This is a genomic window from Streptomyces sp. NPDC018610 (assembly GCF_044391765.1).
Taxonomy (GTDB): domain Bacteria; phylum Actinomycetota; class Actinomycetes; order Streptomycetales; family Streptomycetaceae; genus Streptomyces.
Genome location: NZ_JBISAL010000001.1, coordinates 983,498 through 1,040,670, shown reverse-complemented (window position 1 = coordinate 1,040,670; position 57,173 = coordinate 983,498). Strand labels below are relative to the sequence as shown.

43 protein-coding genes (1 of these 43 cut by a window edge) are annotated in these 57,173 nt (G+C 72.1%); 23 read left to right on the top strand and 20 right to left on the bottom strand.

Annotation, left to right across the window (positions count from 1 at the left end):
* Window positions 1–123: 123 nt before the first annotated feature.
* Together ACH5A8_RS04530 and ACH5A8_RS04525 are read right to left on the bottom strand one after the other, a co-directional pair.
* Complete coding sequence (locus ACH5A8_RS04530) at window positions 124–1,362, bottom strand: helix-turn-helix domain-containing protein (protein WP_398997836.1); 1,239 nt, start codon at window positions 1,360–1,362, stop codon at window positions 124–126.
* A 378-nt stretch (window positions 1,363–1,740) separates the two neighbouring features.
* On the bottom strand, window positions 1,741–2,013 hold the full coding sequence (locus ACH5A8_RS04525; protein WP_398997834.1) for a hypothetical protein: 273 nt from the start codon (window positions 2,011–2,013) through the stop codon (window positions 1,741–1,743).
* 675 nt (window positions 2,014–2,688) lie between these two features.
* Here ACH5A8_RS04525 and ACH5A8_RS04520 point away from each other — a divergent pair.
* Both ACH5A8_RS04520 and ACH5A8_RS04515 read left to right on the top strand, forming a co-directional pair.
* The gene (locus tag ACH5A8_RS04520) at window positions 2,689–3,216 is read left to right on the top strand and encodes a universal stress protein (protein ID WP_398997832.1); all 528 of its coding nucleotides are present in this window, start codon (window positions 2,689–2,691) and stop codon (window positions 3,214–3,216) included.
* 201 nt (window positions 3,217–3,417) lie between these two features.
* Window positions 3,418–3,984: a GPR1/FUN34/YaaH family transporter gene (locus ACH5A8_RS04515; RefSeq protein ID WP_398997830.1), complete on the top strand. Its 567-nt coding sequence runs from the start codon at window positions 3,418–3,420 to the stop codon at window positions 3,982–3,984.
* Window positions 3,985–4,142: 158 nt separating this feature from the next.
* On the opposite strand, the gene glmS is transcribed toward ACH5A8_RS04515, so the two are convergent.
* Entirely contained in the window at window positions 4,143–5,960 is a 1,818-nt protein-coding gene (gene glmS, locus ACH5A8_RS04510; protein WP_398997828.1) for a glutamine--fructose-6-phosphate transaminase (isomerizing), read from the bottom strand.
* 44 nt (window positions 5,961–6,004) lie between these two features.
* Window positions 6,005–6,262 carry a hypothetical protein gene (locus tag ACH5A8_RS04505; RefSeq protein ID WP_190178386.1) on the bottom strand — a complete coding sequence of 86 codons (258 nt, stop codon included), beginning with the start codon at window positions 6,260–6,262 and terminating at the stop codon, window positions 6,005–6,007.
* 165 nt (window positions 6,263–6,427) lie between these two features.
* Between ACH5A8_RS04505 and ACH5A8_RS04500 the strand changes: the two genes are divergently transcribed.
* Together ACH5A8_RS04500 and ACH5A8_RS04495 are read left to right on the top strand one after the other, a co-directional pair.
* Complete coding sequence (locus ACH5A8_RS04500) at window positions 6,428–8,002, top strand: purple acid phosphatase family protein (RefSeq protein ID WP_398998272.1); 1,575 nt, start codon at window positions 6,428–6,430, stop codon at window positions 8,000–8,002.
* 397 nt (window positions 8,003–8,399) lie between these two features.
* Window positions 8,400–9,968, top strand: coding sequence for a beta-N-acetylhexosaminidase (locus ACH5A8_RS04495; protein ID WP_398998270.1), 1,569 nt, complete (start codon window positions 8,400–8,402; stop codon window positions 9,966–9,968).
* 142 nt (window positions 9,969–10,110) lie between these two features.
* Here the strand turns inward: ACH5A8_RS04495 and ACH5A8_RS04490 are convergent, their stop codons facing one another.
* The 7 genes from ACH5A8_RS04490 to ACH5A8_RS04460 form a co-directional block, all read right to left on the bottom strand.
* A complete protein-coding gene (locus ACH5A8_RS04490; protein ID WP_398997826.1) occupies window positions 10,111–11,163 on the bottom strand; it encodes an ABC transporter substrate-binding protein in 1,053 nt (350 codons plus the stop codon).
* 110 nt (window positions 11,164–11,273) lie between these two features.
* Window positions 11,274–11,708 carry a hypothetical protein gene (locus ACH5A8_RS04485; protein ID WP_398997824.1) on the bottom strand — a complete coding sequence of 145 codons (435 nt, stop codon included), beginning with the start codon at window positions 11,706–11,708 and terminating at the stop codon, window positions 11,274–11,276.
* A 105-nt stretch (window positions 11,709–11,813) separates the two neighbouring features.
* Complete coding sequence (locus ACH5A8_RS04480; protein ID WP_398997822.1) at window positions 11,814–12,533, bottom strand: peptidase inhibitor family I36 protein; 720 nt, start codon at window positions 12,531–12,533, stop codon at window positions 11,814–11,816.
* A gap of 371 nt (window positions 12,534–12,904) precedes the next feature.
* Window positions 12,905–14,065 carry an acyl-CoA dehydrogenase family protein gene (locus ACH5A8_RS04475; RefSeq protein WP_398997820.1) on the bottom strand — a complete coding sequence of 387 codons (1,161 nt, stop codon included), beginning with the start codon at window positions 14,063–14,065 and terminating at the stop codon, window positions 12,905–12,907.
* Window positions 14,065–15,024: a hydroxymethylglutaryl-CoA lyase gene (locus ACH5A8_RS04470; protein WP_398997816.1), complete on the bottom strand. Its 960-nt coding sequence runs from the start codon at window positions 15,022–15,024 to the stop codon at window positions 14,065–14,067. The genes ACH5A8_RS04475 and ACH5A8_RS04470 overlap by 1 nt, the downstream gene beginning before the upstream one ends.
* The gene (locus ACH5A8_RS04465; RefSeq protein WP_398998267.1) at window positions 15,021–17,003 is read right to left on the bottom strand and encodes a biotin carboxylase N-terminal domain-containing protein; all 1,983 of its coding nucleotides are present in this window, start codon (window positions 17,001–17,003) and stop codon (window positions 15,021–15,023) included. Before ACH5A8_RS04465 ends, ACH5A8_RS04470 begins: the two co-directional genes overlap by 4 nt.
* Window positions 17,004–17,019: 16 nt before the next feature.
* Window positions 17,020–18,636, bottom strand: coding sequence for a carboxyl transferase domain-containing protein (locus tag ACH5A8_RS04460; RefSeq protein ID WP_398997814.1), 1,617 nt, complete (start codon window positions 18,634–18,636; stop codon window positions 17,020–17,022).
* Window positions 18,637–18,743: 107 nt separating this feature from the next.
* Here ACH5A8_RS04460 and ACH5A8_RS04455 point away from each other — a divergent pair, with 107 nt between their 5' ends.
* The 3 genes from ACH5A8_RS04455 to tesB all read left to right on the top strand — a co-directional run bounded on the left by ACH5A8_RS04455 (window position 18,744) and on the right by tesB (window position 21,792).
* A complete protein-coding gene (locus tag ACH5A8_RS04455; RefSeq protein ID WP_398997812.1) occupies window positions 18,744–19,352 on the top strand; it encodes a TetR/AcrR family transcriptional regulator in 609 nt (202 codons plus the stop codon).
* Window positions 19,353–19,756: 404 nt separating this feature from the next.
* Entirely contained in the window at window positions 19,757–20,914 is a 1,158-nt protein-coding gene (locus ACH5A8_RS04450; protein WP_398997810.1) for an acyl-CoA dehydrogenase family protein, read from the top strand.
* A gap of 5 nt (window positions 20,915–20,919) precedes the next feature.
* Window positions 20,920–21,792, top strand: a complete 873-nt coding sequence (gene tesB, locus ACH5A8_RS04445; RefSeq protein WP_398997808.1) for an acyl-CoA thioesterase II — start codon at window positions 20,920–20,922, stop codon at window positions 21,790–21,792.
* Between the two features lie 201 nt (window positions 21,793–21,993).
* On the opposite strand, the gene ACH5A8_RS04440 is transcribed toward tesB, so the two are convergent.
* Together ACH5A8_RS04440 and ACH5A8_RS04435 are read right to left on the bottom strand one after the other, a co-directional pair.
* Window positions 21,994–22,782 (bottom strand): phosphatase, encoded by a 789-nt coding sequence (locus ACH5A8_RS04440; RefSeq protein WP_398997806.1) that lies wholly within the window; start codon window positions 22,780–22,782, stop codon window positions 21,994–21,996.
* 223 nt (window positions 22,783–23,005) lie between these two features.
* The gene (locus ACH5A8_RS04435) at window positions 23,006–24,577 is read right to left on the bottom strand and encodes a PucR family transcriptional regulator ligand-binding domain-containing protein (protein WP_398998265.1); all 1,572 of its coding nucleotides are present in this window, start codon (window positions 24,575–24,577) and stop codon (window positions 23,006–23,008) included.
* Between the two features lie 430 nt (window positions 24,578–25,007).
* Here ACH5A8_RS04435 and speB point away from each other — a divergent pair, with 430 nt between their 5' ends.
* From speB to ACH5A8_RS04405, 6 genes are all read left to right on the top strand, one after another.
* On the top strand, window positions 25,008–25,988 hold the full coding sequence (speB, locus tag ACH5A8_RS04430) for an agmatinase (protein WP_396318794.1): 981 nt from the start codon (window positions 25,008–25,010) through the stop codon (window positions 25,986–25,988).
* Complete coding sequence (locus ACH5A8_RS04425) at window positions 25,985–27,676, top strand: thiamine pyrophosphate-binding protein (RefSeq protein ID WP_398997803.1); 1,692 nt, start codon at window positions 25,985–25,987, stop codon at window positions 27,674–27,676. Before speB ends, ACH5A8_RS04425 begins: the two co-directional genes overlap by 4 nt.
* A gap of 117 nt (window positions 27,677–27,793) precedes the next feature.
* A complete protein-coding gene (locus ACH5A8_RS04420) occupies window positions 27,794–29,071 on the top strand; it encodes an ATP/GTP-binding protein (RefSeq protein WP_398997801.1) in 1,278 nt (425 codons plus the stop codon).
* Window positions 29,071–29,751 (top strand): RloB family protein, encoded by a 681-nt coding sequence (locus ACH5A8_RS04415; RefSeq protein ID WP_398997799.1) that lies wholly within the window; start codon window positions 29,071–29,073, stop codon window positions 29,749–29,751. Before ACH5A8_RS04420 ends, ACH5A8_RS04415 begins: the two co-directional genes overlap by 1 nt.
* A gap of 96 nt (window positions 29,752–29,847) precedes the next feature.
* Window positions 29,848–32,469 carry an N-6 DNA methylase gene (locus ACH5A8_RS04410; protein WP_398997797.1) on the top strand — a complete coding sequence of 874 codons (2,622 nt, stop codon included), beginning with the start codon at window positions 29,848–29,850 and terminating at the stop codon, window positions 32,467–32,469.
* The gene (locus tag ACH5A8_RS04405) at window positions 32,459–33,688 is read left to right on the top strand and encodes a restriction endonuclease subunit S (RefSeq protein WP_398997795.1); all 1,230 of its coding nucleotides are present in this window, start codon (window positions 32,459–32,461) and stop codon (window positions 33,686–33,688) included. The genes ACH5A8_RS04410 and ACH5A8_RS04405 overlap by 11 nt, the downstream gene beginning before the upstream one ends.
* A 60-nt stretch (window positions 33,689–33,748) precedes the next feature.
* On the opposite strand, the gene ACH5A8_RS04400 is transcribed toward ACH5A8_RS04405, so the two are convergent.
* Both ACH5A8_RS04400 and ACH5A8_RS04395 read right to left on the bottom strand, forming a co-directional pair.
* On the bottom strand, window positions 33,749–33,970 hold the full coding sequence (locus tag ACH5A8_RS04400; protein ID WP_398997793.1) for a DUF397 domain-containing protein: 222 nt from the start codon (window positions 33,968–33,970) through the stop codon (window positions 33,749–33,751).
* Window positions 33,963–34,757, bottom strand: a complete 795-nt coding sequence (locus tag ACH5A8_RS04395; RefSeq protein WP_398997791.1) for a Scr1 family TA system antitoxin-like transcriptional regulator — start codon at window positions 34,755–34,757, stop codon at window positions 33,963–33,965. The genes ACH5A8_RS04400 and ACH5A8_RS04395 overlap by 8 nt, the downstream gene beginning before the upstream one ends.
* Window positions 34,758–34,951: 194 nt before the next feature.
* On the opposite strand from ACH5A8_RS04395, the gene ACH5A8_RS04390 reads away from it, so the two are divergent.
* The 4 genes from ACH5A8_RS04390 to ACH5A8_RS04375 all read left to right on the top strand — a co-directional run bounded on the left by ACH5A8_RS04390 (window position 34,952) and on the right by ACH5A8_RS04375 (window position 40,171).
* Window positions 34,952–35,305: a hypothetical protein gene (locus ACH5A8_RS04390; protein ID WP_398997789.1), complete on the top strand. Its 354-nt coding sequence runs from the start codon at window positions 34,952–34,954 to the stop codon at window positions 35,303–35,305.
* A complete protein-coding gene (locus ACH5A8_RS04385; RefSeq protein ID WP_398997787.1) occupies window positions 35,302–35,655 on the top strand; it encodes a hypothetical protein in 354 nt (117 codons plus the stop codon). The genes ACH5A8_RS04390 and ACH5A8_RS04385 overlap by 4 nt, the downstream gene beginning before the upstream one ends.
* A 159-nt stretch (window positions 35,656–35,814) precedes the next feature.
* On the top strand, window positions 35,815–39,387 hold the full coding sequence (locus ACH5A8_RS04380; RefSeq protein WP_398997785.1) for a type I restriction endonuclease subunit R: 3,573 nt from the start codon (window positions 35,815–35,817) through the stop codon (window positions 39,385–39,387).
* A gap of 79 nt (window positions 39,388–39,466) precedes the next feature.
* Window positions 39,467–40,171, top strand: coding sequence for a M48 family metallopeptidase (locus ACH5A8_RS04375; RefSeq protein WP_398997783.1), 705 nt, complete (start codon window positions 39,467–39,469; stop codon window positions 40,169–40,171).
* Window positions 40,172–40,328: 157 nt separating this feature from the next.
* Here the strand turns inward: ACH5A8_RS04375 and ACH5A8_RS04370 are convergent, their stop codons facing one another.
* Together ACH5A8_RS04370 and ACH5A8_RS04365 are read right to left on the bottom strand one after the other, a co-directional pair.
* Window positions 40,329–42,746: an ArnT family glycosyltransferase gene (locus ACH5A8_RS04370; protein ID WP_398997781.1), complete on the bottom strand. Its 2,418-nt coding sequence runs from the start codon at window positions 42,744–42,746 to the stop codon at window positions 40,329–40,331.
* 213 nt (window positions 42,747–42,959) lie between these two features.
* Window positions 42,960–43,328, bottom strand: a complete 369-nt coding sequence (locus tag ACH5A8_RS04365; RefSeq protein WP_398997779.1) for a hypothetical protein — start codon at window positions 43,326–43,328, stop codon at window positions 42,960–42,962.
* A gap of 209 nt (window positions 43,329–43,537) precedes the next feature.
* On the opposite strand from ACH5A8_RS04365, the gene ACH5A8_RS04360 reads away from it, so the two are divergent.
* The 4 genes from ACH5A8_RS04360 (at window position 43,538) to ACH5A8_RS04345 (ending at window position 50,119) form a co-directional block, all read left to right on the top strand.
* Window positions 43,538–44,410 (top strand): serine hydrolase, encoded by an 873-nt coding sequence (locus tag ACH5A8_RS04360; protein WP_398997777.1) that lies wholly within the window; start codon window positions 43,538–43,540, stop codon window positions 44,408–44,410.
* A gap of 53 nt (window positions 44,411–44,463) precedes the next feature.
* Window positions 44,464–45,510 carry an esterase-like activity of phytase family protein gene (locus ACH5A8_RS04355; RefSeq protein WP_398997775.1) on the top strand — a complete coding sequence of 349 codons (1,047 nt, stop codon included), beginning with the start codon at window positions 44,464–44,466 and terminating at the stop codon, window positions 45,508–45,510.
* Window positions 45,511–45,801: 291 nt separating this feature from the next.
* Window positions 45,802–49,542 (top strand): ABC transporter ATP-binding protein, encoded by a 3,741-nt coding sequence (locus ACH5A8_RS04350; RefSeq protein ID WP_398997773.1) that lies wholly within the window; start codon window positions 45,802–45,804, stop codon window positions 49,540–49,542.
* A 187-nt stretch (window positions 49,543–49,729) separates the two neighbouring features.
* On the top strand, window positions 49,730–50,119 hold the full coding sequence (locus ACH5A8_RS04345; protein ID WP_398997771.1) for a hypothetical protein: 390 nt from the start codon (window positions 49,730–49,732) through the stop codon (window positions 50,117–50,119).
* Between the two features lie 258 nt (window positions 50,120–50,377).
* On the opposite strand, the gene ACH5A8_RS04340 is transcribed toward ACH5A8_RS04345, so the two are convergent.
* The 3 genes from ACH5A8_RS04340 to ACH5A8_RS04330 all read right to left on the bottom strand — a co-directional run bounded on the left by ACH5A8_RS04340 (window position 50,378) and on the right by ACH5A8_RS04330 (window position 54,642).
* A complete protein-coding gene (locus ACH5A8_RS04340) occupies window positions 50,378–52,255 on the bottom strand; it encodes a glycoside hydrolase family 3 protein (RefSeq protein ID WP_398997769.1) in 1,878 nt (625 codons plus the stop codon).
* Window positions 52,256–52,655: 400 nt separating this feature from the next.
* Window positions 52,656–53,456 carry a sugar phosphate isomerase/epimerase family protein gene (locus ACH5A8_RS04335; protein WP_398997767.1) on the bottom strand — a complete coding sequence of 267 codons (801 nt, stop codon included), beginning with the start codon at window positions 53,454–53,456 and terminating at the stop codon, window positions 52,656–52,658.
* Window positions 53,457–53,595: 139 nt separating this feature from the next.
* Window positions 53,596–54,642, bottom strand: coding sequence for a LacI family DNA-binding transcriptional regulator (locus ACH5A8_RS04330; protein ID WP_398997765.1), 1,047 nt, complete (start codon window positions 54,640–54,642; stop codon window positions 53,596–53,598).
* A gap of 270 nt (window positions 54,643–54,912) precedes the next feature.
* Here ACH5A8_RS04330 and ACH5A8_RS04325 point away from each other — a divergent pair, with 270 nt between their 5' ends.
* Window positions 54,913–56,064 carry a Gfo/Idh/MocA family protein gene (locus ACH5A8_RS04325; RefSeq protein ID WP_398997763.1) on the top strand — a complete coding sequence of 384 codons (1,152 nt, stop codon included), beginning with the start codon at window positions 54,913–54,915 and terminating at the stop codon, window positions 56,062–56,064.
* Window positions 56,061–57,173, top strand: partial view of a dihydrodipicolinate synthase family protein gene (locus ACH5A8_RS04320; RefSeq protein ID WP_398997761.1) — the 5' portion only. 39 nt of this gene lie beyond the right edge of the window; 1,113 of the gene's 1,152 nt are visible here — the first part of the coding sequence; it begins with the start codon at window positions 56,061–56,063; its stop codon lies beyond the right edge, outside the window. The genes ACH5A8_RS04325 and ACH5A8_RS04320 overlap by 4 nt, the downstream gene beginning before the upstream one ends.

The following is a 57,173-nucleotide window of genomic DNA, read 5'->3' as shown; positions in this document are numbered from 1 at the left end:
GCACACACACACACTTTTTTTTTTGTGTGGACACACCTCGGGGGGGGCGCCCGGGGGGGGGGGGGGGGGGGCGGCGCGGGGGGGGGGGGGGGGGGCCCCCCCCCCCCCCCCCCCGCCGGTCGCTCAGCCGCCGGACCGCTGCCCGGGCAGGCTCGCCGACAGCGCCGCCGGGGCGCGCCGGGCCTGGTGCGGCATCGGGCCGTCGGGGTGCAGCGGGTGCACGGGACCCGCGGGCTGCGGGACGCCCACCGGGCCGCCCGCCGGTCCGGTCATGAGACCCGGGCCACTCGGCCCGGGCAGGCCCGGACCCACCGGCTCGTCGGTGTCGACCGGCCGCTCGCCCTGCGGCCTGCGCGCCCGGTACGCCGCCCGGTAGGCGGCCGGGGACGACCCCAGCTGCCGCCGGAAGTGACCGCGCAGCGCCACGGGGGAGCGGAAGCCGCAACGGCCCGCGACCTCGTCCACCGAGTAGTCCGACGTCTCCAGCAGCCGCTGCGCCTGGAGCACCCGCTGGGTGATCAGCCACTGCAGCGGCGCGCTCCCGGTGAGCGAGCGGAAGCGGCGGTCGAACGTGCGCCGGCTCATGTACGCGCGGGCCGCCAGCGTCTCCACGTCGAACTGCTCGTGGAGGTGCTCCAGCGCCCAGGCGACGACCTCGGCGAGCGGGTCGGCGCCGATCTCCTCGGGTAAAGACCTGTCGAGGTAGCGCTCCTGGCCGCCGCTGCGGCGCGGTGGGACCACCAGGCGGCGGGCCAGCGCACCGGCCGCCTCGTTGCCGTGGTCCGAGCGCACGATGTGCAGGCACAGGTCGATCCCGGCCGCCGTGCCTGCCGACGTCAGCACGTCGCCGTCGTCGACGAACAGCTCCCGCGGATCGACGTGCACCGACGGGTAGCGCTTGGCCAGCGTCGGCGCGTACATCCAGTGGGTGGTCGCCGGGCGGCCGTCCAGCAGGCCCGCCGCGGCCAGGACGAACGCCCCGGTGCACAGGCCCACGATGCGGGCGCCCTCCTCATGGGCCCGGCGCAGCGCGTCGAGCGCCTCCGCGGGTGGTGGAGAGGTGATCGAGCGCCAGGCCGGCACGACGACCGTGCCCGCCCGCGAGATCGCCTCCAGTCCGTGTGGCGCGGTGAGTTCCAGGCCCCCTGTGGTCCGCAGTGGGCCGTCCTCGCCGGCCGCCACCAGCAGGCGGTAGCGCGGTACTCCGGCGTCCTGGCGGTCGATCCCGAACACCGAAAGCGGTATGGAACTCTCGAAGATGGGACCGCCGCTGAACAGCAGCACCGCGACGATCTCCTTGCGGCGTCGCCCGGACAGTTTCCGGGCCGCCGCGTCCGGCGCGGCAGTGGAGTCGTGGCTCATCCTGCTAAGCCCCCCTCGGTGGTCGCGGCTCCTCGGTTGTGTCGCTCCTGCACGTTTCCCCTTGGTCCTGCACGAGTCCCCCGCCATAAGACAGTCAAGATCGAATCTACTGGTTCCCGCCGTGCACCGGTGGCCAGTTCACCACCCGGCACATTGTCGACATGGCAACTTGGCGTGAAGCATTCGATCACGAAGCGTCGCACTAGCGCGGCGCGCAGGGAAGTGCGCCTCGTCGCGGTGGCCAATCCACGTAGGGTGCGCAGGGTCCCCGAGACCCTTTCCGTGCAGGTCGAACGGGGGTTGGGGGGTGCTTCGGCCAGGGGAGGGGCGAGTTCGAGAAGTTGGCTGAAAAGCTACGGGCCGGGGTGCGGAAACCGGTCAGTCGACCGGTGTCGTTCCACCGGGGTGCCGACCGCCCCGGTGGGTGCCCGTGCCGGTCCGCTGGTGACGGCCGCGGTGCGCGACGCGCTCCTCGGCGCGCAGCCGGGCCGCCCCGCGCTCCGACTGGCGCAGCAGCACCCGGCAGGCCCCGGCGACGGCCGCCAGCCCCAGCGCGGTGCCGGTGGCGCGAGCCGGCGAGGAGCCGTACCAGAGCAGGACCACGGGCACGAGGACGCAGCTGAAGGCGGCCCAGCGCACCACGTCGCCCACACCGTCCTCCACGGACCTGCCCGGGGTGTGCCCCGGCCCGCGTCCCGGCGCCTGCCCCGGATCTTGGCAGGCGTCGTGTCCCGCTCCTGCCCCGGATCCCGGCGCGGACGCCTCCGGCGCGCGAGTGCTCGCCGGGCCCCGCCCGGCGGCGGCGCGGCGCCCGGCGGCGGTACGGGGTCCGGACACGGCATGCTCCCTGGGTGCTCCCTGCGGCGGCTCGCCGGGTTCAACGCCGGTTCGACCGGTCGGTCACTGTACGCAGCCGACAGGCACCTGTACGGCCGCCCCGCGCGGGGCTCTGCGGGAGCCTTTCACAGGCGTCCGCCCGGCCGCGCCCGGGCGCCGCGGGGGCCGTGCGCCGGCCCGCCGGGGCCCGTACGGGTCCCCCACGTGCGTCTCCCGCGCCCCGGGGGCCCCTCCGATACCGGCGGCGCGGAGCGGAGGCCGGTGAATCCCGCGCAAACCGCCTGTACGGGGCAGCAACCATTGCGTTACGGGCGCGCGTCGTGCATGCTCCGGTGAACCGCGCCGAACCGCCACGGAGAGTGCGCGGGATCTGGGCTAGAAAGGCTTGGCGCCGTACCCTTGGGGGTATGGGGACGGGAAGACGATTCCCGGACACAGCTTCGCCGCAGACTGTCGTCCCCGACTAAGGATCACATCGCCGAGACAGCCATGGCCGGTCACGAATTCTTCGAACCCGCGGACCGCAAGCGGCCGGTCGCCGACCCCACGGCGGCCGATCCCCTGGCGGCGCAGGAGCCACGCCACCCCTGCGATCCGGCGTTCAAGCACGGCGTCGTCGTCGGATTCGACGGATCCGATTCCAGTGAGCGCGCCCTCGCCTACGCGATCGGGATGGCGCACCGCACCCGCTCCGGTCTGATCATCGTGCATGTGGCCAACCGGCTGCCCACCACGGTGTGGGCCGGCTGCGAGCCACCGGTCTTCGTCGACGTGCCCGACCACCGCACGGAAGTCCTCGGCCTCGAACTCGCCTGCGCCGACTACCTCGCCGAGGTCCCCTGGATCCTGGTGGAGCGCGGCGGCGACATCTGCCACGAACTCGAGGAGGTCGGCAAGGAGTACGCGGCGGACGCGATCGTCGTCGGCTCCACCCACGGCATCGTGGGGCGCATCTTCGGCTCGGTGGCAGGCCGGCTCGCCAAGCGCGCCCAGCGTCCGGTCGTCGTCATCCCCTAGGGCGTGTTTCGGAAGCGGGGACTTCCGAAACACGCCCTGGGGCCCGAGGCCCACTCCCTCCCGCCCCTCCGGTCACCCCAACTCCCTTGTGCGACCGTGCATTTCACGACACGAAGCTACTCGTGCGTAGAGGTGTTCGTGCCTTTGTGAAGGGCATATACCGGTCACCGCACAACTGCACAGGCATGAAGGGAGCCCGCCGTGGCCAACGACGTCTCTGCGGGAAGCACCACCACCACGATCCTCGGCCGACTCGCCCTCGGAATCACCCTGTTGGCCTTCGGGCTCGGGTACACCGGGGTCATCGACGGTGTCACCGCGGGCGACGCGGTGACACTCGCTCACTACGTGGGCGGCATCGCGCTCTTCCTCGCCGGCCTGCTGGCCCTGCACGACGGCGAGACCGTGACCGGAACGGGTTTCGCCGCGCTCGGCGCCCTGTGGTTCACCTGGGCCGTCTCGGCCGGCGACCGGATATCCGACAACGGCGCGGGACTCTTCCTGCTCCTGTTCGCCCTCGTGGCGCTGACGCTGACCCTCGCGGGCGGCGACCTGCTCGCGCAGGGCACGCACGGGTTGTTCTTCGTGGCCCTGGTCCTGCTCGCCCTCGCGCGCTTCGGCGACCACGGCGCCCTGGCGAAGGCGGGCGGCTGGTTCGCGGTGGCGGCCGGGGCGGTGGCCTGGTACGCGGCGACCGCGGCCCTCGCGCACTGGCCGACGGCCCTTCCGCGACGCGCTGCCCGCCGGGGTGTGACGGCCACCGGCTGAGGCAGCCGCCGGGCCGGGGACCGGGCGGCCCCGGCCTTCCGTGAAAGGAACGACCCCCTGTGCTGGGTGGCACACAGGGGGTCGTTCACACGTCGGCGTTCACGTCACCGGCGGGTTTCGGGGCCTGTCCGGCGGACCGGCCCCGTCGCCACCGTGCCCTATTCCACCGTGACGGACTTGGCGAGGTTGCGGGGCTTGTCGATGTCCCGGCCCAGCGCCAGTGCCGTGTGGTAGGAGAGCAGCTGCAGCGGGATGCCCATGAGGATCGGGTCCAGCTCGTCCTCGTTCTTCGGCACGACGATCGTCTGGTCGGCCTTCTCCTGCTCCTGGTGGGCGACGGCGAGGATCTTGCCGCTGCGGGCCTTGATCTCCTCCAGGGCCGCGCGGTTCTTCTCCAGCAGGTCGTCGTCCGGCACGATCGCCACCGTCGGCAGCGCGGGCTCGATCAGGGCCAGCGGGCCGTGCTTGAGCTCGGAGGCGGGGTAGGCCTCGGCGTGGATGTAGGAGACCTCCTTGAGCTTCAGGGAGGCCTCGCGGGCCACCGGGTAGCCGCGCACCCGGCCGATGAAAAGCATCGAGCGGGCGTCCGCGTAGCCCTCGGCCAGCCGCTTGATCTCCTCCTCCTGCTTCATGATCTCGGTGATCTGCTCGGGCAGGCGGCGCAGGCCCTCGATGATCCGCTTGCCGTCGCGCACCGACAGGTCGCGGATGCGGCCGAGGTGCAGGGCGAGCAGCGCGAAGGCGACGCAGGTGTTGGTGAAGCACTTGGTGGACACCACGCACACCTCGGGGCCGGCGTGCACGTAGACGCCGCCGTCCGCCTCGCGGGCGATCGCGGAGCCGACCACGTTGACCACGCCGAGGACCCGCGCCCCCTTGCGCTTGAGCTCCTGCACGGCCGCCAGCACGTCGTAGGTCTCACCGGACTGGGAGACCGCGATGTAGAGGGTGTCGGGGTCCACGACCGCGTTGCGGTACCGGAATTCGGAGGCCGGCTCGGCGTCGGCGGGGATCCGGGCCAGCTCCTCGATCATCTGGGCGCCGATCATGCCCGCGTGGTACGAGGTGCCGCAGCCGAGGATCTTCACTCGGCGCACCGCGCGCGCGGCGCGGGCGTCGAGGTTGATGCCGCCCAGGTGCACCGTGGCGAACCGGTCGTCGATCCGGCCGCGCAGAACCCGGTCCACGGCCTCGGCCTGCTCGTGGATCTCCTTGTGCATGTACGTGTCGTGGCCGCCCATGTCGTACGACTCGGCCTCCCACTCCACGGTGGTCGGCTCGGCGGTCGTGCGGGTGCCCTCGGTGGTGTACGTGCGGAAGTCGTCGGCCTTGAGGGTGGCCATCTCGCCGTCGTCGAGCGTGACTATCTGCCGGGTGTGGGCGACCAGCGCGGCGACGTCGGAGGCGACGAACATCTCCTTCTCGCCGATGCCGAGGACGACCGGCGAGCCGTTGCGGGCCACGACGATGCGGTCGGGGAAGTCGGCATGCATGACGGCGATGCCGTAGGTGCCCTCGACCATGCGGACCGCCGCGCGGACCTTCTCCTCCAGCGTCGCGGCCTCGGAGCGGGCGACCAGGTGGACGAGGACCTCGGTGTCGGTCTCGGAGAGGAACTCGACGCCGTCCGCCTCCAGTTTGCGGCGCAGGTCGGCGGCGTTGTCGATGATGCCGTTGTGCACGACGGCGACCTGGTTGTCGGCCGACATGTGCGGGTGGGCGTTCACGTCGGAGGGGGCGCCGTGCGTGGCCCAGCGGGTGTGGGCGATGCCGGTCGTGCCCTTGAAGCGCGCCGGGACCTTGGCCTCCAGGTCGCGGACCCGGCCCTTGGCCTTGACCATCTTCAGGGCGGGGGCCTTCGGCGAGGAGACGACGATGCCCGCCGAGTCGTAGCCGCGGTACTCCAGGCGCTGCAGGCCTTCCAGGAGCAGCGGCGCGACGTCACGCTTGCCGATGTATCCGACGATTCCGCACATATGCAGGTTTTCCTCTGGTAGGCGGTACGGGGGAGGGCGGGGACTCAGCCGTAGACGATGCGGCGCAGCTGCCTGAGCGAGAGCTCCGGCGGCGCCACCGCGCGGTACTTCAGGTCCGCCCCGATCCGTTCGAAGATCTCCGCGTTCACCAGGCCCTGGGCCTGCAGTTCGCGGTGGCGGCGACGGACGAACTCCTCGGTCGTCTCGTCGAAGTAGGCGAGCACGTCCTGGACCACCCGCAGCGCCTCGCCCCGGCTCAGGGGCGTGGACCGCGTCAGATGATCAACAAGTTCGTCGTGCACCCGGTAGATCCTGGGGTACCGGCGACGCTTTCGCAAGAATCTTGCCCGATTTCGGGCAAGGGCCTGTTGGGGCTCTTGTGAACTCCTGTTCGCACGCTGTCCACCCGGCGGCCCGCGTCCCGTCGCGCCGGTGCACCATTTTCAGACGCCATGGACATTCCACGCATGGGCGTTCCCGAGCAGCTGGCCGCACGCATGAGCATGGCCGAGCAGCACGAATACCTGCGCTCCAAGTTCTCGCGGCGCACGATGATGAGAGGCGGCGCGGTCACCCTGGGCGCGGTCGCCGGTGGCGCGTTCGTGACGGGCACCTCCGCCCAGGCCGCCGTCCCCACCCAGCGCACCGTCCCCGCCGCCTCCACGGAGACCGTCGACGGCGCGCTCGTCGCCCCGTTCGGCCGCCACCTCGCCTACGGCAACGACCCGCGCACCGAGATCACCGTCTCCTGGCAGGTCCCGGTCGCCGTCAAGAAGCCGTTCATCCGCGTCGGCGCCCGCCCCTGGGACCTGTCCCGCAAGATCCCCGCCGAGGTCCGCACCCTCTACACCCCGGCCGGCGTCGGCGCGAGCGGCGACCGCACCCAGTACTACGTGCACGCCAAGCTCACCAACCTGCGCCCCGGCACGACCTATTACTACGGCGTCGGCCACCAGGGCTTCGACCCGGCCGAGCGCCACCTGCTGGGCACCCTGGGCACCTTCACCACCGCGCCGGCGCACAAGGAGCCGTTCACCTTCACCGCCTTCGGCGACCAGGGCGTCAGCTACCACGGCCTGGCCAACGACGCCCTGATCCTCGGCCAGGACCCCGCCTTCCACCTGCACGCCGGCGACATCGCCTACGGCGACCCGGCCGGCCAGGGCAAGGTGAGCGACACCGGCTTCGACTCGCGGGTCTGGGACCAGTTCCTGTACCAGACCGAGTCCGTCGCCAAGCAGGTCCCGTGGATGGTCTCCTACGGCAACCACGACATGGAGGCCTGGTACTCGCCCAACGGCTACGGCGGCGAGGAGGCCCGCTGGACCCTCCCGGACAACGGACCCGACCGCAAGAACCTGCCCGGCGTCTACTCCTTCGTCTACGGCAACACCGCGGTCATCTCGCTCGACGCCAACGACATATCCTTCGAGATCCCCGCCAACCTGGGTATCTCGGGCGGCACGCAGACCAAGTGGCTGGAAGCCCAGCTGAAGAGGTTCCGCGCCTCCAAGGACGTCGACTTCGTGGTCGTCTTCTTCCACCACTGCGCCTACTGCACCTCCACCGCGCACGCCTCGGAGGGGGGCGTGCGCCAGGAGTGGGTGCCGCTGTTCGAGAAGTACACCGTGGACCTGGTCATCAACGGCCACAACCACGTCTACGAGCGCACCGACGTCCTCAAGGGCGACCGGGTCGCCAAGAAGCTGCCCATCGGCGGCACCGCCTACCCCGAGACCGACGGCGTCGTCTACGTCACCGCGGGCGCGGCCGGCCGGAGCCTGTACGCCTTCAGCGCCGACCAGTCCTACGAGGGCCACGAGAAGGACATCGAGTCCGTGTCCTCCTTCGTCTGCCTCAAGGACGGCGCCCAGCAGAAGGAGACCGTCGCCTGGTCGCGCGTGCGCTACCTCGACTACTCCTTCCTGCGCGTGGACGTCACCCCCGCCGCGCGCGGCCGGTACGCCACGCTGACGGTCCGCGGCATCGCCGAGACCGGCGAGCAGGTCGACCACTTCACGGTGGCCCGCCGGGCGAAGTAGCGCCCGCCGCCGCACGGCCCGCCGCACTCCGGGGCGGTCCTCGCCCGCCGCCGAGGACCGCCCTTCTCCGTGCCGTCCCCGGCCGGACCGTCCTTCTCCGTGCCGCCCTTCTCCGGACCGTCCTTCGCGGGGCGCCCTTTCCCGCCGTGCCGTCCTTCCGGATGATTTCGCCGGGGGAGGGACTGTTCGCCCGCTCCTGCGGGAGAGTGGTCAATAGCCTCGGGCCGTGCACCAGGCCCCCGGTCCCCGTCCGAACGTAGAGGGAGCGCATGTGAGAAGGCACCACAGCACGACTCCCCGCACGAACCCCGAACCCGTCGACCAGCCCGAGCCCCCCGGCCCGCGCCCTGCGCGCGCTCCGCGTCCGGCCCGCGCGGCCCGCGCCCTCGGCGCGCTGCTGCTCGTCTCCGCGGCCGGCGCCTGCGCCGTGGGCGCCGCCCCCGCCGACCGGGCGACCGCCGAGGTCGCCGCCGCAACCGCCGCCACCCCGCTCGACCAGGTGATCCCCGCCCCCGTCTCCGTACGGGCCGGCGCGGCCCCGTACCGCCTCACGCCCGGCGCCCGCATCCGCGTCGACGACTCGCCGAAGGTGCGCGCGGTCGGCCAGTACCTCGCCGACGTCCTCCGTCCCTCGACCGGCTACCGGCTCCCGTTGACCACGCACGCCGGCGCCGGCATCCGACTGCGTCTGGCCGAGGGGCCGTTCGGCGCCGAGGGCTACCGCCTGGACAGCGGTCCCGCCGGAGTGACGATCACCGCCCTGAAGCCGGCCGGCCTCTTCCACGGCGTGCAGACCCTGCGTCAGCTGCTGCCTGCCGCCGTCGAGAAGAAGTCCGTCCAGCCCGGCCCCTGGACCGTCGCCGGGGGCACGGTCACCGACCGCCCGCGCTACGCCTACCGGGGCGCCATGCTCGACGTCTCCCGGCACTTCTTCACCGTCGCCCAGGTCGAGCGCTACATCGACGAACTCGCCCTGTACAAGGTGAACGAACTGCACCTGCACCTCAGCGACGACCAGGGCTGGCGCATCGCGATCGACTCCTGGCCGCGCCTTTCGTCCTACGGCGGCTCCACCCAGGTCGGCGGCGGCGCCGGCGGTCACTACACCAAGGCCGACTACCAGGAGATCGTCCGCTACGCCGCCTCCCGCTACCTGGAGGTCGTCCCCGAGATCGACATGCCGGGCCACACCAACGCGGCCCTGGCCTCCTACGCCGACCTGAACTGCGACGGCGTCGCGCCCCCGCTCTACACCGGCACCAGTGTGGGCTTCAGCTCCCTGTGCGCGGGCAAGGAGGTCACCTACGACTTCGTCGACGACGTGGTCCGCGAGCTGGCCGCCCTCACCCCCGGCCGCTATCTGCACATCGGCGGTGACGAGGCGCACTCCACCAGCCACGAGGACTACACGACGTTCATGAACCGGGTGCAGCCGATCGTCGCCAAGTACGGCAAGACGGTCATCGGCTGGCACCAGCTGACCGGCGCCACCCCGGTCAAGGGCGCCCTCGCCCAGTACTGGGGTCTGGACTCCACCAGCGCCGCCGAGAAGGAGCAGGTCGCGGCGGCCGCGCGGAACGGCACCGGGCTGATCCTGTCCCCGGCCGACCGGGTCTACCTGGACATGAAGTACACCAAGGACACCCCGCTGGGCCTGTCCTGGGCCGGATACGTCGAGGTGCGACGGTCCTACGACTGGGACCCGGCGACCTATCTGCCGGGCGCGCCCGCGTCCGCCGTCCGGGGCGTGGAGGCCCCGCTGTGGAGCGAGACCCTCTCCACCTCCGCCCAGCTCGACACCATGGCCTTCCCGAGGCTGCCCGGCGCCGCCGAACTCGGCTGGTCACCCGCGGCCACGCACGACTGGGACGCCTACAAGGTGCGGCTGGCCGCGCAGGCTCCCCGCTGGGACGCCCTGGGGATCGGCTACTACCGCTCACCTCAGGTGCCCTGGCCGAGCAGCTGACCGGAGTACGACGGAGGGCGCCCCGGAGGACCGTACTCCGGGGCGCTCGCCCGTTCCCGGAGGTGCGGGCGCCGTCCTCACGGACCGCCCGGACTTCCGGATCCGTCCCTGACGGCAGGTCGGGGCGCGTTCTGTGCCGGGGTCAGGAGACTTTCCTGGCCGTCTCGATGGTTTTGGCGAGGTCCTCCAGCAGCGGGGCGCACTTGTCGTAGGACAGGATCGGCTCGGGGTTGCGGGAGATGACCTGCTCCGCCTTGACCGCGGGGAGCTTCTTCCAGGTGCCCTGGGTGATGCCGGCGGGCTGGATGGCCGAGGTGCGGTTGTCCATCATGATGATGTCCGCCGCGTACTTGTCGACGTTCTCCCAGCTCAGCGACTCGTACCAGCCGCCGCCCTTGGCCTTGGCCTGCTCCGGCGGCTCGACGAGGTTCACGCCGAGGGCCTTGAAGTACTCCAGGTCGATGGAGAGGTTGGAACCGGAGACGTAGAAGAGGTCCTGGCTGGCGGAACCGGCCATCACCTTGATGCCCGGCTTGGCCTTGGCGGCGGCGCGCAGCCGGGCGGCGGCGTCCTCGAAGCGCTTCTTGGCCTGTTTGACCTCGTCGGTGCTCACGTCCGCGCCGAGGGACTTGGCCAGCGCGAGCATGCGCTCCAGGGGCTGGGTCAGCTGACGGTCGTAGACGGAGATGCCGACGGAGGGGGCGCCCACGGCGAGGATCTTCTTCTTCGACTCCTCCGGGACGTACCAGAGGGTGCCCGCGTCGTCGAACATCGTGGAGATCAGCAGGTCCGGGGCGAGGGCCGCGTACTTCTCGATGTTGAACTGGCCCCACTCGTTGCCGAGGACCGTGACCTTGCTGACGTCCATGTCGCCGGCCTGGACGTCGGCCTTGCCGTCCTTGGTCGTGGTGGGGCCGAAGACGCCCTTGGCCTGGACGCCGTAGTCGTACAGCGCGGCGGCGACGCCGACGAAGGCGACGATGTCCGAGGGGACCTTGTCGGCCTTGGCCGTCTGCCCGCGGTCGTCCTTGAAGGACCAGGGACCGGACTTCGCCGCCGTGCCCTTGCCGCCGTCCGCCCCGCCGTCCTTCTTGTCCCCGTCGCCGCAGGCGGCGAGTGCCGAGCCGAGGCCGATGGCGCCGCCCGCGGCGAGGATGCCGCGACGGGACAGGTGGGGGATGCGGGGCTTGGGCATGGGCGTGCTGCTTTCGGACAGGGCGGGAGCGCCCGCCGGACAGGTTCGAACGTAGGTTAGCCTAACCTTCGTCGATCCTGGCTCACAGGGCAGCGGACCCAGGCAGGCCCCTAGAACTTCTGGTTCGTGAGGAGGGCGTTGCCGAAGACGTCGTAGACCGACTCGTAGCCCTGCTTCGAGTCCTTCCAGGACGCGAAGGCCTGGGCGATCGCGGCGGCGGCCGCCTGCGGGTCGGCCACCGGCGTCTTCCCGCCGTTGATGTCGGTGGCGATGTAGGCGTTGCCGGTCTCGTCGTTCCACTCGCCGAGGATCCGGTCGACGCGTGGGGCGGCGGCCTTCTGCTCGGCGGTTCCGTGCGTCTTCACCCAGGACCGGAACTCCGCGGCGTTCTTCTTCGACTGCGCCTTGTCCGTGTCGTCGGGCAGTTTGTCCACGACCCCGACCGCGTCGGGCTTCGCGGCCTCCTTGGTGGAACAGCCGACGACCGTGCCGGCGAGAACGGCGCCGAGGGCGAGGACGACGGCCATGTGGGGGGTGCGCTTCACGGGGGTCTCCAACGGGTGACTCGGGTGAGACGGGAAAACCACCGTACCGGCACCCCGCGAACGGGGTGCCGGTACGGCTGGTTTCAGCTGTCAGGGCTTGAGCGGTCAGAACTTGATGGCGTCGGCCTTGTCGTTCCAGCTGCCGCCGTAGGTGTAGCTGATGTTCTTGAAGTTCGAGTAGAGGCTGTAGCCCGCGCCCAGGAAGAGGTGGGGGTCGGGCATGCCCGTGCGGAAGTCGTACAGCTCGACACCGCGCTGCGGCCGGTTCACGTAGGCGGAGCTGGCCTTGTCGCGGAAGGACGGCGAGTACTGGTCGAGATGGCGCGTCTTGGCCTCGGAGTAGGTCGGCCACTGCAGGCGCCGGCCGGAGAAGTTGGCGTCCTGCCACAGGCAGACGTAGGAGTTCGGGCAGGCCGAGTAACCGCTGGCGGCCGCCACCGCCGTCTTCCCCTGCCGGGCGTTGGTCAGGGCCTGCTCGGCGCCGGCCCGGGCCGCCGCGGTGGGCGCGTGGGTGGCGAGGTACTCGTTGGACTCGGTGTCGTTGTCGAAGCACTGCATGGTGCCGTCCTCGGACACCTCGACGCAGACGTTCGCGCCGCTCCAGTCCGAGGCGGGGTCGACCTTCTCCCCCTTGTAGAACATGTCCACGGTCCCGGTGGAGCCCGGCGCCGTCTCGACGGCCGTCTCCTCCTCGGGGCTGAGGACCCCCGTCACGACACCGGTGACGGGAGTCGGGTCGTCGGCCGCCATCGACGGCGCGGCGGACAGGCCGGCCAGCGCCAGAGAGCCGGTGGCGGCGACGGTCAGCATGGTGCGTATACGCACGAGATACCCCCATTGTCGTATGTAGCGCGGGGGAAGAGGACACGCCGGACCGTCCCTGCGGCACGCGGAGAGCCGCGTGGCCAGGATGCGGACGCGAAGGCCGCGCCGGCCGAATCAGTGGCGCGCGAAAGGCGCGCACCGGTTCGCCGGTGTGCCGGTCACGGTGTGGTCCATCCCCCGTACTTCCCCGTCCGATCCCGTCCGGTGCCGAGGGTCAGTCGGCCGGCCAGAACAAGTGATCGGTTTCGGACGGGAACTTAACACGGGCCTCAACTGGACTGCAATCAGGTTTCCTTGAGCGAGTGTCAAGTGCGGCGCGCACGCGTGGGGCGGCGGACCGGAGGGTCCGCCGCCCCACGGGGAGGGAGCGCTCAGCTCACCAGGCCCAGTTCCCGGGCGATCAGCATCCGCTGCACCTCGCTGGTGCCCTCGCCGATCTCCAGGATCTTGGAGTCGCGCCACATGCGGGCCACCGGGTACTCGTTCATGAAGCCGTAACCGCCGTGGATCTGCGTGGCGTCGCGGGCGTTGTCCACGGCGATCGTCGACGAGTACAGCTTCGCCAGCGCGGCCTCCTTCTTGAACGGCTCGCCCGCCACCAGCCGGTAGGCCGCGTCCCGCCAGGCCAGCCGGGAGGTGTGCGCCCTCATCTCCATGTCGGCGATCTTGAACTGGATCGCCTGGTTGGCGCCGATCGGCTTGCCGAAGGCATGCCGCTCCTTGGCGTACTTCACCGACTCGTCCACGCAGCCCTGCGCGAGGCCGGTGGCCAGCGCCGCGATCGCGATGCGCCCCTCGTCCAGGATCCGCAGGAACTGCGCGTAGCCGCGGCCCTGTTCGCCCAGCAGGTTGGCGGCGGGCACCCGCACGTCCTGGAAGGAAAGCTCACGGGTGTCCGAGGCGTTCCAGCCGACCTTGGAGTAGGCGGGCGCCACCGTGAAGCCGGGCGTCCCGGAGGGGACGATGATCGAGGAGATCAGCGGCCGGCCGTCGCTCTTGCGGCCGGTGACCGCCGTGACCGTCACCAGTCCGGTGATGTCCGTGCCCGAGTTGGTGATGAAGCACTTCGTGCCGTTGATCACCCATTCGTCGGTGTCCGGATCGAGGCGGGCCGTGGTGCGGGTGGCGCCCGCGTCGGAGCCGCCGTCCGGCTCGGTCAGGCCGAAGGCGCCCAGGATCTCGCCCGAGCACAGCTTCGGCAGCCACTGGCGCTTCTGCTCCTCGGTGCCGAACAGATGGACCGGCATGGCGCCCAGCGAGACGCCCGCCTCCAGGGTGATGGCCACGGACGAGTCCACCCGGGCCAGTTCCTCCAGCGCGATGCCGAGCGCGAGGTAGTCGCCGCCCATGCCGCCGTACTCCTCCGGGAACGGCAGCCCGAACAGGCCCATCCGGCCCATCTCCCGCACGATCTCGTACGGGAACTCGTGCCGCTCGTAGAAGTCGCCGATCTTCGGCGCCACGACGTCGTGCGCGAACTCCTCCACCGTGCGGCGGAGTTCCTCCAGCTCGGGGGTGAGGCGGTGGTTCATCACTGCTCCTTGTGGGAGAGGGCACGCAGGGTGCGGGAGGGACTGGGCCGGCCCAGCCGTCCGGCCATCCACTCGCTCGTGGCGGTGAGGCGGCCGAGGTCGACTCCGGTGTCGATGCCGAGGCCCCGCAGCATCCACACGAGGTCTTCGGTGGCGAGGTTGCCGGTGGCGGACTTGGCGTACGGGCAGCCGCCGAGGCCGCCTGCGGAGGCGTCGACGGTGGTGACGCCGTGCTGGAGCGCGGCCAGGGTGTTGGCGAGGGCCTGGCCGTAGGTGTCGTGGAAGTGCACGCCGAGCGCGGCGGTGGGCACCCGCTGCTCGTTCAGCGCGGAGAGCAGTTCCAGGACGTGGCCCGGGGTGGCCACGCCGATCGTGTCGCCGAGGCTCAGCTCGTCGCAGCCCATGTCCAGCAGCGCCCGGCACACCCGCACCACCTGGTGGACCGGGACGGCGCCCTCCCAGGGGTCGCCGAAGCACATCGACAGATAACCGCGCACATGGGCGCCGGAATCCTTCGCGCCCGCCACCACCGGCTCGAACATGGCCAGCGCCTCGTCCACCGTCCGGTTCAGGTTGGCCTTGGCGAAGGACTCGGTGGCGCTGGCGAACACGGCGATCCGGGACGCGCCCAGCGACAGCGCCCGCTGGAGGCCGCGTTCGTTGGGCGCCAGCACCGGCAGGTCCACCGGAAGGTCGGCGACCAGCGGGAACAGCTGCTCGGCGTCGGCCAGCTGGGGCACCCACTTCGGGTGGACGAAGCTGGTCGCCTCGATCGTCGTCAGGCCGGCGTCGGCGAGGCGGCGGATGAACTCCGCCTTCACCTCGGTCGGCACGGTCGACTGCTCGTTCTGCAGGCCGTCGCGCGGTCCCACCTCGTGGATCCTGACCCGCGCGGGCAGGCCCGGGGCGGGCACCGCCATGGGCAGCGCGTCGGCCGTGGGCGACGTGTCCGCGCTCATCCTCCCACCGTCCCTTCCTCGTCGTCGTGCGGCGCGATGACCGCGAGGACCTGGTCCATGGCGACCGTCGTGCCCGGTGAGACGTCCAGTTCGGTGACGGTGCCGGCGTGCGGGGCGGAGATGACGTGCTCCATCTTCATCGCCTCGACCACCAGCAGGCTCTGGCCCGCGGTGACCTCGTCGCCGACGGCCACCTTCACCACCGTCACCGTGCCCGGCATCGGGGCGGTGAGCGAGTCGGCGCCCGCGTGGGCCGCCCGGGTGAGGGAGGCGGCGACCGGGTCGTGGTCGCGCACCTGCCAGGCGTCGCCGTCACGGCCCAGCCAGTCGGCGGCACGGTGGAAGGTGTGCCGCACCCCGTCCAGGGTGACCGAGACCGTGTCCTCGGTGACGGTGTGCGCGCCGCGCGGGACGTACCGGACCGGGTCGCCCACCCGCAGGTGGAAGGCGGCCGGCTGCGGCTCGCCGCCCAGGCGCCAGCCGCTCGGCACGGAGAACGGGTCCGTCCAGCCGGCCCCGTCGGCCTCGGGCCGCAGCGCGTCCAGGCGTACGGCGGCGGCGGCCTCGTAGACCTCCTCGGGGACGTCCGTGGAGACCAGCTCGTCCACCACCCGCTCCACCAGACCGGTGTCCAGCTCGCCCGCCGCCACCGCCGGATGGGCCAGCAGCCGGCGCAGGAAGGCGGCGTTGGTCTGCACGCCCAGGGTGACCGTCTGGGCCAGGGCAGCGCGCAGCTTCCTGAGCGCGGTGGCGCGGTCGGGGCCGTACGCGATCACCTTGGACAGCATCGGGTCGTACAGGCTGCCGACCTCGGTGCCCTCGCTCAGTCCCGAGTCGGTGCGCACGCCGTCGCCCTGCGGCTCGCGCAGCCTGAGCACCGTGCCGCCGGAGGGCAGGAAGCCGCGCGCGGGGATCTCCGCGCACAGCCGGGCCTCCACCGCGTGCCCGGTGAGCGTGATGTCGTCCTGGACGAAGGGCAGGTGCTCGCCGGCCGCGACCCGCAGCTGCCACTCCACCAGGTCCAGGCCCGTGACCAGCTCGGTGACCGGGTGCTCCACCTGGAGGCGGGTGTTCATCTCCATGAAGTAGAACGAGGACACCGAGGATCCGGGGGGCGTCCCCCCGGCCGGCTCGGTGCCGCCGGGGACGATGAACTCCACCGTGCCCGCGCCCCGGTAACCGCAGGAGCGGGCCGCCTGGACCGCCGCCTCGCCCATCGCGGCGCGCGTCGCCTCGTCGAGCAGGACGCTGGGCGCCTCCTCGATGATCTTCTGGTGGCGGCGCTGCAGGGAGCACTCGCGCTCACCGAGGTGGATCACGTTGCCGTGGCCGTCGGCCAGGACCTGGATCTCGATGTGGCGCGGGGTGTCCACCCAGCGCTCCACCAGGAGCGTGTCGTCGCCGAAGGAGGCGCGGGCCTCCCGGCGCGCGGCGGCGATCTCCTCGGCCAGCAGCTCCGCGTCGCGCACCAGGCGCATGCCCTTGCCGCCGCCGCCCGCCGACGGCTTCAGCAGCACCGGCATGCCGATCCCGCGCGCCGCCTCGGCGAGCTGCTCGTCGCTCAGCCCGGAGCCGCTGGAGCCGGGCACGACCGGCACCCCGGCCGCCCGCACGGTCTCCTTCGCCCGGATCTTGTCGCCCATCAGGGAGATCGCGTCGGCGGCCGGGCCGATGAAGACCAGCCCGGCCGCCTCGCAGGCACGCGCGAAGTCGGCGTTCTCCGCGAGGAAGCCGTACCCCGGGTGGACGGCCTGGGCGCCGGTCAGGGCGGCGGCCTCCAGCAGCCGCTCCACCGACAGATAGCTCTCGGCCGCGGGCGGCGGACCGATCCGCACCGCCGTGTCGGCCTCCCGCACGTGCCGGGCGTCGGCGTCGGCGTCGGAGAAGACCGCCACCGAGCGCACGCCCAGGGCGCGCAGGGTGCGGATCACCCGGACGGCGATCTCGCCCCGGTTGGCCACCAGTACTGTCTCGAACATCGTCACGAGGACCCCCTCACATCCGGAAGACGCCGAACTGGGGGTCGCCCAGCGGAGCGTTGGCGCACGCGGTCAGGGCCAGGCCCAGCACCTGGCGGGTCTCCAGCGGGTCGATCACACCGTCGTCCCACAGCCGGGCGGTGGCGTAGTAGGCGCTGCCCTGGCGCTCGTACTGGGCGCGGACCGGCGCCTTGAAGGACTCCTCGTCCTCCGCGGGCCACTGCTCGCCGCGCGCTTCGAGCTGGTCCCGCTTGACGGTGGCGAGCACCGAGGCGGCCTGCTCGCCGCCCATCACGGAGATCTTGGCGTTCGGCCACATCCACAGGAAGCGGGGCGAGTAGGCCCGGCCGCACATGGAGTAGTTGCCCGCGCCGTAGGAGCCGCCGACGACGACCGTCAGCTTGGGCACCCGGGTGCAGGCGACGGCGGTGACCATCTTCGCGCCGTGCTTGGCGATGCCGCCCGCCTCGTAGTCCCGGCCCACCATGAACCCGGAGATGTTCTGGAGGAACAGCAGCGGGATGCCGCGCTGGTCGCACAGCTCGATGAAGTGCGCGCCCTTCTGGGCCGATTCGGAGAACAGGATGCCGTTGTTGCCGATGATCCCGACCGGATGGCCGTGGATGCGGGCGAAGCCGGTGACCAGGGTCTGCCCGAACTCGGCCTTGAACTCGGCGAACCGCGAGCCGTCCACCACGCGCGCGATGATCTCGCGCACGTCGTAGGGGGTGCGGGAGTCGACCGGCACCGCGCCGTACAGCCCGAACGGGTCGACCTTCGGCTCGGCCGGGGCGGTGACCTCCCAGGGCAGCGGCCCGCGCGCGGGCAGCGTGGCGACGATGTTCCGCACGATGCGCAGGGCGTGCGCGTCGTCCTCGGCGAGGTGGTCGGTGACGCCGGAGGTCTTCGAGTGCACCTCGCCGCCGCCCAGCTCCTCCGCCGTGACGACCTCGCCCGTGGCCGCCTTCACCAGCGGCGGGCCGCCCAGGAAGATCGTGCCCTGGTTGCGGACGATCACGGCCTCGTCGCTCATCGCCGGGACGTACGCCCCGCCGGCCGTGCAGGAGCCGAGCACCGCGGCGATCTGCGGGATGCCCGCGCCGGACATGCGCGCCTGGTTGTAGAAGATCCGCCCGAAGTGCTCCCGGTCGGGGAAGACCTCGTCCTGCATCGGCAGGAACGCGCCGCCGGAGTCCACCAGGTACAGGCACGGCAGCCGGTTCTCCAGCGCCACCTCCTGGGCCCGCAGGTGCTTCTTGACGGTCATCGGATAGTACGTGCCGCCCTTGACGGTGGCGTCGTTGGCGACGATCACGCACTCCCGGCCGCTGACCCGGCCGATGCCCGCGATCACCCCGGCGGCCGGGGCCTGCCCGTCGTACATCCCGTCGGCGGCCAGCGGGGCCAGCTCCAGGAACGGCGAGCCAGGATCGAGCAGTGCGTCCACCCGGTCGCGCGGCAGCAGCTTGCCGCGCGCGGTGTGCCGCGCCCGCGCCCGCTCGCCGCCGCCGAGGCGGGCGGCGGCGAGCTTGCCGCGCAGCTCCTCGGCGAGCTCCCGGTGTGCCTGTTCGTTGGCCCGCCAGGCCTCCGACGCGGGGTCTGCCGCGCTCGTCAGCTCCGGTGCCTCGTGCATTCCTGTGGTCCCCTCACCCGGTGGTCGACGTGGTCCACTTGTTAATGAGCGTTAACCCATCCCCTTCAGGTTAACGAGCGCTAACGTCGCTGTCTAGAATTGTTCTCATGGCCACGCGAACCGACGCCCCCACCCGCCGCGAGCAGATCCTCAAGGAAGCCGCACGACTGTTCGCCGAACGCGGGTTCCACGGCGTCGGCGTCGACGAGATAGGCGCCGCGGTGGGCATCAGCGGACCCGGCCTGTACCGGCACTTCCCGGGCAAGGACGCGATGCTCGCGGAGCTGCTGGTCGGCATCAGCGGCCGGCTGCTGACCGGAGCGAAGCGGCGCCTGGCGGAGGCCGACGCGGTGGCCGGGCCCGAGGCGGTCCTCGACTCGTTCATCGAGGGGCACATCGACTTCGCGCTCGACGACCGGCCCCTCATCACCTTGCACGACCGCGAGCTGGACCGCCTGCGGGACAGCGACCGCAAGCTCGTGCGGCAGCTGCAGCGGCAGTACGTGGAGCTGTGGGTGGGGGTGGTGCGCGAGGTGCACCCCGCGCTGAGCGAGCCCGCGGCGCGGTCCGCCGTGCACTCGGTGTTCGGGCTGCTGAACTCGACCCCGCACCTGGGGCGGCGGGGGGTCCTGCCCGGACGGGGAGCCACGGCGGAGCTGCTGCACCGGATGGCCCGGGGCGCCTTCGCCTCGGCGGAGTCGCCTGTAGCGGGCTGAGGGGCGCGTGGGGGCGACGGGGGCGTGCGCCTGGGCGGGTGCGGGTGCGTCGTGGCTGAGCGCGCAGTTCCCCGCGCCCCTGGTGAGGGCTGGGCTTCGCCCTCGCCCTCGCCGCTCCGCGCCCCGCCGTGCGCCGCGGGCGTTCGCGGGGGCGTCGGGGGTGTCGGTCCACTCGGGTGCCGCAGAGGATGACGCAGTCGGGCAGGGTCCACTGGTCGCGCGGCTCCCAGGAGGCGCAGCCCGCGGCGCGACTGGCGCGGGCCGCTGTGCGCCGGCAGCCCCGAAGGCCCGCTCCCGCCCGCGTGACGAGGGTTACTGCCCCACCTCTTTACCGCTCGCCCTACCCGCCGGTACGTTTGTATGAGCAAGCGCTTAGACAGGCCGAGGTACGTGGAGGTGGCGGCGTGCGCCGTACGGTGTTCAACGAGGATCACGAGGCGTTCCGGGAGACCCTTCGCGCCTTCATCGAGGCCGAGGTCGTACCGGTGTACGACGAGTGGTTCGCCGCCGGCCAGGCCCCGCGCGACTTCTACTACAAGCTGGGCGAGCTGGGCATCTTCGGGATCAACGTCCCCGAGGAGTTCGGCGGCGCCGGGATGGACAGCCACAAGTTCGAGGCCGTCCTCTACGAGGAGACCGCCCGCGCGGGCGTCCAGTTCGGCGGCTCGGGCGTGCACGTGCTGCTCGCCCTGCCGTACATCAAGATGCTGGCCACCGACGAGCAGAAGAAGCGGTACCTGCCGAAGTTCGTCACCGGCGAGGAGATGTGGGCCATCGCGATGACCGAGCCGGGCACCGGCTCCGACCTCGCGGGCATGAAGACCACGGCCAAGCTCTCCGAGGACGGCACCCACTACGTCCTCAACGGCGCCAAGACCTTCATCACCGGCGGCGTGCACGCCGACAAGGTCATCGTCTGCGCCCGGACCTCCGCCCCGACCGCCGAGGACCGCCGCTTCGGCATCTCGCTGTTCGCCGTGGACACCAAGTCCGAGGGCTACTCCGTCGGCCGCAAGCTGGACAAGCTGGGCCTGCGCACCTCCGACACCGCCGAACTGGCCTTCGTGGACGTCAAGGTCCCGGTCGAGGACCTGCTCGGCGAGGAGAACAAGGGCTTCTCCTACCTCGGCCACAACCTGGCCTCCGAGCGCTGGGGCATCGCCTTCGGCGCCTACGCGCAGGCCAAGGCCGCCGTCCGGTTCGCCAAGAATTACGTCCAGGACCGCACCGTCTTCGGCAAGCCGGTCGCCCACTTCCAGAACACCAAGTTCGAGCTGGCCGCCTGCCAGGCCGAGGTGGACGCCGCCGAGGCCGTCGCCGACCGCGCCACCGAGGCCCTGGACGCCGGCGAGCTGACCCCGGCCGAGGCCGCCTCCGCCAAGCTGTTCTGCACCGAGGTCGCCCACCGCGTCATCGACCGCTGCCTCCAGCTGCACGGCGGCTACGGCTACATGAACGAGTACCCGATCGCCCGCCTGTACGCCGACAACCGCGTCAACCGCATCTACGGCGGCACCAGCGAGATCATGAAGACGATCATCGCCAAGAACATGGGCCTGTAGGACCCGTGAGCACGGCACTGGAGTCCCTGCTCGATCTGCTCGACCTGGAGCGGATCGAGCGGGACATCTTCCGCGGCCGGTCCCGCTCCGCCGTCGTGCCCCGCGTCTTCGGCGGCCAGGTCGCCGCGCAGGCGATGGTCGCCGCCGGGCGCACGGTTCCTGAGGACCGGCACGCGCACTCGCTGCACGCGTACTTCCTGCGGCCCGGCGACCCCGGCGCGCCCATCGTCTACACCGTGGACCGCATCCGCGACGGCCGCTCCTTCACCACCCGCCGGGTCGTCGCCGTCCAGCACGGGCAGCCGATCTTCCACCTCTCCGCGTCCTTCCAGACGTACGAGGAGGGCCTGGACCATCAGGCGCCGATGCCGCCCGCGCCGGACCCGGAGACCCTGCCCACCTCCGTCGAACGGCTGCGCTCCTACGACCACCTGCCCCCCGAGGTCGTCGAGCGCTTCCTGGAGACCCGCGAGGCCGTCGACCTGCGCTACGTCGACGAGCCGCCGTACGGCAGGTTCGGCGAGCCGCGCGAGCCGCACTCGCAGGTGTGGTTCCGCACCAACGGCAAGCTCGACGACGACCCGCTCCTGCACGTCGTCCTGGCCACCTACGTCTCCGACATGACCCTGCTCGACTCGGTGCTCCTCGCCCACGGGCGCGGCGGCTGGGCCGTCGGGGACGTCGTCGGGGCCTCGCTGGACCACGCCATGTGGTTCCACCGGCCCTTCCGCGCCGACGAATGGCTCCTGTACGACCAGGAGTCGCCCTCCGCGCACGGCGGCCGGGGCCTCGGGCAGGCCCGCATCCACACACAGGACGGCCGGCTGGCCGTCTCGGTGATCCAGGAGGGCGTGGTCCGCGTCCCCCGGCAAGGCTGAGGGGCACGGCGCACCGCGCCCGGGACACGGCGCGGACGGACGGAGACCGGCGGCGGCGAGAACACCTTCACGGTGATCCTCGCCGCCGCCGGTCTCCGTCCGGGTCCGGACCTGGACCCGGACCCGTCCCTGATCAAGGGTTTCGGGTGGCGTGCGTGAGGCTCGACCCGTGGCCGTGACGGCCCGGGGAGCCCGCGCGGCTCAGGCCAGTCCGGCCCGGTCCAGCAGGTACGCCGTCATCGGGTCGTAGTACCGGGGGCTGACCACGTGGTCGTCGAGCGGGACCGCCACCTGGAGGGTCCCCTCGGCCTCGGCGAGGAAGAGCGCCGGGTCGTTGCAGTCGGCGTACCCGACGGAGTCCACGCCGAGCTGCCCCGCGCAGCCCGCCCAGCCGTGGTCGGCGACGACCAGGTCGGGCAGCGGCCGGCCCGCCGCGTCCAGACCGGTCAGGATGGCCCGCATCGGCTCCCCGGAGTGGGTGTGCCACAGCGTGGCCCCGTGCTCCAGCACCGCCACGTCCGCGAACTGCATGACGTACCCCTCGTCCGTCTGCAGCCCGTCCGGGATGACCACGATCTCGCAGCCGGCGGCGCGCAGCGCGGCGGCCGTGGCGCGGTGCACGTCGAGCAGGCCGCCGGGGTGGCCGGTCGCGAACAGCACACGCTGCCCGCCGTCGGCCGCCTTGCGCAGCCGGCCCGCCATCCGCTCCAGGCCGTCCACGGTCAGATCGGGATCGATGGTGTCCTGGCCGTGGCGGTACTCCGGGTCGTCGTTGACGCCGACCCGCTCGGCCATCACCGCGAGCACGTCCTGCTCGTCGCTCCACCGGTCGCCGAGTTCCAGGCCCAGCCAGAAGTTGCGGTCGCCGTTCGCCAGTTTGCGGTAGTGGGAGAGGTTGTTCTCGCGAGGCGTGGCGACGTCCCCGGCGATACGGGTCCTGACGAGGTGGTCGACGAGTTCGGCGCGGCTGGGTGTCCCGGGTATCGGCATGCCACCCATTGTGATGCAGTGATCCGTATCCGTCGCCGGCGTTCTGCCCGCTGGGACGCGGGTCACGCCCGCGACCTGTGCCGGACCGGCTCCGCCCAGGCCCGTACCGGCCTCCGCGTCGACCCGCACCGGCCCGCGCACCGGCCCTGTACCAGCCCTGCGGAGGTCTCCGCACCGGCCCCGCACCAGTCCTGCGGAGGTCTCCGTACCGGCCCCGTGCCGGTCAGCTCCGCCGCAGCGCGAACCACAGCTCCATGCGTACGTCCGGGTCGTCCAGGTCGGCGCCGAGGAGGGCGGCGCAGCGGGCGACGCGCTGGCGGACGGTGTTGCGGTGCACGCCCAGGGCGACCGCGGTGCGGTCCCAGCCGCCGTGCAGGGACAGCCAGGCGCGCAGGGTCTCGGTGAGCGCCGGGGCCCCGGCGAGGGGGGCCAGCAGCGCGCGGGCGTGCGCGTCGGCCTCGTCGCGCGGGAGCAGGTCGGTCAGGGCCGCGCGGGCCCCGGGCGCGCCGTGCCGCACGAGGGCGGTGCGGGTGGCCAGGGCGCGGGCCAGGGCGCGGGCCGCCTGGGCGTCGGCGGCCGGCCAGTCCGCCGGTTCCGCGGCCTCGCTCACGCCGAGGGTCCAGCCGGCCTGCGGGGCCGGTTCGCGCTCCGCCGGCACCAGCACCCGTACGACCCCGTCGGCGAGGTCCACCAGCTCGGAGCCGAGGGCCGCGCCGAGCGCGGAGGCGGTCACGGCGTCGGCGGCCCGCGCGCTCGGCCGGGCGTGCACGACGACCCGCCTCCCGCCGCCGAGCAGCGGCGCCGCCTCCTCGGGCGGGGCGCCCAGCAGCAGCCGTACCAGCGCGGAGGAGCGGGCCGCGTCGGCGCCGCCGTGGTGCTCACCGGTCAGCAGGGAGAGCAGGACGGCGGCCACCGAGACGATCGTGTGGTCGCCGGGCTCACGGTGCGCGGAGGCGACGGCGAGCACGAAGCCGCGCCCGGCGCCGAGGGCGTAGGCGGCGAGACGGCACCCGGCCACGGTGTCGGTGGCGGAGGAGGGGACGGGACGGGCGGCGGCGGGCCGCGCGGCGGCGGCGGACGGGCCGGCCTCCCCGTCGGGCGCGGACACCGCCGGGTCCTTGGGCCGCACCACGCCGGCGAGGGCCGCCAGGGCCTGCCCGACCCGGGGACCCGGGTCACGGCCGACCGCGGCGATCGGTGTGCCGTCGGGCCCGTACAGCACCGCCCGGCCCGCCGTCCGCCGGGCCAGCCGGCGCAGCACCGCCGGCACCGCGTCGGGGCGCGAGGCCGCGGCGGCCAGGCTCTGCTGGGCCTCGGTGACCCGGCGCAGTTCGGCCAGCCGGGCCTGCGCCATCAGCTGCCACACCGCGCGGGCGACGGCGGCGAAGGTGGTCTGCGGCGGCACTTCCAGCAGCGGCAGGCCGTGCGCGTCGCAGGCCGCCACCAGGCCCGGCGGCACCGTGTCGTGCACCGGCGCCACGCCGAAGCCCAGCGCCGCGCCGCCCGCGGCGGCGATCCGGGACACGTACGCGTCGAAGCCGGCCCGCGCGCCGCCCGGGTCCGGGACGTGCACGCCCGCCGTCAGCAACAGCTCGCCGCCGAGCAGGTACGGGTAGGGGTCGGCCATCTCCGAGGTGTGCGCCCAGTGGATCACCACCTCGGGGCCGCACGGCCCGGCGATCTGCCGCAGCGCCAGGTCCTCGCGGGCCAGGAGCGCCGACAGCGGGACCGGTGGCGTGGGCGGGACGGCGGGGGCGGGGGAGACGGCGGGGGTGACAGGGGCCGCCGGGGAGATCAGGCTAGGCGGCTGGGTGGCCGGGGGCTCCGGGGCTGCCGGGGTTTCCAGAGCAATGGGGCCTTCCGAGGCAGCTGGGGTCTGCGAGGCAGCTGGGCCTTTCGAGGCAGCCGGGACTTCCGAGGCGACTGGGGGGTCGGTGGCAGCCGGGAGCTCCGAGACCGCCGGGGCGACGGGGGCGACCGGGGCACCGGGGGCCGCGGGGTCTGCCGGGGCGGTCGGTGGCCGCTTCTTCGGCACGGTGTGCGTTTCCTCCGTTCCGTCCCATGGATATGGATGAAACGTACACTTCGCAGCCGCCCTACGGCGACCTAGGGTCGAGCGCGGAACCCGGCCCGGAACACGCCCCCGGGCCCGTCCCGGCGCACCAGTAGAGTCGACCGGAAAGCAGTACATGCGCGACGAAGCGCAGGAAAGAAGGCATTTCATCATGAGCGGCAACGAGACCCCCCGCGGCCCCGTCGACTCCTCCCGCATCCCGCGCTACGCCGGCCCCGCGACCTTCGCCCGGCTGCCCCGCCTCGACGAGGTCGGCACCGCCGACGTCGCCGTCGTGGGCGTCCCGTTCGACTCCGGCGTCTCCTACCGGCCCGGCGCCCGCTTCGGCGGCAACGCCATCCGCGAGGCGTCCCGGCTGCTGCGCCCCTACAACCCCGCGCAGGACGCGTCGCCGTTCGCCCTCGCCCAGGTCGCCGACGGCGGCGACATCGCCGTGAACCCGTTCAACATCAACGAGGCCGTGGAGACCGTCGAGGCCGCCGCCGACGACCTCCTGGACACCGGCGCCCGCCTGATGACCCTCGGCGGCGACCACACCATCGCCCTGCCCCTGCTGCGCTCGGTCGCCAAGAAGCACGGCCCCGTCGCCCTGCTCCACTTCGACGCCCACCTCGACACCTGGGACACCTACTTCGGCGCCGAGTACACCCACGGCACACCCTTCCGCCGGGCCGTCGAGGAGGGGATCCTCGACACCTCCGCCCTCTCCCACGTCGGCACCCGCGGCCCCCTCTACGGCAAGCAGGACCTCACCGACGACGAGAAGATGGGCTTCGGCATCGTCACCTCCGCCGACGTCTACCGGCGCGGCGCCGACGAGGTCGCCGACCAGCTGCGCCAGCGCATCGGGGACCGCCCGCTGTACATCTCCATCGACATCGACTGCCTCGACCCCGCCCACGCCCCCGGCACCGGCACCCCCGAGGCGGGCGGCATGACCTCCCGCGAGCTGCTGGAGATCCTGCGCGGCCTGGCCTCCTGCAACCTGGTGTCGGCGGACGTCGTCGAGGTCGCCCCCGCGTACGACCACGCCGAGATCACCTCGGTGGCCGCCTCCCACACCGCCTACGAACTGACCACCATCATGAGCCGTCAGATCGCCGCGGCCCGGAAGGACGCCGAAGCGAAGTGACCCACGACCACGACCTGGTGCTCCGCCCCACGCCCGCCCAGACGGAGGCAGCGCTCAGTCCTCCCCCCGGCCGCACCGGCGGAGACCTGGTCGTGGAGACCCTGGCCGGGCTCGGCGCCACCACCGTCTTCGGCCTGCCCGGCCAGCACGCCCTCGGCATGTTCGACGCCCTGCGCCGCTCCGGCCTCGCCTACGTCGGCCTGCGCGTCGAGAACAACGCGGGTTTCGCCGCCGACGCCTACGGCCGCGTCACCGGCGAGGCCGCGCCGCTGCTGCTGTCCACCGGCCCCGGCGCTCTCACCTCCCTGGCCGCGCTCCAGGAGGCGGCCGCGGCCTCCGCGCCCGTCCTCGCGATCAGCGGCCAGGTCCCGACCGCCGGGCTCGGCGGCGGCCGCCACGGCTATCTGCACGAACTGCCCGACCAGGCCGCCTCCTTCCGCGGCGTGGTGAAGTCGGTCCACACGGTGCGCGCCCAGTCGCAGATCCCGTCCGCGATCGCGGAGGCCTGGAAGTCGGCGCTCACCGCCCCGCACGGCCCCGTCTGGGTGGAGATCCCCCAGGACGTGCTGCTGGCCGAGGCCCGCCTGCCGGTGGTGACGGCCCTGGACGCCACCCCCGACGAACTGCCGCCCCGCCCGGAGCTGACCGCGCTCGCCGCCGACCTGCTGTCGAAGGCGGACCGCCCGGCGATCGTCGCGGGCGGGGGAGTGGTCCGCTCGGACGCCTCCGGCAAGCTCCGGGCCCTCGCCGAACGCCTCCAGGCCCCGGTCGTCACCACCTTCGGCGGCAAGGGCGCCTTCCCCTGGACCCACCCGCTCTCGCTCCAGTCCTGGCTGGAGGACCGGCACACCACCGACTTCCTGGAGGACGCCGACGTCCTCCTGGTCGTCGGCTCGGGCCTCGGCGAACTCTCCTCCAACTACCACACGTTCGAGCCGCGCGGCCGGGTCGTCCAGATCGAGGCGGACCTCGGCAAGCTGGAGTCCAACCACCCGGCCCTCGGCATCCACGCCGACGCCCGGCTCGCCCTCCAGGCACTGCTGGAGACCGTGGACGCGCGCACCGACGAGGGCGCCCCGGACCGCGTACGGCGGTTGCTGGAGCGGGTCCGCGAGCGGATCGCCGCCCAGGAACTCGCCCTGGAGCAGGACGTGCTGGCGTCCGTGCGCCGTGCCCTGCCCGCCGGCTCGCCGTCCTTCTGGGACATGACGATTCTTTCCTATTGGGCGTGGTCGGCCTTCGACCCGCGCGGCGCGAACACCATGCACTCCGCCCAGGGCGCCGGCGGGCTCGGCTACGCCTTCCCGGCCGCGCTGGGAGCGGCGGTGGCGGACCCGACCCGCCCGGTGCTGGCCGTCTCCGGCGACGGCGGCGCGCTGTACTCCATCGCCGAACTGGCCACGGCCCACCAGCACGACCTGGACGTCACCTGGCTGATCGTCGACGACGGCGGTTACGGCATCCTGCGCGCGTACATGACCGACGCGTTCGGACAGGCGACGGCGACGGAGCTGACCCGCCCGGACTTCGTCGCCCTCGCCGAGTCCTTCGGCGTCCCGGGCGTCCGCACCAGCCCCGAGACCCTGGAGGCCGACCTCGCGAAGGCCCTGGCCCGGCCCGGCCCGTCGGTGGTCGTCCTCCCGGCGGTCCTGCGGATGTTCGCGCCCACGCACCTGGGCGCGGACTGATCACCCGATCGACTGTTCGAAGTGAGCGCCACAGGATATGTTCCGTGAGGTCGCAGGCTCCCCGGGCGGGCCGATGTCAGACGTGGCCATTACTCTGAGCGCGGAGAGGAGGGCAGCGTGCTGCTGAGGTTCCGCGTCGCGAACGTACGGTCCCTGCGAGACGAGCAGGAGCTGTCCTTCGTCGCGCCCGGCGAGGAGCGGAGCGGATCGGCGAACCCGGTGGATCTCGCAGGCGGCGGCTCCGTCTCCCTCTTCTCGCTGATCGGCATTTTCGGGGCCAACGCCTCCGGTAAGTCGAACGTGCTGACGGCGATGACGGACATGCGTAACGCGGTGCTCAACTCCTATGCGCAGTGGGCCTCTTACGAAGGCATCCCGCGCCAGGTCTTTTCCCTGGACCCCAAGGCCGAGAGCGAACCCTCCTTCTTCGAGGTCGACGTCGTCATCGACGAGGTCCGCTGGACGTACGGCTTCGAGCTCGGTGCTACACGCGTCGAGTCCGAGTGGCTGCACAGCTACCCGCGCGGCCGCCGTCAGGAATGGCTGGACCGCGACGCTTCCCGTTCGGAGGTGTTCAAGTGGCCCGGTGGGCGGGTCAGGGACCGGGCCCAGCTCGTCCGACGCACGCGCCCGAACGCACTCCTGCTCTCCACGGCCGGCACGGACAACCATCCGCAGCTCTCCCCGCTGTTCCACTGGTTCCGTCGTAACTTCTGGATGATCAGCCCGGAGGTCGAGCGGGACGAGCGCGCGCGGTACACCACGAAGGAACTGTCCGGTCCGAGGGCCACCAGGATCCAGGAGCTGCTGAGGGTCGCCGACCTCGGCATCACCGGAGCTACGGTCGTCCAGGACGGCCCGGGCCGGGACACGGTGAAGCTGACACACCACTCGGCTGCCGGGGACGTGTCCTTCGACTGGCAGGAGGAGTCCTACGGCACCCGCTCCTGGTTCGCCCTCCTGGGCCCACTGCTCCTCGCCCTCGACGAAGGCGCGGTCCTCCTCGTCGACGAACTCGACGCCAGCCTGCATTCCCGTTTCGCAGCCGAGGTCGTCCGGCTCTTCCACGACCCGGACGCGAACCCGAAGGGCGCCCAGCTGGTCTTCACGTCGCACGACGCGACGGTGCTCACCACCCCGAGCGGCGAGCGGCTCCTGGACCCGGCGCAGGTGTGGCTGACGGAGAAGGACAAGGACGGCGCGACCGAGCTGTATCCGCTCACCGACGCGGAGCCGGGCGAGGACGAGGACCTGACACAGTCCTATCTCGCAGGGGCATTCGGCGGTGTTCCGGCCCTCCTGGAGGGGCAGATCGCGCGGCGGCTGCTGGTGGCGCGTGAAGCGGGCACCTACGACGAGACAGGCGAGCGAGCGGACCGAACGGGGCGCGACTGATGGGGCGGGCGCAGAAGGGCAAGGACTCGTGGGAGCGTCCGGCCCGGCGGGGCGGACAGCGCAAGCGCCAGGTCTTCATCTTCACCGAGGGCAAGGTGACCGAGCCCTCGTATCTCGACATCCTCAAGGACCAGGGCGTTCCACTCGCCGGCAAGGTCCCGGTGGAGATGCACATCGCCAACCGCAGGGCGGACAGCGGGCGCAAGCCGCTCGACCTGGTCAAGCAGGCGATCAGGCTGAAGCGTGAAGAGGACCGCAAGGCGAAGCGCGCCAAGCTGGAGGAGGAGTACCTGTCTCAGGTCTGGTGCCTCTTCGACCACGACAACTACAAGTACATTCGCGACGCACTGGACGAGGCGGAGGCGGCGGGTATCGGCGTCGCCTTCTCGCACCCGTGCTTCGAGGTGTGGCGCCTCGCGCACTACAAGCCGGTCAACGGCTCGTTCGCCGGGGTGTGCGACGGGGCGGCCGAGCGGCTCCCGTTCCAGCGGGGCTCCCAGGACGCCAAGACTCCCAAGGTCGTCTTGCCGCACCAGATCCTGGGCCGCTATAAGACGGCGCGCAAGAACGCCGAGCGGATGAACAGCCAGCACCCGGCACATGTGGGCAAGTGGGACAGGGACCCTTACACGGACGTGCACGAGTTCGTGGAGAAGGCGCTGCACATCGACAGCTACTGACCCTTCTCGGCCATGATCACGCGCTGATTTCGGTATGGCCCGGGCGGGGTCATAGGGTCTCTCCGTCATCTCAGGTCGGGTCATAGGGAGTCGTACGTGGCCAAGCTCACGCTCGCCCAGCTGGAACGGCATCTGTGGGCCGCCGCGGACATTCTGCGCGGCACGATGGACGCCTCCGAGTACAAGGACTACATCTTCGGGCTGCTCTTCCTGAAGCGTGCCAACGACGAGTTCGAGGCGGCCAGGGAACGGATTAGGCGGTACGCCGTCGAGGAGCTGAAGCTCGCCGACGAGGACGTTCCCGGCTATCTGGAGCTGCCGGGCCCCTACGGCAAGCGCGATGTGCTGTACGTGCCGGAGGTGGCTCGTTGGCACAAGATCTCCGCCGTCCCCCACAACATCAACGAGAAGGCGCTGCGTCCCGCGCTGCAAGCGCTCGAGAGCCAGAACGCGAAACTCAAGGGCCTCTTCGACCACCTCGATTTCAACCGCATCGGCGGATCGGGCGCCGCGTCCGGCGCGGCCAAGCTCGCTGACCAGCGCCTGAAGCTTCTCATCGCGCACTTCGGGCGGATCCGGCTGCGCACGGAGGACTTCGAGTTCCCCGACCTGATCGGTGCCGCGTACGAGTACCTGATCAAGGAGTTCGCGGACACGGCCGGACGCAAGGGCGGCGAGTTCTACACCCCGCGCGCAGTGGTCCGCATGATGGTCGAGCTCCTCGCCCCCACCGAGGACATGAGGATCTACGACCCGTGCGTCGGCTCGGGCGGCATGCTCATCCACGCGGCGGAGTACGTGGAGGAGCACGGCGGCGACACGTCGTCCATGTTCTTCGCCGGTCAGGACGCCAACTCCGGCTCTTGGATCATGTCGACGATGAACATGGTCCTGCACGGGGTGCGCCGCTTCGACCTGGCCACCGGGGACACGCTCTCGCAGCCGGCGCACGTTCCGCGCTCGGACGAGGACCGCTTCGACGGCGTACTGAGCAACCCCCCGTTCTCATTGGACTACACCCTTGCGGACCTGGCGCACCCGGCCGAGCGTGCCAAGTACGGGGCGACGAGCGAGCGCGGCAAGGCCGACCTGATGTTCCTCCAGCACATGCTGTGGGAGGCCAAGCGGGAGGGCTCCCGCGGCGGCATGGTGATCACGGTCATGCCGCACGGCGTGCTGTTCCGCGGCGGCGGTGAAAAGGCCATCCGTACGGAGCTGCTGGAGAAGGACACCGTCGAGGCGGTCATCGGCCTCGCCCCGAACCTTTTCTACGGGACCGGCATCCCGGCCTGCATCCTGGTGCTGCGCCCGCCGGGCCGGAAGGACCGGGCGCGGGAGGGAAAGGTGCTGTTCATCAACGCCGACCGCGAGTTCCACGCGGAGCGGGCCCAGAACATCCTGCTCCCCGAGCACGCCGAGAAGATCGTCTCGACGTTCCACGCGTACGAGGAGGTGCCCGGCTTCTCACGGATCGTGACCCGCGAGGAACTCGCCGCCAACGACGACAACCTCAACATCCGCCGGTACGTCGACAACACGCCCCCGCCCGAGCCGCAGGACGTGCGGGCGCACCTGGTGGGCGGCGTCCCGCGCGCCGAGATCGAGGCGAAGAAGCCGCTGCTCGACTCGTACGGGATCGGCGTGACCGATCTGTTCGTGGAGTGGAAGCCGGCGGACCCGGCGTACGTCGACTTCCGGGACGAGGCGGCGGGCGGCCGTCCCGATCTGGGCGAGCTGGCCCGGCCCCGGGAGGAGGCGCTGCGGGCGGAGTTCGGCAAGTGGTGGGAGGAGGAGGCCGCCCGCCGACTGGAGGCGGTGGCGGCCACACCCGAAACCCTCGCTTCGTCCACATCCTCCGAGCGCAAGGCCGCGCTGATGGCGGTGCGGGGACAGCTGATGAAGTCGTTCGGGGAACGGCTGGGACGGGTCGGGCTGTTGGACCGGTACGCGTTGGCGGGGGCGGTCGCGGGCTGGTGGTGGGACGCCAAGTACGACCTGCTCGCGCTGTCGGAGAACGGGTTCGGGGGTGTCGTCGACGGGTGGGTCGAGAACGTCGACACGATGCTCTCGCCCGAACAGGACGCGCGGACGAAGAAGCTGCGGACGAGGTCGGCGGCGGAGCGGCGTCAGGCGTACGACCATAAGGTGGTCGCCGCGATCGCTCCGCAGTTCCTGGAGGAGCTGGCGGAGGCGGATGCGCGCAAGGCGGAGGTGGACGCACGGTTCAAGGAGCTGAGCACGCGGCTTTCCAAGGGCGGTGAGGAGCCGGAGGCCGACGGCGACCCGGCCGACGGCGAGGCCGACTCGGAGGAAGTCGCTCTGAGCGTGGAGGAGCTGGCCGAGCTCACGGCTGAGCTGGCGCGGGTGAAGAAGGCGCGCACGAAGGCGGGTGCGGACATCAAACGCCTTGAGGCGGCCTTCCACCGCTATCCGTACCCGAGCGACCCGCCCACGCTGGGGGAGGAGCCGCCGAGGCTGTTCCGAGCCAGGGAGGAGTTGGACGCGGAGGGGGAGCGCCGGGTGGTGCTGGACCTATTGCGGGATGACCTGGCGGCGAAGCTGGACGGTCATGTGGTGCGGTGGCAGCGGGAGCTGGCGGCGTCTTATGAGACGTGGGAGCGGAAGTACGCCGTTTCGTTGAGGGAGATTCGGGCGGGGCGGGAGCGGGCGGCGGGCGCGCTCGACGGGTTCCTGAAGGAGCTGGGCTATGCGGAGTGAGGCACCTGTCTCCTGGGTTCCTGTCGAGAATCTCGGCGATGTCCGCATGGGCAAGCAGCTCTCACCAGCGAGCCGGACGGGTGCAGGGCAATGGCCCTACCTTCGGGTTGCGAATGTGTATGAGGGGCGTATCGATTACTCGGACGTGAACTCCATGGCGTTCTCGGCTGCGGAACGCGAGACGTATGGGCTCATGCCGGGCGACATCCTGCTCAACGAAGGGCAGGAGAACCTAATGATGGTCGGGCGGAGCGCGCTGTATGACGGCCCTCCCGGAGAGTATTGCTTCCAAAACACGCTGATTCGCTTCCGGCCTGGTCCGGATGTTCTTCCTGAGTTCGCGCAAGCCGTGTTTGTCTGGTGGCGTGCAAATGCGGTGTTCGCAGGGATCGCGGAGAAGACAAGCATTTCGCATCTGGGTGGGAGCAGGTTCGGGGCGCTTTTGTTTCCGTTGATTCCGTTGGCTGCGCAGCGGCGGATCGTTGACGTACTCAACAGTGTCACGGAGCTGGAGCGTGGCATCGAGGCGTCGATTGCCAAGTTCCACAGCTTGCGCCAGGGGCTCCTACTCGATTCCATGAAGTCTGTAGCAAGTGCTCAGCCAACGGCAGGCTGGGATCGCGTGCCGCTGAAAGACGTTGTTCCATCGCCCGAGTACGGGATCTCTGAAGCCCTTGACAGGGATGCTAGTGGCGTACCAGTGCTGCGTATGAACAATATTCAGAGTGCCAGAATCGATGCGAGTGAGCTTCGCTATTGCCCGGTTCCGGTTCCTTCGAAGTTGTTTCTCCGGCGCGGAGACGTCCTGTTCAATAGGACCAACAGTATGGAACACATCGGCAAGGCTGCCATGTGGCGTGAAGAGTTGCGGGGTGCGACCTTCGCGTCGTACCTGGTGCGCCTAGTCCCGGATCTGCAACGCGTGACACCGGAGTACCTTGTCGAATGGCTGATGCACCCTCTCATTCGCCAGCGGGTGCGGTCGATTTCGACGGTTGCGGTGCAACAGGTGAATGTCAATCCATCCCGGCTGAGGGAGTTGGAGATTGATCTCCCGGTTGATCTGGCTGAACAGCGGCGCATCGTAGCCACACTAGAGGTCTGTGACGAGCAGATTGGGCGTGAGGAAGAAGAACTGAACAAACTTCGTCAGCTCAAGCAAGGGCTTGTGGACGATCTGCTGTCGGGGCGAGTCACAGCCTCTGGCGTGGCGGCTTGAGGGAACCGGTGTCCGGCCCGCCCGAGAGGTGCGGGCCGGATGGGTCGTGGCGGTAAGTGGTCAGGCGGACAGGCGGCTGTCCTGGACTGCTGTAACGAACGATGACCAACTGGCCGGCGGGAACACCAGCGCGGGCCCTTGGGTGTTCTTGGAGTCGCGGACCGGGACACCGGTCGGGTAGCCGTCCAAGACCTCGAGGCAGCTGCCGCCTTCGTTGCCGCTGTACGTCGACTTGCGCCAACCGTGCAGAGATGAGGCGTTGGGGATGATGGGTTCATTCACGGTGTTCGTAGTCCTTTGCTGTCGCCCTCATCAGGGTCAGTGACTCCTTGAGCGGCATTGCGTCGCCTAGCGCGAGATCGTAGGTGCCTTCAAGGCGGTCGACCATGGCGGGGGAGTCGTGGATCTTGCCCACCTGGATGCCTTCGGAGTACGCCACCGGCGGCTGGTCCTCGAACTTGAGCAAGGTGAGCATGCTCTGCATGAGGGGATGGACCCCCAGCCCGAAGGGCAACACGTGGACGCGTACGCGTCCTGATTCCGCCAGCTTCACGATGTGGCGGAGTTGTTCCGCCATGACCTCCGGTCCACCCACCGCCCGCCGCAGCACAGCCTCGTCAAGCAGCGCCCAGACTACGGGCGTCACCGGGTCTTCCAGGATCTTCGCCCGCTCAAGGCGTGTGACAACGAGCCTGTCACATTCCGCTTCACCCACGGGAGGGAACGACGTGCTCAGAACCGCACGTGCGTACCTCTCCGTCTGGAGGATGCCGGGGATGAACGACAGGGCGAACTCCCGGATCATCGTCGCCTGCTGTTCGAGCTGAAGGGCCGCCTCGAAGTACCCCGCGACGGCGGTGTCGTCGTCCGGAAGGAAGCTGCTCAGCACGTCGCCCGTGTTCAGCGCCCTGTCGAGGCGTCTCGCGTCCTCCTTGGACGGGGTGCGCCGGCCCGCCTCGATGTGCGCGATGTGCGAACGCGTCATGACGGCGGCCGTCGCCAGCTCCTGCTGCGTCAGCCCGGCCGCCTCGCGCTGCGCCTTCAACCACTCTCCATAGATGTTGCTCATCGTCAGCTCCCGTGTGACAGATGCGTTGTCACATCCGACCCTCTGGCGAGCCTAGCCCGAGCCGTCTCACTCTGTGAGTGGATCGCTACACAGCGACGTCCATGCACGTCGACCTGCCCTCGGGTACGGAAGACCCCCGCGACCGCTACCGACGGCCCGGGGGCATGGCCCTCAACCGCACTGGAGTTGAAGACGTGTTGCACCGTATCGCCCTCCTTGCCGAGCCGCTGCTGCGGCTTCCGTGGCCCGCCTCCGGGCGGCATCGGCACCGGAACCGGCACCGTGCCGACGACCAAGCAGCCAGGCCCGTCCCGGCCGCCCCCGGCCGCCGCCCCTCGCCGCACGAGACCCTCCTCCGCGGTGAGGACTCCCGGCTCGTCCGCCCCTACCTCCTCGCCCACAAACAGCGCGCGCAGGCCAGGCAGCAGCGCGCCCGTCGCCGGACCCTCTGGCTCGCCGTGCACGGCATCGACGTGGGGCCACGACGTATTCACGGTGTCGATGTCGGCTCGCGCCGGAACCTGGTCCGGGAGGCGGGCGTCGCATGATCTACAAGAGTCACGACGTCACCACCCCCGTGACCGGCCGGCCCCGCCTCCTTCCCTGGTCCAACCTCGACGGCAACCCCTGCTACCTCGTGACCGACGACAGCGGCACCGGCCGACTCTCACGCTTCGCCGACGACATTGAAGCCCTTCAACTCGGCATGGCCGACGACCTTCTCGGCCACGCCGTCGATCTCCTGGGCGACGACAAGACCACCGCGCCCCAACTTCGTTATCTCGCGTCCTGCTTGGCCGAGTCCCTCCACGACGTGCACCGCATCGCCCGCAGCAGGGGCGCCCGCCTGCCCGTCCCCAGTGACCACAGGCCGCCCGAGGAGGCCCCCGGCACCTGACCCGCCCCCGTCGCCGAGTGCGCGGACGTACCGTCACAAAGGACCCGTACGTCCGCGCACTCGGCCATGTCCTCTGTCTGGATCCCTCCCCTCGCCCCACCCCCTGGGCACAGAATGGATCTCCGGGGAACGGCGGGACGTACGGAGAGGCGCGGGGCTGTGGTGGTGCACGTCGAGCGGGACGAGGTGGAGCGGCCGTTCGTCGCGCAGTTGGAGGCCATGGGGTGGACGCACATCCCGGGCGTGGAACTGGACACGCTCGACGCGACGGTGCCGCTGCTCGTCGACCAGCTCGGGCCCGCACTGCGGCGGATCAACCGCCGGGGCAGCGACGGTCAGCCCTGGATGGGCGAGGACGACATCCAGCGGGCGGTCGACGAGCTCGCCTCCCTCTCCCTCGGCAAGGGTGTCGTGCAGGCGAACCTCGCCGCCACCGACATGCTGCTCCACGGCTGGACGCTTCCGTCGCCCTCCGCCGCGCACGGCGGTCCGTCCGCCACAGTCCAGTACGTCGAGTGGCATCCGGACCTCGTCACACGCAACACCTTCACCGTCGTCGACCAGCTCCGCGTGCGCAGCCGCTCCGGTGAGCTGTCGATACTTGACCTCGTCCTCTTCGTGAACGGCATCCCGCTCGTCGCCGTCGAGTGCAAGAGCCCCGATCTCGCCGAGCCCGTCCGCAGTGCCGTGCTCGACCTGCGGCACTACGCCGGGAACCCCGTTCCGGACCTCGACGCCACCGGTACTCCGGTCCCCGCCGGTGTGCCGGAGTTGTTCCGGACCGTGCAGCTCCTCGTCGCCGCGACCGGCGAGACCGCCCACCTGGGCACCGTCACCTCCGAGCCCGAGCACTTCCACCCGTGGCGCAGCGTCGAGCCGGAGGAAGAGAGCACGCTGCGGCGGGAGCTGCGCACCGCCGGCCTGCTCGCGGACGGTGCCGACCCAGCCGCGCCCGCGCCGCTCGGCGAGCAGCAGAAGCTCGTCGGTGTGGTCCTGCGGCCGGCCGCCCTGCTCAACGTCGTGCGGCACTACGTGATCCCGATGGCCGTCGAGTCGGGGGCGGACGGCGGGGCCGTCCGGACCGTGAAGGCTGTCGCCCGGCACCAGCAGTACCGGGCCGCCGAGAAGGCCGTCCGCAGACTGCTGACCGGGCGGGCCCGCGCAGGGCGAGACACCGAGGACGAGCGCGGCGGTGTCATCTGGCACACGCAGGGCTCCGGCAAGTCGCTGACCATGACATTCCTGGTGCGACGTGTGCACCTGCACCCCCGGCTCAGTGAGTTCATGGTGGTCGTGGTCACCGACCGCACCCAGTTGCAGACCCAGCTCTCACGGACGCTGAAGCTCAGCGAGTCCGACGTCGAGACGGCGGAGACCCGGACGCAGATGGAGGGGCTGCTGCGCGACGGCGGGCGGCGCGTCGTCTTCGGCATGATCCAGAAGTACGGGACCGGCTTCACCTTCGCCGGCGATGCGGAAGGCAGCGGGGACGACCGGGATCTGACGGAAGAGGGAGTAGGTCCTAACGAGAACGAAAGCCCCGGCCCCGTACCGGACTTCCCCGAGTGCAACACCTCACCGGACATCCTCGTCCTCGTCGACGAGGCGCACCGCTCCCACACCAGCGTCCTGCACGCCGCCCTGCGCAAGGCGATCCCGAACGCTGCCAAGATCGGGTTCACGGGTACGCCGATCATCACCGGGCGCGAGGAGGACACGCGGCGGATCTTCGGGCGGGGCGACTCGCCGCGGGGCTTCCTCGACGAGTACCGGATGGAGGACGCCGAGCACGACGGCGTCGTCGTCCGCATCCGCTACGAGGGGCGGACGGGGGAGGGCGAGATCCGTGACGGGGAGGTCCTCGACAGGGGGTTCGACGACCTCGTCCGGGACCGCACCCTGGAGGAGCGGGCCGCACTTCTCAAGAAGTGGCCCAGCGAGCGGGATGTCGCCGAGTCCGTCCCCATGATCGAGGCGAAAGCCGCGGACATGCTGGAACACTGGGTGACCACCGTGCTGCCCGGCGGCTTCAAGGCCCAGGTCGCGGCCGTCAGCCGGAAGGCGGCCGTGCAGTACCACCACGCCCTGCGCAAGGCCCGTGACGAACTGCTCGAGCAGTTGGCGGAGTACGACCCGGAGTCGGTGACGGGGATACCTCCGGAGAAGCTGTCCGCCAGACAGCGCTATCTCCACCAGGCTTACCGGTTCCGGGCCCTGCTGCGGCGGATCGACTTCGTCCCCGTCATCTCCCCGGGTGCCGGCCACAAGCGCGGGGAATGGAGGGAATGGACCGACGCCGGCCGCCAGGAGGCGTACACCGAGCGCTTCCAGAAGGCGTTCCCCGAGCTGGCGCCCGATCCGGAGTGGGTCGCGGTGACCCCCTTCAACCCGCCACAGGCCCCGACCCCTCCCGCCCGTTCCGTCGGCGGTGCGAACACCCCGTGGTCCGAGGCCGCGAACAGCGAGCCGCCGCCTCCCGCCACCTCGGTGCCCGACCCCGTGCACACCGACAGCCCCATCGCGTTCCTGATCGTGAAGTCCATGCTGCTCACGGGGTTCGACGCCCCTCGCGAACAGGTGCTCTACCTGGACCGGCCGATCAGGGACGCCGAGCTGCTCCAGGCCGTCGCGCGGGTCAACCGCACCTCGCCCGGCAAGGAGGTCGGTTACGTCGTCGACTACTACGGCGTCTTCGAGCACCTCTCCAGCGCACTCGCCGGGTACCGCAACGCCGACGTCACCGACACCATGCGCGAACTGTCCTACGAGGTGGACAAGCTCGGCCCCGCTGCCCAGGAGGTCCGCGACTTTCTGCGGCGCAACGGCATCGACGACGCACAGCTCGACCAGCTCGCCAAGCTGGGGCCCGCGGCCCTCGCCCTGCAACCCGAAGACCTGCGGTTCGATTTCGACGAGGTACTGCACGCGTTCCTCGCCACCCTCGAACGCGTCCTTCCGCACGAGGACGCCCTGGACTACGTGGCGGACGCCCGGCGCTGGAGCCTGCTCCAGAAGCGGGTGCGGCGGCTGTGCCGGGACGCTGAGGGCGGCACGTTCACCCTGCGCCGGTACGGACGCAAGGTCCGGGCGATGATCGCCGACCACCTCGAAGGGCCGGAGATCGACCAGGTCATCCCGCCGGTCTCGCTCACCGCTCTCACCTTCGACGACGCCGTGCGGCGGCTGCCGCCGCAGGAAGCGGCGGCGGAGATGGGCCACGCGCTCCGATTCCACCTGGAGGAGCGGACGAAGCGGGAGGACCCCGCGAAGTACGAGCGGCTCTCCAAGCGCCTGGAAGAGATCCTGCGCACGATGCCGGGTCGCTTCGAGGAGCAGATCGAGGTGTTCGGCCCGCTGATCGAGGAGGCCAGGCAGGAGCAGGAGGAGTCCCCGGAACTCGCCGGTCTCACGCCGCTCGAACAGAGGGTGTACCGGCTGGTGGAGCAGATCCTGGAAGACACCCCCGGGATCAAGCTCGCGGGTGGCGGGGAGGTCAGGCGGCTCACGGGCAAGGTGTGCGACGTGGCCACCGGGATCATGGCCAGGGCGTCGTACCAAGGGCAGCACCAGGACATCAGCATGCTGGCAGGAGACCTCCAGGATGCCCTGCTCAATAACGGCGTCCGGCCCGTGGGCGGGGACTGGGCGTCGTTGGAGAACGCCACCGAGCGCCTGGCGTCCTTCGCGCAGGACAACCTCCGCCAGTTCCGGAGCAGGGCGAGGGGAGAATAGGCGGGTGACCGCCCCGGCCGATCCTTCGACGTACTCCGCCCCCGAGGCCCTCCTGACTGTGGATGGGCTGTCTCTGCGGGTGCGTACCAGCACCCGCAGGAAACGGTTCGCACTGACCGTCGAGACCGACGCGACGCTCACCCTGCACACCCCGGCCGGGCGCTCGACGGCCGAGGCGGAACAGTTCGTCCGCGCGCACCGGGACTGGCTGCTGACCAAGCGGCGGGAGCGGGAGCGCACGCGCCCGCTCAGCCCTGTCAAGCAGCTCGCCGACGGAGAGGTCTTCCGCTATCTGGGGAGGACGTACCGGCTCGCCGTGTTCGGTGAGGAGGGGGCGGGCGGAGGAGTCCGGCTGATCGCGGGGCGCCTCGTCATGGGCCCGGATCTGGCGGCGGATCTCCAGGCGGGACGGATGGCGCTGATCGACTGGTATTGCCGGGCCGGCCGGAACTGGACGGGACACCGGCTTCAGCCTTGGGCGGCCCGCATGGGGGTGACCGAGCCGGAACTCGACGTGCGGGACCTGGGGGACCGATGGGGTTCGTACCGGCCGCCGCGGACCGGGGCGGGAACCAAGGGGCTGATGAGTCTGGGGTGGCCGCTCTTCCAGCTGCCCATGCACCTGATCGACTACGTCATCGCCCATGAACTGGCCCACGTGAAGGTGCCCGGGCACCGGGAGGACTTCTGGCGCCTGCTGCGGATCGCACTGCCCGAGTACGAGGAGCGGCGGGCGGACCTCGACGAGCTGGGGCGACGGCTTTGGATGGGTGACATTCGGTAAGAGTGATGGAACTCGGCAATGAGCTGACAAGTAGGTCAGATGACGGACTTCGGCACACACCATCTTTTGTCCACGCGCGTCGGTGGCGCGTAACAGCCCCTGGCGGGAGGGCCAGGGACTGTTTCCGTTACGCGGATCGCAGTGCCATCGGTGCGTGTCAGCTCACGTCCGAGGGGTCCAGTCGGTAGATCCCGGACTGTCCGCTCGTCGCCGTGGAGCCGCCTGCCTCGGCCGGGGAACCGGCCGACGTGCCCGACTCGGCGGCGGACTTCGCCGCGGACTGCGCGTCCGCCGTCGCGCTCCCGCCGCCGTACGCGCTCTCCTTCACCTCCGTGCCGTGCTTCCGCACCCAGGCCGTGACCTCGGAGGCGACGGAGCCGGAGCCGCCCCCGGGGCCGCCGCCCATGCCGCCGCCGAGCTGGATGTAGTGCAACTCGCCCTTTTTCACCAGCTCCTTGAGCCGGGCCAGGGTCATCGCCTTGTCGGAGCCGGACCAGCCCCACATGGAGATGACAGGCCGGCCGCTGCTGAGGATGAGCTGCGCCGCGCTCTGCGAGTTCGACACCGCCAGCAGCCACTTGGCGCCGTCCTGGTGCTTCTTCAGGTACGCGACCAGCTCGCTGCTCGCGCCGCCCATGTCACCGCCGGGGCCGCCGCCCGTGCCGCCGCCCGCGCCGCCCGTGGGACCGCTTCCGTCGCCCGCGTCCGGCGTGCCACCCGTGCCGGAGGTGCCGGCGCTGCCGGAGGTGCCGCCCGGGGGCGTCCCGCCGGCCGCCTCGCCGCTCGGGCCGGCCGCCGAGCCGGACCCGCCGGACGCCTGACCGCTCGTACCACTCGTGCCGCCCGGCGCGCCGCTCCCCGGGAATCCGCCCTCCGGCGCGCCGCCCTGCCGCGTGCCGCCGTCACCGGAACCGCCGTCCGCGCCGCCCGGCATCTCTCCGCCGCCCGGCATCTCCCCGCCCCCGGGCATGACCCCGCCCCCGGGCAGCTCCCCGCCGGGGCCGCCGCTGCCGCCACCCGGGAAACCGCCCCGGCCGCCGCCTCCGCCCGGGCCGCCGAAGCCGCCGCCCGTCGAGGGGCCGGCCGTGGGGTTCGTACCGCCCATGCCGCCGGCGGAACCCGCGCCCGAGGGCACCGACCAGGCGTACGCGGCCGGACCCGCCACCGCCGCGACGACCGCCGCCGTCACGGAGGCGGCCAGCAGCCGGATCCGCCGGCCGGAGCGGAAGACGAGCAGTCCGGCGATCGCCAGCGCCATGAGCACCCCGATCGCCGGCCACAGCCAGGTGTGCCAGCCGGTGGCCCGGCGCAGCAGCACGATCGCCCACAGCGCCGTCGCCGCGAGCCCCGCCGGCAGCACCCACGCCCAGCGCCGGTCCGTACGGAAGGCGCGCAGCAGCATCACGCCACCGCCGCCGCACAGGGCGGCGATGCCGGGCGCCAGGGCGGTCGTGTAGTACGGGTGCATCGTGCCCTCGGCCATCGCGAAGGTCAGGTAGTGCAGCACCGTCCAGCCGCCCCACAGGAGGAGGGCCGCGCGGGTGGCGTCGGTGCGCGGGGCCCGGCCGCACAGCACCAGGGCGCCGGCGCAGGCGAGCGCCGCGAAGGGGATCAGCCAGGAGATCTGGCCGCCGAGGACGTCGTTGAACATACGGCCGAGCCCGGCCGTGCCCGAGAAGCCGCCGCCCCCGCCGCCCCCGCCTCCGCCGTTGCCCTCGCCGCCGAAGATCCGGCCGAGGCCGTTGTAACCCATGATCAGGTTCCACGCGGTGCCGTCCGTGGAACCGCCGATGTACGGCCGCTCGGAGGCGGGCACCAGGGAGACGGCCGCCGCCCACCAGAAACTGGAGACGGCCAGCGCCACCGCCGCGATCAGCAGGTTCACGATCCGCCGGACCAGCGGCGGCCGTGCCGCGTACAGGTACACCGCGAACACGGCCGGAAGGGCGATCCAGCCCTGCAGCATCTTCGTGTTGAAGGCGAGCCCGAAGCAGACCGCCGAGCCGACGAGCGGCAGCAGCCGGCCGCCCGTCACCGCGCGCAGGGCGAGGGCCGATCCGCCGACCATCAGCAGCACCAGCAGCGTGTCGGGGTTGTTGTCGCGGTTGATGGCCACGGTGATCGGGGTGAGGGCGAGCACCAGCGCGGCGAGAGCCGCCGCGCCGTGGCCCCACACCCGCTTCACCGAGGAGTGCAGGATCCAGAGGGTGGCGAGCGCGGCGGCGATCATCGGGGCCATCATCTGCCAGGTGCCGAACCCGAGGACACGGCACGACAGGCCCATCACCATCAGCGCGAGCGGCGGCTTGTCGACGGTGAGGAAGTTGCCCGCGTCCAGCGAGCCGAAGAACCACGCCTTCCAGCTCTGGGTGCCGCTGAGCACGGAGGCGCTGTAGAAGCTGTTCAGGCCGGAGCCCGACAGGTTCCAGCTGTACAGCACGCCGGCCAGGGCGAGGATCGCGAGCAGCGCGGGCAGGGACCAGCGGGGCGCCGCGTCGGGACGTACGGCGTGCCGGTCCGGCGGCGCCTTGGGGCTCGCGGGCGGACGGGGGAGGGGATCGGTGGCTTGGGTCACCCGCGCATCGTGCACAGCGCGCGTGGGTGCGGGCTGTGGCACACCTTGTGTCCGGCTGTGAAGCGCCCAAGGGCCCGCGCCGGCGCCCGGTTGTGCAGCCCCGAGGGTCCGCCTCGGTGCCCGGCCGTGGACTCCCCGAGGCCCGCGCGGCTCCCAGCGGGCGGTGGCCCGGCCGCCGGAGCGCGTCGGCCGCCGGAGCGCGGCGGTCGGCGGTCAGTTCTTCAGGAGCCGCCCGTACTTCTCGGCGTGCGTGGCGAGCTGTTCGGCGTATCCGTCGGTGAACGCCTTCTGTTCGCCGGCTCCCATCGTCTTGTCCGGCACTTCCCTCGGGAGGAGGGCCGGTATCCCGCGGAAGACCTCGGCCGCCGCCTCCCAGCGGTCGGTTCCCCGGCTCCTGGCCGCGACGAGGTGGCCGGTCAGGGACTTCATCCCTTCGTCCAGGAGCTTGGCGGGCACCGCCTTCTCCGGGAAACCGTCGGCCTCGGGCGGGGTTCCGCCGTCTCCTGCGAGGAGACGGGCCGTCCACAGGGCGGCCAGGAGCCGTCCGGCCAGGAAGTGTTCGCTCGCTGCGGGATCGGGCATGACCGATCCCTGCCCAGGGCGGCGCGGCCTTCCACCTCCGCGCGCGTCCGGACCCGCCCCAGGGGCGTACGGGGCGCCAGTGGGTGACGACGCGTCACTTTTTCGCGCGGTCGTGCAACCTTTACCGCACATCTGTGCGTCAACTGGGCATGACTCACTGGATATCCCGACGCCCCAGAGCACTGGCGGCGGCAGGTGTCGGCGCCGGGATGCTCGCGTCCTGCGTGGCCTTCGCGTCGCCCGCCGCGGCCGCCGCGCCGAAGGTCAGCTGCACGTCACTCACGACGGGACTGGCCGCCAAGCTGCAGAAGGACATCACCTCGGCGGTGTCCGCCCGCAAGGGCACCATCGCCGTCGGCCTGCACGACCGCGCCACCGGCACGACCTGCACGCTCCGCGAGTCGAGCGCCTACGACTCCGCCAGCGTGGTCAAGGTGACCGTCCTCGCCACCCTGCTGTGGGACGCCAAGAAGACGAACCGCACCCTCACCGACCGTGAGGCGAGCCTCGCCAAGGCGATGATCACCCAGTCGGACAACGACGCGACCAGCAGCCTGTGGAAGCAGCTGGGCGTGACGAAGGTCAAGGGCTTCCTCGGCGCCGCCGGCATGACGCAGACCAAGCCCGGAGCGGACGGCTACTGGGGCCTGACCCAGATCACCGTGCGCGACGAGCAGAAGCTGCTCGGCCTCGTCACCGCGAAGAACAGCGTCCTGAGCGACAACTCCCGCGCCTACATCCTCAAGCTGATGGGCCAGGTCGTCTCCTCCCAGCGCTGGGGCACCCCGGCCGGCGCGCCGTCGAACGTCGCCGTGCACGTCAAGAACGGCTGGCTGCAACGCTCCACCCACGGCTGGCGGGTGCACAGCGTCGGCACGTTCAACGGCGGCGGCCACGACTACACGATCACGGTCCTCACGCAGGACAACAGCACGATGGACTACGGCGTCACCACCATCCAGAACATCGCCAAGGCCATCCACAAGGACCTCGCCCCCACCACCGGGCCGAGGACCGCGCGCCGCGTGATGCCGCCCGTGCGCCCCACCGAGGCGTTCGTCCCGGTGCCGCCGAGCGGCTGACGCTTCATCAGGCGGTCTCCCGCAGGACACGCGGGAGCCCTACGGTGACGGTCATGCGCCTGAGAACCGTACTCGCGACCGTCACCGCCGGCCTGGCGGCGGCCTCCTGCCTCACCGCGGGACCGGCCGCCGCCGCACCGGCCCGGAACAACGCCTGTTCGTCCTCCGTCACCCTCGACCGCTTCTCCGACGCGCTGGACAAGACGACCTACCGGGGCGCCTACGTCGGCAACCTCTCCGCGCTGGCCGCCGACCGGCACGGCGACCTCGCCGCCCTCTCCGACCGCTCGTCGCTGTTCACCCTGGACCGCCGCACGCTGCGGCCGACCGGCGTGGCGTCCCTCGCCGACGAGCACGGCGCCGCACTCGACTCCGAGGGCCTGGCCGTCGACCGGGACGGGACGAGGCTCGTCACCTCCGAGACCGAGCCGTCCGTACGCCGCTACTCGCGCACCGGCCGCATCCTCGACCGCCTCCCCGTGCCGTCCTCCCTGCTCGTCGCCCCGGCCGGCCGCGCCACCGCCAACCAGACCTTCGAGGGCCTGACCCTGCTGCCCGACGGCCGCACCCTGCTCGCCTCCATGGAGTACGCGCTCGACGGCGACAGCGCGGGCACCGTCCGCTTCCAGACCTGGCGGCGCACCGGCGACGGGCCCTTCCGGCTCGGCGCCCAGTACGCCTACCGCACGGACGAGGGCCTGGGCGTCCCCGAGGTGCAGGCCACCCCCGACGGCCGGCTGCTCGTCCTGGAGCGCGGCTTCACCTCCGGCGTCGGCAACACCGTCCGCCTCTACCTCGCCGACCCGCGCCACGCCACCGACACCAGCAAGATCGAACACCTGACCGGGCAGCCCGGTGTCCGTCCGATCGGGAAGACCCTGCTCGCCGACATCGCCGCCTGCCCGTCCCTCGGCGCCACCGCCAGGCAGCCCCAGCCCAATCCCCTCCTCGACAACATCGAGGGCATGACGGTCACCGGCAGCGACACCCGGGGCAGCCTCCGCGTCCTCCTGGTCAGCGACGACAACGAGAACCCCGCCCAGACCACGCGCCTCTACTTCCTCCGGGTGCGGACGGAGTCGCGAGGAACACGCTCCTGAGGGACGGGTCGTCGAGGGATCGCGGCCCGGCTTCGGCCCGGCTTCGGGCGCGCACGGGCCGGGCCGTCCGGAGCCGCGGGGCCGTACCGGTGTGCGGCTCCGCCGCGCGGGGCACTCGGCCCCCGTCCGCCCGCGCACCGACACGCACCGGTCCGCATCGGCGCGCACCCACGCGCACCGCTCCGCACCCAGAAGAAACGATTCGCCCCGCCGTTTGTTGCGGAGGGATGAAATCCGCTCCCGTCCGCGTTGGTGCCTTCCGGAAGATCAGGACGTCAGGAGGGCACCGACGTGGCAGCGCAGCCTGGGGACAAACGAGGGTGGGCCCACAGGCTCGCCGCGTACGCGTGGCGCTACCCGAAGGACGTCGTCCTCGCCCTCGGCGCCTCCCTCGGTGGCATGGCCGTCATGGCCGTCGTCCCGCTGATCACCAAGGTGATCATCGACGACGTGATCGGCGGCCACACCCGCGCCATGGCCCCCTGGGCCGGCGCCCTGATCGGCGCCGCGCTCGTCGTCTACGTCCTCACCTTCGTCCGCCGCTACTACGGCGGCCGGCTCGCCCTCGACGTCCAGCACGACCTGCGCACGGAGATGTACGGGACGATCACCCGGCTCGACGGCCGCCGCCAGGACGAGCTGTCCACCGGGCAGGTGATCGGCCGGGCCACCAGCGACCTCCAGCTGATCCAGGGACTGCTGTTCATGCTGCCGATGACCATCGGCAACGTGCTGCTCTTCCTGATCTCCCTGGTGATCATGGCCTGGCTGTCGCTGCCGCTGACCTTGGTCGCCCTCGCCGTCGCCCCCGCCCTCGGCTGGATCGCCCGGCGCAGCCGGACCAAGCTGCACCCCGCCACCTGGTACGCCCAGGCGCAGGCCGCGGCGGTCGCCGGCGTGGTGGACGGCGCGGTCGGCGGCGTCCGCGTGGTGAAGGGCTTCGGGCAGGAGGACCAGGAGACGGCCAAGCTGCGGGCGGTCGGCCGGCGGCTGTTCGCCGGGCGGCTGCGCACGATCCGGCTCAACGCCAGGTTCACCCCCGCCCTCCAGGCCGTGCCCGCGCTCGGGCAGGTCGCCATGCTGGCGCTCGGCGGCTGGCTGGCGGTGAAGGGCCACATCACGCTCGGCACGTTCGTCGCCTTCTCCACCTACCTCGCCCAGCTCGTCGGGCCCGTGCGCATGCTCGCCATGGTGCTCACCGTCGGCCAGCAGGCCCGCGCGGGCACCGAACGCGTCCTGGAGCTGATCGACACCGAGCCCACGCTGGCCGAGGGCGCGAAGGAACTGCCCGCCGACGCGCCCGCCACCGTCGAGTTCGACGACGTCTCCTTCGGCTACGACTCCGAGCGCCCCGTCCTGAAGGGGCTCAGCTTCGAGATCCGCTCCGGCGAGACCCTCGCCGTCGTCGGCTCCTCCGGCTCCGGCAAGTCCACGCTCTCCCTGCTCCTGCCGCGCTTCTACGACGTCAGCCACGGTGCCGTCCTCGTCGGCGGGCACGACGTGCGCGAACTGACCCTGGACTCGCTCAGGGCCGCCATCGGACTCGTCCCCGAGGACTCCTTCCTCTTCTCCGACACCGTCCGCGCCAACATCGCCTACGGCCGCCCCGACGCCTCCCAGGAGGAGATCGAGGCCGCCGCCCGCGCCGCGCAGGCGGACCGTTTCATCACCGCGCTGCCCGAGGGCTACGACACCAAGGTCGGCGAGCAGGGCCTGACCCTTTCCGGCGGCCAGCGCCAGCGCGTCGCGCTCGCCCGGGCGATCCTCACCGACCCGCGCCTGCTCGTCCTGGACGACGCCACCTCCGCCGTCGACGCCCGGGTCGAGCACGAGATCCACGAGGCGCTGGGGCAGGTGATGGAGGGCCGCACCACCCTCCTCATCGCCCACCGCCGCTCCACGCTGGGCCTCGCCGACCGCATCGCCGTCCTCGACGACGGCCGGCTCGCCGACATCGGCACCCACGACGAGCTCCAGGAGCGGTGCTCCCTCTACCGCCGCCTGCTCACCGACCCCGACGAACTCGGCGGCGTCTCCCCGGGCCACGTCCAGCCGGCCGCCTCCCGGGAGGACACCTCGGTGCGGGAGGAGCTGGACGCCGAGTTCGACGCCGAGCGCGGGATCACGCCCAAGCTGTGGGCGGGCGAGCGCGAGCCCAGGGACACGGCGATGGCCGGCATGCCCGCCACCCCCGAGCTGCTGGCCCAGGTGGAGGCGCTGCCGCCCGCGACCGACACCCCGGACATCGACGAGGACCGGGCCGTCAGGCCGGAGGAGTCCTACGGCCTGCGCCGGCTGCTGCACGGCTTCGGCCTCCCGCTGCTGGTCAGTCTCGGCCTGGTCGCCGTGGACGCCGGTATGGGACTGCTGCTGCCCGTGCTGATCCGGCACGGCATCGACCAGGGCGTCACCAGGGCGGCGCTCGGCGCCGTCTGGGCGGCCGCGCTGCTCGGTCTGCTCGCCGTGCTCGTGCAGTGGGCGGCGCAGACCGGCGAGACCCGGATGACCGGCCGCACCGGTGAGCGCGTCCTGTACTCGCTGCGGCTGAAGATCTTCGCCCAGCTCCAGCGGCTCGGCCTCGACTACTACGAGCGCGAGCTGACCGGCCGGATCATGACGCGCATGACGACGGACGTCGACGCGCTGTCGACGTTCCTGCAGACCGGGCTGGTCACCGCGTTCGTCTCCGTCGTCACCTTCTTCGGGATCATGGTCGCCCTGCTGGTGATCGACGTGCAGCTGGCGCTGGTGGTCTTCGCGACGCTGCCGCCGCTGTTCCTCGCCACGTTCTTCTTCCGCCGGGCCAGCGTCAAGGCGTACCAGCTGGCCCGTGAGCGGGTCTCCGTGGTCAACGCGGACCTCCAGGAGACGGTGGCCGGGCTCAGGATCGTGCAGGCCTTCCGGCGCGAGCGGGACGGCGGGCGCCGGTTCGCCGAGCGCAGCGACAGCTACCGCGGGGCCCGTATCCGCGGCCAGTGGCTGATCTCCGTCTACTTCCCGTTCGTGCAGTTCCTGTCGTCGGTGGCGGCGGCCTCCGTGCTGATCGCCGGCGCGGGCCGGGTGGAGGCGGCCACGCTGACCACGGGCGCGCTGGTGGCGTACCTGCTCTACATCGACCTGTTCTTCGCGCCCGTCCAGCAGCTCTCCCAGGTCTTCGACGGTTACCAGCAGGCCACCGTCTCCCTCGGCCGCATCCAGGAACTGCTCCAGGAGCCGACGTCCACGAGGCCGCCCGCCGAGCCCCGCGCGGTCACCGCCCTGCGCGGCGAGATCGCCTTCGAGGACGTGAGCTTCACCTACGGCGCCGACGACGAGAAGGAGGAGGCCCTCACCGGCGTCGACCTGCGCATCCCCGCCGGGCAGACCGTCGCCTTCGTCGGCGAGACCGGCGCGGGCAAGTCGACCCTGGTCAAGCTGGTGGCCCGGTTCTACGACCCCACCGCCGGCCGGGTGACCGCGGACGGCACGGACCTCAGGGCGCTGGACCTGACCGCGTACCGCCACCGGCTCGGCGTGGTGCCGCAGGAGGCGTACCTTTTCCCGGGCACCGTCCGTGACGCCATCGCCTACGGCCGCCCCGACGCCACCGACGCCGAGGTGGAGGCGGCGGCCCGGGCGGTCGGCGCGCACGAGATGATCGCGACGCTGGAGGGCGGCTACCTGCACGAGGTCGCCGAGCGCGGCCGCAACCTGTCGGCCGGGCAGCGCCAGCTCATCGCCCTGGCCCGCGCCGAGCTGGTCGACCCGGACGTCCTGCTGCTCGACGAGGCGACGGCCGCGCTCGACCTGGCCACCGAGGCCCAGGTCAACCAGGCCACCGACCGGCTCGCCGGCCGCCGTACGACCCTGGTGGTCGCCCACCGGCTCACGACGGCGGCCCGCGCGGACCGGGTGGTCGTCATGGACCGCGGCCGGGTCGCCGAGGACGGCACGCACGACGAGCTGCTGGCCCGCGGCGGCCGGTACGCCGAACTGTGGCGGAGCTTCACCGGCGCGGCCGAGCCGGAGGAACCGGTCAGCGCGGCCCGCTGAGCCGTCCGCGGGGCCGCTGAGGCTCCGCGGGGCCCGCCGGGCCGTCACGGCGGCCTGGCGTTCCGGCGTTCCGGTGCCTCCGCGTCCGCCGCTTCCGCGTGCGGTGGTGCGCGCGTAGGACGCAACCATCGGGCACCCGTCCAGCGTCCGTACGCCTGTACGGAAAAGTGTCAGGGGAGGGGTGACCGTGAACGGTGGTGCGATCCGTCGGCGGCTGGGACTCGGCGTGGCCGTGCTGACCGGGGCCGGGATGATGGCGCTCGCCCTGCCCGGCACCGCGCAGGCCGCGGCCTCCACCTGCGCCGGTCGTGAGGTCAAGACGATGCGCTTCGCCACCGGCACCGTGCACGTCTACCGGAGCGACGGCTACGTCTGCGCCCTCACCCTGCCCCGGCGGGCCGGGCTGAAGCAGACGATGTCGGTCACCGTGCAGGCCCGCGGCAACCGCCCGGTCACCGACAAGGGCCGCTTCTCCTACCGCGCCGGCCCGGTCACGGTGCACGCCGGCCACCGCTGCGTACGCGTCGGCGGGACGGTGGGCGCGGGGTCGGTGCACAGCGGCTGGATCCTGTGCTGAGACCCCGCCGGGCCGTCCCCGGCGCGGCGGCTCGCACCCGGCGGACGGCCCACACCCCCGCCGGCCCGGTCCGCCCGGTCCGCCCGTCGGATACGACAGGCCCCCCGACGTGGACAGGGCCCGGCACGACCGGCCGTACCGGACGGCCGGGGCCCGGCGCGACCGTCCGTACGGACGGCCGGGGCCCGGCACGACCGGCCGTACCGGACGGACGAGGCCCGGTGCGACCAGCCGTGCCGGACGGCCGGGACCCGGGACCTAGTACGACAGGCCGTACCCGACGGGATAAAGGGCCGTGGCCGGATCGTCGGCGAGCGGGACCGGCACCGGCAGTTTGCCGCGCGGCCTGACCCGCCCGGCGATCACGCGGGCGGCGGCGCGCAGCTCCACGTCCGTCCAGGAGTACGCGGCGAGGAAGGCGGGCACGGTGGGGAGCTGGGCGACGTCGTACGGGTTGCGGACGGCGACCGCGATCACCGGCCGGCCCGTCGCCGTCAGCCGGTCCACCAGCGTCCTCTGGGAGCTGCCCGCCGTGACGTTGTACGTCGCGACGACCACCGCGTCCGCGTCGGCGGCCGCGGCGACCGCCTGCTCGATGCCCGCCGCGGACGGGGCGGTGCCGGTCGACAGGGCGGTCGCGGTGAAGCCCAGTTCGCTGAGCGCGGTGGCGAGCACGGTGGTGGGCGGCCCGGTGGTGCCCGACGGGGAGGCGGGATCGGCGCCCACCACGAGGAGTCTCCGGTGGCCGCGGCGGGACAGCGGCAGCAGCCGGCCCTCGTTGACCAGCAGCGTGGTGGTCCGTTCGGCGATGCGGTCGGCCTCGGCCAGGTGCGCCCGGGTGCCGACCGTGCGGGTGACGCCGGCCGCGGTGGCGTACGGCCCGTCGAACAGGCCCAGCTTCGCCTTCAGCCGCAGGATGCGCAGGATCGATTCGTCGAGCCGGGCCTCGGTGAGCTCGCCCTCGCGCACCGCCTCGAGGACCGCGTTCCACGCCACGTCGAGGGAGGGCGGGTTGAGCAGCTGGTCCACGCCCGCCTTCAGCGCGAGCACGGGCACCCGGTCGTCGCCGTACTTGGTGCGCACGCCCTCCATGCCGAGCGAGTCGGTGATCACCACGCCGTCGTAGCCCAGCTCGCCGCGGAGGATGCCGGTGACGATGGGGTGGGAGAGGGTGGCCGGGTCGCCGGAGTCGTCGAGCGCCGGGAACTGGATGTGGGCGGTCATGATCGAGTCGATGCCCGCGCGGATCGCCGCCCGGAACGGCACGGCGTCCAGTCGCTCCCACAGTTCGCGGCTGTGCGTGATGACGGGGAAGCCGTAGTGGCTGTCGACGGCGGTGTCGCCGTGCCCGGGGAAGTGCTTGGCGGTGGCCGCGACCCGGGAGCCCTGGTAGCCGCTCACCTCCGCCGCCACCAGCCGCGCGACCGCGTCCGGGTCGGCGCCGAAGGAGCGCACGCCGATGACCGGGTTGGCCGGATTGACGTTGACGTCGGCGTCGGGGGAGTAGTCCTGGTTGACGCCCATCGCGCGCAGCTCGGCGCCGGAGATCCGGCCGAGCGCGCGGGCGTCGGAGACGGAGCCGCCGGCCCCGACGGCCATCGCGCCCGGGAAGAGGGTGGCGGGCGCGCCGATCCGGCAGACGATGCCGTGCTCCTGGTCGGTGGCGACGAGCACGGGCAGACCGCGGGGCTGCGCGAGGGAGGCGCGCTGGATGCCGTTGGACAGGTCGGCGATCTGGTGCGGGTCGCGGGTGTTGTGGGCCCAGGTGAAGTAGATGATGCCGCCGACGCGGTACTTCGCGATCAGCTCGGCGGCGGTGCGGACGCCGATCTCGCTGAGGTTGGCGTCGATGTCGGCCTGGTCGGGGTCGGTGGCGGAGTGGCCGTAGACCCGCATCACGAAGAGCTGGCCGACCTTCTCCTCGAGCGTCATCCGGGACAGGACCGCGCGCAGCCGCCGGTCGTCGGGGCGGGAGGCCGCGTGGGCCGTTCCGGCGCCCTGGACGGCGAGGGCGGCGGTCAGCCCGGCCGTCGCGGCGAGGACACCGCGCCTGGAGGGGCGTGCGGCGCCTCCCGCGTTCCCTGGTCGTGCGGTGTTTCCCGGTCTTGCGCTGCTTCCCGTGCTGGAGTCGTGCACGTGCGCTCCTTCCGGAGGAGATCCGCTGGAGTGTCGTCGCTGAAGGAAACTTCCGAGGAGCCACTGATATCCGGGAAGTTTCTGCCAGTCAAGGGAGCGCGCAGCGCCGGCGAGGAGCCGCGTAGGGCATCGCCGGAGGAGGAGGCGAGGATTCGTGGAGGGCATCGCCGGAAGGGGGGGGCGAGGGGCCGTGGAGGCACCGCCGAGGGGACACGAAAGGCGACCGACCTACCGCCCCTCCAGCCACCTCCGCGCGCCGACCTCGCTCGGATGCTCCCGGACGCGGAACGCGGCGCCGAGCCACCCCACGGCGAACGCCAGGGCCGCCGGCAGCACGGGCGCCGCGATCAGCACGAGGAACCGCCCCGCGGCCGCGAGCCCCGGAACGTGCGTGGTCGGGTCAGGCGGATTCGGTCAGCAGGCGGGTGAGGTGGTCGCGGGCGGGGGTGAGGAGGTCCGGGAGCGGGGGCGCGGTCTCGTGCCAGCGCTTCTCGTACTCCCAGCACAGCCAGCCGTCCCAGCCGTTGCGGGAGAGGACCTCGACGCACTCGGCCAGCGGCAGGGCGCCGGCCCCGAGCGGGACCGGGGTCGGGTCGTCGGCGGAGGCGATGTCCTTGACCTGCACGTATCCGAGGTGCGGGGCGAGCGCCGCGTAGGTGTCCAGGGGCTGCTCGCCGGCCCGCCAGGGGTGCATCACGTCCCACAGCGCGCCCACGTGGCCGTGGCCGACCGGTCCGAGGACGCGGATGGCGTCGGCCCCGGTGGGGTGCGAGTCGTGGGTCTCCAGCAGGATGCGCACACCGAGGGCCGCCGCGTCCTCCGCCGCGGTGCCCAGGCGCCGGGCGGCGACGGCGTCGGCCTCCTCGCGCGGCAGGTCCGCGTCACCGCCCGGGAAGACCCGGACGAACGGGGCGCCCAGGTCCCGGGCGAGTTCGAGGAGTGCGCGGATCTCGGCCAGGACGGCCGCGTCGTCGCCGGGCGTGGCGACCCGCGCGTACCCCGCGACGCCCACGATCTCGACGCCCGCCTCCTTGAACTCGGCCGCCACCTCCGCCCGCCGCGCGGGGGCGAGCCCGGGGTGCACCGGCTCCTCGGGGTGGGCGCGCAGCTCGACACCGTGGTAACCGTGCGCGACGGCGAGAGCGATCACGTCCGGGACGGGCAGACCGGGGACACCGAGGGTGGAGAACGCCAGCTTCATAGCGGGGGTGTACCCGCGAGATCAGCGAGGAACCTCCAGCCGGGGGTCGGGGCGCCGGTCCGGAGGTCCGGAGGTCCGGGCTGCGTGGTGGCCCGGCGGCCCGGTCCCGCGCCGTACGGCCGCGTGCGAGGCGGCCCCCTCAGTGCCGGGGCACCCCGGACGACCCCCGCACCATCAGCTCCCCCCGCACCGTCGCGATCCCCCCGGGCGGCGGTTCCTCGCGGCCCATCGCGATCCGGCCCGCCCGGGCCCCCGCCTCGGCCAGCGGCAGCCGCACCGTCGTCAGGGACGGCACCGCGTCGACGCTGTAGGGGAGGTCGTCGAAGCCGGCCACCGAGACGTCCTCGGGTATCCGCAGCCCGGCCCCGCGCAGCGCCGCGCACGCGCCCAGCGCGACGGAGTCGTTGGCGGCGACGACCGCCGTCAGGTCCGGGTCGCGGCGCAGCAGCTCCAGCGTGGCGTCGTAACCGGAGGTCCGGTCGTAGCGCCCGTGCAGCGTCCGGCGGGGGTCGTCCTCGACGCCGGCCGCCGCGAGCGCCTCGCGGTGACCCTCCAGCCGGTGCCGGGTGGTCGTCCGCTCCTCGGGGCCGGCGATGTAGCCGAGCCGCCGGTGGCCCAGGCCGATCAGATGCCCGGTGAGCTGCCGCGCGCCCCCGCGGTTGTCGAAGGCCAGCGCGACCGCGCCGGTGTCCGCCACCGGCGGCCGTCCGCACAGCACCACCCGGGTCCCGGACTCCGCCAGCTTGCGCAGCTTCGCCGCGACCGCCGTCGCGTGCGGCTCGGCCTCCACGGCCCCGCCGGTCAGCACCACCGCCGCCGCCCGCTGCCGCTGCAGCAGGGTCAGGTACGTCAGCTCGCGGTCCGGCGAGCCGCCGGTGTTGCAGACCACGGCCAGCCGTTCGCCGCCCGCCCGGCCGCCCGGGCCGCCGATCTCGGACTGGATGGCGCTCGCCATGATCCCGAAGAACGGGTCGGCGACGTCGTTGACCAGGATGCCGACCAGGTCGGAGGTGGCGGCGGCGAGCGCGCTGGCGGGGCCGTTGAGCACGTAGTCCAGCTCGTCGACCGCCTTCAGCACGCGTTCCCGGGTGGAGGCGGCCACCGGGTAGTTGCCGTTCAGCACGCGCGACACCGTCGCGGGCGAGACCTGGGCGCGGGCCGCCACGTCCGCCAGGGTCACCGTCATCTCGTCGTCCTCCGGTCGCGCATCTCGCCGTCTGTTCCCTGCGTCGTGTGATCGCGTGCGTTTCGTCGTCCGTGTCGTGCAGACCCTACGACCACCCGGCACCTTTGTTCGCCCGCTCGAACAACCCCGTACCGTCGCGCTCTTGTCCCCGCCGCCGTCCAGAGGCTAGCTTCTCACCCTGTAGAAAGCGCTTGCTGCGAGGTTCGCCGACACGGCCGCCGCCGCCCGTGCGGCGCGGACGCCGCGTACGACACCTACGAAGGGACCGACGTGACACGCAAGACGGTGCGGATCGCCATGAACGGCGTCACCGGGCGCATGGGCTACCGCCAGCACCTGGTCCGCTCGATCCTCGCCCTGCGCGAGCAGGGCGGACTCGACCTCGGCGACGGCACCGTGCTGTGGCCGGAACCGGTCCTGGTCGGCCGCCGCGAGCACGCCCTCCGGGCGCTCGCCGACCGGCACGGGCTGGAGCACCACACCACCGACCTCGACGCCGTCCTCGCCGACCCGGACGTCGAGATCTACTTCGACGCGCAGGTCACCTCCGCCCGCGAGGAGGCCATCAAGAAAGCGATTGCCGCCGGAAAGCACGTCTACACCGAGAAGCCCACCGCCACCGGCCTGGCCGGCGCGCTGGAACTGGCGCGGCTCGCGCACGCCCGGGGCGTCAAGCACGGCGTCGTGCAGGACAAGATCTTCCTGCCGGGCCTGCTGAAGCTGAAGCGGCTGATCGACGGCGGCTTCTTCGGCCGGATCCTGTCGGTGCGCGGCGAGTTCGGCTACTGGGTCTTCGAGGGCGACTGGCAGCGGGCCCAGCGCCCCTCGTGGAACTACCGGGCCGAGGACGGCGGCGGCATCGTCGTGGACATGTTCCCGCACTGGGGGTACGTGCTGCACGAGCTGTTCGGCCGCGTCACCTCCGTACAGGCCCTGGCCACCACCCACATCCCCCGGCGCTGGGACGAGCACGGCAAGCCCTACGACGCCACCGCCGACGACGCCGCCTACGGCCTCTTCGAACTCGAGGGCGGCACGGTCGCCCAGATCAACTCCTCCTGGGCGGTGCGCGTCCACCGCGACGAACTGGTCGAGTTCCAGGTGGACGGCACGGAGGGCTCCGCCGTCGCCGGCCTGCGCCACTGCCGCGCCCAGCACCGCTCCGCCACCCCCAAACCGGTGTGGAACCCCGATGTCCCGGCCACCGAGGACTTCCGCGGCCAGTGGCAGGAGGTGCCCGACAACACCGAGTTCGACAACGGCTTCAAGGCCCAGTGGGAGCTGTTCCTCCACCACGTCTACGCCGACGCCCCCTACCGCTGGGACCTGCTGGCCGGCGCGCGCGGCGTCCAGCTCGCCGAACTGGGCCTGAGGTCCTCGGCCGAGGGCCGCCGCATCGAGGTGCCGGAGATCCGGCTGTGACCCTCCGCCTGCCCGACGCGACGGGCGCCCTGAGACCCTACAAGCCGCGCACCGAGCCCTTCGCCGCCACCGCCGGCGCCCCCTTCGCCTCGCGCACCGTCTTCGCGGCGGCGCACGTCGTCGCCGACCCGTTCGCGGACGTGTCGCCCGACTCGCCCGCCGTTGTCGACTGGGACGCCACCCTCGCCTTCCGCCGCCATCTGTGGTCCCACGGGCTGGGCGTCGCCGAGGCGATGGACACCGCGCAGCGCGGCATGGGACTGGACTGGGCGGGCGCGGCCGAACTGATCCGCCGGTCGGCGGCGGAGGCGAGGGCGGTGGGCGGACGTATCGCCTGCGGCGTCGGCACCGACCAGCTCGCCGGCGGCTCGCTCGCCGACGTCCGGGGGGCGTACGAGGAGCAGCTCGCCGTCGTCGAGGGGGCGGGCGCCCAGGTGATCCTCATGGCGTCCCGGTCCCTCGTCGCCGCCGCCCGGGGCCCCGAGGACTACCTCGACGTCTACGGTCACCTGCTCCGCCAGGCCGCCGACCCGGTGATCCTGCACTGGCTCGGCCCCATGTTCGACCCCGCCCTGGAGGGCTACTGGGGCTCCACCGACCTGGACGCCGCCACCGGCACCTTCCTCGACGTCATCGCCGCCCACCCCGACAAGGTGGACGGGGTGAAGATCTCCCTGCTGGACGCCCGCCGCGAGGTGGAACTGCGCCGCAGGCTCCCCCGGGGCGTCCGCTGCTACACCGGTGACGACTTCCACTACCCGGAGCTGATCGCCGGCGACGGCCAGGGCTTCAGCCACGCCCTGCTCGGCGTCTTCGACCCGCTGGGCCCGCTCGCCGCCGAGGCGGTACGCGTCCTGGACACGGGGGACACGGAGGGCTTCCGCGACCTCCTCGACCCCACGGTCGGACTGTCCCGCCACCTCTTCCAGGCCCCCACCCGCTTCTACAAGAGCGGCGTGGTCCTCCTCGCCTGGCTGGCCGGGCACCAGTCGCACTTCACGATGGTCGGCGGCCTGCAGTCCGCCCGCTCCCTGCCGCACTACGCCCGCGCCTACGAACTCGCCGACCGCCTGGGCCTGTTCCCCGATCCGGAACTCGCCGAGGAACGG

What these genes read in the sequence shown, in the direction of transcription:
- ACH5A8_RS04530 (WP_398997836.1), bottom strand. Translation starts at nt 1,362, where the DNA reads ATGAGCCACGACTCCACTGCCGCGCCGGACGCGGCGGCCCGGAAACTG.
- ACH5A8_RS04520 (WP_398997832.1), top strand. Translation starts at nt 2,689, where the DNA reads ATGGCCGGTCACGAATTCTTCGAACCCGCGGACCGCAAGCGGCCGGTC.
- glmS (WP_398997828.1), bottom strand. Translation starts at nt 5,960, where the DNA reads ATGTGCGGAATCGTCGGATACATCGGCAAGCGTGACGTCGCGCCGCTG.
- ACH5A8_RS04500 (WP_398998272.1), top strand. Translation starts at nt 6,428, where the DNA reads ATGGGCGTTCCCGAGCAGCTGGCCGCACGCATGAGCATGGCCGAGCAG.
- ACH5A8_RS04490 (WP_398997826.1), bottom strand. Translation starts at nt 11,163, where the DNA reads ATGCCCAAGCCCCGCATCCCCCACCTGTCCCGTCGCGGCATCCTCGCC.
- ACH5A8_RS04475 (WP_398997820.1), bottom strand. Translation starts at nt 14,065, where the DNA reads ATGAACCACCGCCTCACCCCCGAGCTGGAGGAACTCCGCCGCACGGTG.
- ACH5A8_RS04470 (WP_398997816.1), bottom strand. Translation starts at nt 15,024, where the DNA reads ATGAGCGCGGACACGTCGCCCACGGCCGACGCGCTGCCCATGGCGGTG.
- ACH5A8_RS04465 (WP_398998267.1), bottom strand. Translation starts at nt 17,003, where the DNA reads ATGTTCGAGACAGTACTGGTGGCCAACCGGGGCGAGATCGCCGTCCGG.
- ACH5A8_RS04460 (WP_398997814.1), bottom strand. Translation starts at nt 18,636, where the DNA reads ATGCACGAGGCACCGGAGCTGACGAGCGCGGCAGACCCCGCGTCGGAG.
- ACH5A8_RS04455 (WP_398997812.1), top strand. Translation starts at nt 18,744, where the DNA reads ATGGCCACGCGAACCGACGCCCCCACCCGCCGCGAGCAGATCCTCAAG.
- ACH5A8_RS04440 (WP_398997806.1), bottom strand. Translation starts at nt 22,782, where the DNA reads ATGCCGATACCCGGGACACCCAGCCGCGCCGAACTCGTCGACCACCTC.
- speB (WP_396318794.1), top strand. Translation starts at nt 25,008, where the DNA reads ATGAGCGGCAACGAGACCCCCCGCGGCCCCGTCGACTCCTCCCGCATC.
- ACH5A8_RS04415 (WP_398997799.1), top strand. Translation starts at nt 29,071, where the DNA reads ATGGGGCGGGCGCAGAAGGGCAAGGACTCGTGGGAGCGTCCGGCCCGG.
- ACH5A8_RS04405 (WP_398997795.1), top strand. Translation starts at nt 32,459, where the DNA reads ATGCGGAGTGAGGCACCTGTCTCCTGGGTTCCTGTCGAGAATCTCGGC.
- ACH5A8_RS04395 (WP_398997791.1), bottom strand. Translation starts at nt 34,757, where the DNA reads ATGAGCAACATCTATGGAGAGTGGTTGAAGGCGCAGCGCGAGGCGGCC.
- ACH5A8_RS04385 (WP_398997787.1), top strand. Translation starts at nt 35,302, where the DNA reads ATGATCTACAAGAGTCACGACGTCACCACCCCCGTGACCGGCCGGCCC.
- ACH5A8_RS04365 (WP_398997779.1), bottom strand. Translation starts at nt 43,328, where the DNA reads ATGCCCGATCCCGCAGCGAGCGAACACTTCCTGGCCGGACGGCTCCTG.
- ACH5A8_RS04360 (WP_398997777.1), top strand. Translation starts at nt 43,538, where the DNA reads ATGCTCGCGTCCTGCGTGGCCTTCGCGTCGCCCGCCGCGGCCGCCGCG.
- ACH5A8_RS04355 (WP_398997775.1), top strand. Translation starts at nt 44,464, where the DNA reads ATGCGCCTGAGAACCGTACTCGCGACCGTCACCGCCGGCCTGGCGGCG.
- ACH5A8_RS04335 (WP_398997767.1), bottom strand. Translation starts at nt 53,456, where the DNA reads ATGAAGCTGGCGTTCTCCACCCTCGGTGTCCCCGGTCTGCCCGTCCCG.
- ACH5A8_RS04330 (WP_398997765.1), bottom strand. Translation starts at nt 54,642, where the DNA reads ATGACGGTGACCCTGGCGGACGTGGCGGCCCGCGCCCAGGTCTCGCCC.